This is a genomic window from Streptomyces sp. NPDC088725 (assembly GCF_044751305.1).
GTDB lineage: Bacteria > Actinomycetota > Actinomycetes > Streptomycetales > Streptomycetaceae > Streptomyces.
In genome coordinates this window covers 57,672-114,781 of record NZ_JBIVLO010000015.1, presented here as the reverse complement: position 1 = coordinate 114,781, position 57,110 = coordinate 57,672, and the positions used below count along the sequence as shown (strand labels likewise).

The following is a 57,110-nucleotide window of genomic DNA, read 5'->3' as shown; positions in this document are numbered from 1 at the left end:
ACGGTGCTCGGCACGGCGAAGATGAACAGAAATCAGCCGGGCAACGCCGCGCATGTCGCGAGCGCCAGCTATATGGTCGATCCCGCGTACGAGGGCCGCGGAGTGGGCCGCGCGCTGTGCGAGCACACCGTCGCGTGGGCCCGGGCGGCGGGCTTCCGCGGGATGCAGTTCAACGCCGTCGTGGAGACCAACGAGCACGCGGTGGCACTGTACCGCTCGGTCGGCTTCGACGTGATCGGCACGGTGCCCGAAGGGTTCCATCACCCCGCGAAAGGCTACGTCGGGGTGCACGTCATGTACCGGTCTCTCTGAACGCCGCGTGTAATCGGCCCAGTTGCAAGGTGTCGCCGTACGCGGCATGAGGACGCTCCCCGCGGTACGCCTCCGGCGCCGAGGCCGGGGCGAGAAGAACCGGAAGCGCCCGGTCCATGCGCAGCGCGTCCACCGATTCCGCGAGCAGTTCGTATTCGGTGGTCTCGTCGCGGGTGGCGACGCGGATGAGACGCCCCGCCGCCAGATGCTCCGCGACCATTTCCTGATGCGCCGCGTCGTCGCGCCAGATCCGGAGCGTCTGCGGTACGTCCGGTACGTGCCCCGCCACCGGAGCGAGCGCCTCGGCGGGGAAGTGCTCGCTGTCGGGGCTGGGATCGAGGCGCTCCGCGATCCAGGTCGCGCGGTCGCGCAGCCACCACAGGGCGAGGGCCAGGGTAGGGGCGCGATAGGTGCCCAGGGGCACGCCGACGCGCTCTCCACCGCAGACTCCGTACGCGGTGACGTGGCAAAGAAACTCGTCATGCACGGCCGCTCTCCTTGCGCCGTTCTGCGGAGGCCGACCGGCGGCGGCCGCATTCCTTACAGGTACGGTGTGCGGTGCCGGGGCGAGGTCCGGGAGAGCAGGGTGGCCGATCTTGGATCGCCCCAACTTACAACTATCTATGCCCAGTTGACGCGCTGTCACGACTCGGTTCCAGCCAGAGTCCGGGCGCTTCCCTGCCGTCTGTGGCTGAAATTCCCTTCCCGGGACAAGGCGTTCATGATCCACCCATAACCATGCCGCTGGTGGCCGTGTCCGCGCACACACCTGCGCGGTCATATGACTGGCGAAATGCGTTCGAACCAATCTCGCTCGTTCGACGTACTCGAGGAATCCCAGCGGCGACGGAGGCCCTGCTCCTCGACCGGCCCCACCAGTCCGGTGAGCTGACGGAGCGCCCGGGACTGAGCCAGCCGGGCACTTCGAGGCATCCGCGCGTGCTGCGCGAGGCCCGGCCCGTCCCGGTGCGGCAGGATGCTCAGCGCCGCTGGTACGAGCTGCGTCCGAGCCCCTCGCGGAACTCGACGCCCGGCTCCCCTGCCGGCATCTGTGGTCCGGCGCTCTCGACGCGCTCGAACGCCACCTCGACGCGATGGAGGACGACCCCTCATGAACACCACCCCGCACCAGGAACACCCCGACACCCTGAGCACCGGCGACGGGCGCACCACGCTGCGCATGGAGCGCGAACTCGCTCATCCTCCGGAGAAGGTCTGGGCCGCCCTCACGGACCCGGTCTCCCTCGCGCGGTGGTTTCCCTCCGAGGTCGAACTGACCCTCGAACCGGGCGGCGCGATGGGCTTCCGCTTCCCCGGTGACAGCGGTCCCGTCATGACGGGGATCGTCACGGACGCCGACAGGCCCCGCCTCTTCGCCTTCACCTGGGGGGACCAGCACCTGAGCTGGGCCATCGCCCCTCACGGCGACGGGTCCCTGCTGACGCTGGAACACACCTTCGGCGACCACTTCGGCGCGGCGAGCTTCGCCTCCGGCTGGCAGCTGTGCGTCACCATGCTGGGGACGCTGCTCGACGGCGGCCCTGTCGTGGCGGGCCATGACGAAGGCGAGCTGCACGAGGCTTACGTACGGCGGTTCGACCTCGGGCAGGGCGTGGTCGAAGCCTTCCCCGGCGGCAGACGCGTGCGCTTCGAACGCCAGCTCGTACGGCCGGCCGAGGTGGTGTGGGAGGTGCTGTCGGCGGGCGTCGAACCGGTGGCGGGGCTGCCCGTCCCCGACGGGTTCACCGCGGCGACGGCACCGGCGGGGCCCGTGACCGAGGTGCGTGCGCCGCACTCCCTCTCGTACGCGGTGGCACCGGACGGCGCCGTCTGCTGGGAGCTGGGAGCGGGCACCGGGCACGGCCCGCGGCTGGTTCTCACGCAGGAGGGCCCCGAGGACTTCGACACGGACGCCGCGCTGGCCGCCTGGCACACCCGTATCGAGGAACTGGCGGCGCGGCTCCTCGATGTACCGGCCGGTGTACGCACCGTCCCGCCGTACCGCCCGTGAGGCGTCCGGCGGGACGAGGGCGCACCACGGGCGGGCGCCCCGCCCGCCGGTCCCCGCGCGACGAATCGAACCGATTCGACGAGGTGACCTGAACGGACGGGGCGCCTGTACGGACGACGGGCTATGCCAGGCGCGCCGCCAGCCGGGAGGTGCCGGCCGGGCAGGTGTACAGGGCGCCGAGCGGGTCCGCGACGGCGTCCCCGGTCGCGGTGGCGCCCACGAGCAGCACCTTCCACGGCCGAGCGCTCTCGGTCTCGACCACGATCTCGTCGCCCGTCCGCCGGGTGGTGAACACCGCAGCGGTGGAGCCGTCCGCCGCGGGAATGGCCGTCACGGTCCGCGCGCCGTCCTCCGGGGCGTACACCCGCAGCGTCACGCCGTCCGCCCAGTCGTACTCGGGCGCCTCGGCCGCCGCGCCGAACGGCACGACCGCGCCGGGCCGCGCCAGCAGCGGCAGGGTGTCGAATCCGTGGGTCTCGCGCTGCCACCCCGGCCCGGAGACCTGTGCGCCCGTCAGGACGTTCGTCCAGGTGCCGGCGGGCACGTAGTAGTCGACCGTGCCGTCCTCGCTGAAGACCGGTGCCACCAGCAGATCGTCGCCGAGCATGTACTGCCGGTCGAGCGAGTGGGTGGCCGGGTCGTCGGGGAATTCCAGCAGCATCGCGCGCATCATGGGCGTACCCGCGTCCCTGGCCTGCGCCGCCGCCCGGTAGAGGTACGGCATGAGCCGGTTCTTGAGCCGGGTGAAGGAGCGGGTGACCTCGACCGCCTCGTCGCCGTAGTCCCACGGCACACGGTACGACTTGCTGCCGTGCAGCCTGCTGTGCGACGACAGCAGGCCGAACTGCACCCAGCGCTTGAAGACCGCGGACGGCGGTGTGCCCTCGAAGCCGCCGATGTCATGGCTCCAGAAGCCGAAGCCGGACAGCCCCAGCGACAGCCCGCCGCGCAGCGACTCGGCCATCGCGCCGAAGGACGACTCGCAGTCGCCGCCCCAGTGCACCGGCAGCCGCTGGCCGCCCGCGGTCGCGGAGCGTGCGAAGACGACGGCCTCGCCCTCGCCGCGCTCCTCGCCCAGCAGGTCGAAGACGGTCTCGTTGTACAACTGCGTGTAGTAGTTGTGCATCCGCTCCGGGTCGGAGCCGTCGAACCACTCCACATCGAGCGGGATGCGCTCGCCGAAGTCGGTCTTGAACGAGTCCACACCCTGGCCGAGCAGCACCCGCAGCTTCGCCGCGTACCACTCGCGGGCCGCCGGGTTGGTGAAGTCCACCAGGCCCATGCCGGCCTGCCACTGGTCCCACTGCCAGACGTCGCCGTTCGGCTTCCTGACCAGGTAGCCCGCCGCCACGCCCTCGGCGAACAGCGGCGACTTCTGGGCGATGTACGGGTTGATCCAGACGCAGATGCGCAGGCCCTGCTCCTTGAGCCGGGCGAGCATGCCCTCCGGATCCGGGAAGACGTCCGGGTCCCAGGTGAAGTCGCTCCACTGGTACTCGCGCATCCAGAAACAGTCGAAGTGGAAGACGCTCAGCGGGATCTCACGGTCCGCCATGCCCTTCACGAAGCTGGTGACCGTCGCCTCGTCGTACGAGGTGGTGAAGGACGTGGAGAGCCACAGGCCGAACGACCAGGCGGGCGGCAGCGCGGGGCGGCCGGTGAGCCCGGTGTAGCGGGTGAGGATCTCCTTCGGGGTCGGGCCGTGGATGACGAAGAACTCCAGCGACTGGTCCTCGACACTGAACTGGACCTTGCCGACGGACTCCGAGCCCACCTCGTACGACACCTGGCCCGGGTGGTTGACGAAGACGCCGTAACCCCGGTTGGTGAGGTGGAACGGGACGTTCTTGTACGCCTGTTCGCTGCTGGTGCCGCCGTCCGCCTGCCAGATGTCGACGGTCTGGCCGTTCTTCGTGAACGGGGTGAAACGCTCGCCCAGTCCGTACACGTTCTCGCCGACCCCGAGCGACAGCTGCCCGAGCATGAAGTGCTGGTCGTCCGCGTCGGTCGCGAAGCCGAGACCGCGCGGGCCGACGGAGGTCAGGGTCTTGCCGCCCGCGGTGAAATCGAGGTTCCAGGGGGCCGCGGTGTCGATCTCCAGGGAGAGTTCACCGGACGTGAGCGTGACGTGGGAGCCGTCCCGGACCACGGTCGCTGAGGACCCCTCGCCGGACGCGAGCGCGAACTCGGGGGTACGCGGGGCCCTGCCGCCGTGGTGCGTGCAGCGGACGCCGATCACGCCCTCGGCCGGCGACCAGCACTCGACCGTCAGCAGGGGGCTGTTGAGCGTGTCTCCCCGGCGCGTGACCTTGTGGACCGTCCCGTAGAGCGTGACCCGGTCGTCCGCGACGACGGTGTCGGCGACCTCGGTCGCGTAGCGCGCGGTGACGCCGGGACGCATCAGCCAGTAGCCGTCGGTGAACTTCATCAGTGCTCCTGTACGGGTGCGTCGGCGCGGTGCGAGGCGATGAGACCGCGGAACCAGTGGTAGCTGTCCTTCGGCGTGCGCTCCTGCGTGTCGTAGTCGACCCGCACGATGCCGAAGCGCTGGCCGTAGCCGCGGGCCCATTCGAAGTTGTCGAGCAGCGACCAGACGTAGTAACCGCGTACGTCCACGCCCGCGTCGACGGCCGCCGACAGCGCCCGCAGATGGTCCTGGAGGTACGTCACCCGCTCCGCGTCGTGCACGGCGCCGTCGGGGGAGACGGTGTCGGCCTCGGCGGAGCCGTTCTCGGTGATGTGGATCGGCGGCAGGTCCGGGTGGCGCGCGGTCAGGTCCACCAGCAGGTCCGTGAAGGCCTCGGGGACGACCGGCCAGCCCATCGTGGTGTGCCGGGTGCCGTACGGGTCGGTCTCGACGACACCGATGTCGGTGGCCGTGCGCAGCAGCGGGTCCGGCTCGGTGTGCGGGGCGTCCTTGACGGTGAGCGGGCGGTAGAAGTTGAGGCCCACGAAGTCCAGCGGCGCACCGATGATCTCGAGGTCGCCGTCCTGGCGGTACGAACCGTCGGCCAGCGCGCCCCAGGTCTCGGCCTCCGCCTCCGGGTAGCGCCCGGCGAACAGCGGCTGTGTCCACACCTCGTTGTGCAGGGTCTCGGCGCGGCGCAGCGCGCCCAGATCGGCGGCCGAGGAGGAAGCGGCCTCGATCCGGTCGAGGTTGAGGGTGATGCCGATCTCCCTGGCACCGGCCTCGCGCAGCGCCTTCACCGCGTACCCGTGGGCGAGCAGCAGGTGATGAGCGGTCGCCAGGGCGGCCGTGCCCTCGCGCGCGCCCGGCGCGTGACGGCCCTCCGCGTACCCCACGAAGGACGAGCAGTAAGGCTCGTTGAGGGTGATCCAGCGGCCGACCCGGTCACCGAGCCGGTCCACGACGGCGCGGGTGTACTCGGCGAAGTGCTCGGCGGTCTCCCTGACCCGCCAGCCGCCGCGGTCCTCCAGGGCCTGCGGCAGATCCCAGTGGTAAAGCGTGACGGCCGGGGAGATGCCCGCGTCGAGCAGCGAGTCGGTGAGCCGGTCGTAGAAGTCGAGCCCCTTCTCGTTGACCGGTCCCGAGCCCAGCGGCTGGACGCGCGGCCACGCGACGGAGAAGCGGTACGAGTCCACTCCCAGCTCGCGCAGCAGCGCCACGTCCTCCGGGTACCGGTGGTAGTGGTCGCACGCGACGTCGCCCGTGGCACCACCCTGGGTACGGCCGGGGGTGTGACTGAAGGTGTCCCAGATGGACGGCCCGCGGCCGTCCTCGTCGTGCGCGCCCTCGATCTGGTAACTCGCGGTCGCCGTACCGAAGGTGAAGCCTGGGGGGAAGACGGGGAAAGCGGGTGAAGCGGCGGTCATGGCTTGCTGCCCTCTCGGGTTCAGTCTGGGCGGGTTCAATCCGGGCGGATCTCTTATGGGGGGCCGGATCCGGACCTTGGTCCGGATCCGGTCTGTTCGTCCGTCGTGCTTCGGTTACTTGATGGATCCGCCGGTGATCCCGGCGGCGACGTACTTCTGGGCCAGGACCAGCAGGATCGCGGCGGGGATGGCGGAGACGACGGCCGTCGCCATGACCGCGCCCCAGTCGCTCACGTGGGCGCCGATGAACTCGTACATGGAGAGCGTGATCGGCTTGACCGCGTCCGTGGTGTTGAGGGTCAGCGCGAACATGAAGTCCGACCAGGCGAAGAGGAACGTGAACAGCCCGGCCGTGATGAGGGCGTTGCGGCTCATCGGCAGCACGATGCGGACGAAGGCGGTGAACCGGTTCGCCCCGTCGACCATGGCCGCTTCCACGACCTCCTTCGGGATCGACACCATGAACGCCCGGAGCAGCACGATGGAGAACGGCAGGCCCAGCGAGGCGTCGGCCATGATCAGCCCCGGCAGGGAGTTGACCAGGTTCAGGTCGGCGTAGGCGCTGTAGAGGGCGTTGGCGATGACGATGCCGGGCACCATCTGGGTGATCAGGGTGCCGAACACCATGGTGCGGCTGCCGTGCAGGCCGAGCTGGGCCAGACCGTAGGCGGCGGGCGCCGCCAGCACCAGACAGACCACGACCGCGCCGAGCGCGACCACGAGGCTGGTCACCAGCGAGCCGCCCTGGCTGCTCAGCGCCCGGCTGAAGTTGTCCCAGCCGGGCGAGGTGGGTATCCAGCTGGTCGAGGCGAGGCCCTTGCCGGGCTGGAGGGCGATGTTGACCATCCAGTACAGCGGGAAGAGCAGGACGATCAGAATGATCAGAGCGACGACGGTGTTGCCGCCCCGGCGCAGGCTGCGAGTGGACATGGCGATCACTTCCCCTGGCCGAAGTCGGACCGGTTGGCCCGGAGGTAGAACACCGCGAAGACCGCGCTGACGAGGATGAGGATGTTGCCGACCACGGCGCCCTGGCCGAAGTCGAGCTGCTGGAACGACATCTGGTAGGTGAGCGTGCCCAGGGTCTGCGTCGAGTCGGCGGGACCGCCGCCGGTCAGCGCGAGGATCAGGTCGAGGATCTTGACCGTCGACATGAAGCCGAGCACGAGCACCACGGTGATGACGGGCCGCAGCAGCGGCAGCGTGACGTTGCGGAACGTGCGCCAGGCGCTCGCGCCGTCGAGCGAGGCGGCCTCGTACAGCTCGCGGGGGATCTCCTGGAGGCCGCCGTAGAGGATCACCATGTTGAACGGGATGCCGACCCAGATGTTGACCAGGATCGCGGACAGCAGGGCCACGGTGGGGCTGCTGAGCCAGGGCACCGGGTGGTCGACGAGGTGCGTGTTCATCAGCAGGGTGTTGATCACCCCGGTGTCCTGGTCGAGGAGCTTCCGCCAGACCACGGCGGAGACCACCATGGGCACCAGCCAGGGCAGCAGCAGGACCGCGCGGACGAAGCCGGACAGCCGGAACCTGCGGGCGAAGAACACCGCGAGCGCCAGGCCCAGCACGAACTGGCCGATCAGCGAGCCGATGGTGAAGACGAGGGTGTGCCAGATCGAGCTGGTGAACAGCGGGTTGGAGAACACCCCGCTCCAGTTGTCGAACCCGTTGAAGGGCGCCTCGCCGGTGAAGAAGGTACGCGGCGTGTAGTGCTGGAAGCTCATGATGACGTTGCGTACGAGCGGATACCCGAAGAACACCAGCATGTAGAGGACGGCCGGGGCGACGAAGAACCAGCGCATCAGCGAGCCGCGGCGCCGGCGGGGCGCGGGAGCGGACGCGTGGGTCTCCGCGGAAGGCGCCGGAACTGTGGTGGTGACGGTCATGTCAGTTTCCTCGCTCGCCGGCCGTGGCCTGGGACTGGGCCTGCTTCAGCGCCGCTTGGGGGGAGGAGCCACCGGCCAGCACGGACTGGAAGGCACCGGACAGGGCGTCGGATATGACGGGCCACTGGGAGCCGACACGAGCGGTGCGCGAGCGGGCGGTGGCCACCTGGTCGGCGAAGCCCGTGAGCTTCGGGTTCTGCTCCTTGTACTCGGCGGCCGCCGCCGTACGCGTGGGAATGTTGTTGATGCCCGCGCTCCAGGCGAGCTGGTTCTTCTGGTCGTTCAGGCAGTTGAGGATCTTGGCCGCGGTGTCCTGCCGGTCGGTGTGGCCGGTCTTCGGCAGGGTCATCACGGTCCCGCCGATCGGGGCCACCGCCGTGTCACCGGCCTCGGGGACCGGGATGGACGCGACCGCCCAGTGCAGGTCCTTGTGCTCGTTGAGCACCGGTACCTGCCAGGGGCCGTTGATCATCATGGCGGCCCGGCCCGCGATGAACTGGTCGTTGACGTCCTGCTGGTTCCAGGTGACCGCGGCGCTGGAGGCGGACTTGCTGGTGACCAGGTCCTTCCAGAGCTGGAGCGCCTTGACACCCTTGCCGTTGTCGAGATGCGCCTCGTCGCCGCCCGCCGACCAGAAGAACGGCAGGAACTGGTAGACACCGTCGGCGTCGGGAGTCGCGCTGAACGCCATCCCGTACGTCTTGCCGCGCGTCAGCTTCTTGGCCGCCGCCTTCAGCTCGTCCCAGGTGGTGGGGGGCTTGACCCCGGCCCGCTTCAGCAGGTCGGTGTTGTAGATCAGCCCCAGCGAGTTGACCGACCGGGCTATCCCGTACTGCTCGCCCTTGAAGGTGCCCAGGCTCACCGGACCCGGCGACATTCCGGACACATTCACACCCGCCGACTTCAGCGGAAGAAGGCCGCCGGTGTCGGCGAACTGCGCCAGCTCGGAGCCGTCCAGCTCCAGGATGTCGGTCAGCGAGTGGGACGAGGCCATCCGCAGCGCCTTGGAAGAGACCTGGGCTGCCGGGACGCTGGTCTGGACGACCTTGACGCCCAGCGGCTTCGCGCACAGGTCGAAGAACTTCTGCTGCTGGCTGTGTTCGAGCGTGTCCGTCGCCGAGTTCAGCACCGTGATGGTCTTGGCGTCGGGCTCGTTGGCACAGCCGGCCACAGCGATCACCGGCAGCAGAGCTGCCAGGACCACGACCGGCGCCGCGTGACGGCGGCGAGGGTATTGCATGGTGGTGTCTCTCCGTTCGGTCTACGACTCTGTAAGGAGACGGAGTTCCCGCGAGGACATCGCTAGGGCCTGGCCGGTGTCGGGGACGGGCCGGCAGGCGGCGTGTCGGTTGAGGGGTGCCGGTTTCGATGTGTTCGAACCCGACGTGTCGAATCGATTCGTCGAATCGATTCGACGTGGGATTGCTGTGATGTTAAGCGTTTGTACGGATAACAACAAGAGTCCCGTGCGGGATCAGTGACGTGGTATGCCGAGGGGGCTCGTGCCGGGCAGCAGGGACGGCGCGATCAGCAGATGTCCCACGGAATCCGCGAGCAGCCGGCTACCCGGAGGGACGTCTCTCGCGGGGGGTTCGCGCAGCACCGCCGCGGCGGCCACGGCGAGCCGGGCAACCTCTGTGGCGAGCGTCACCACGGGCAGTTCGACGCGGTGCAGCCGGTGACTGGACGGGTCACCGGGGAGGGAGCCGATGACGACGACGGTGAGGTCTTCCGGTATACGAAGTCCGGCCGCGGTCACGGACGACAGGATGTGGTGATGCGCGGAGGGGTGCTGGACGACGAGGGCGGTCGGCGGCTTTCTGCGCCCGTCGCCCGTCGGGTCCGAGAGGAGGGTGTCGAGTCTTCGCGCAAGTTTGACCGGGTCGTTGACGGAGTGGACGACCCTGACGCCCGCGCCGGTGCTGAGCGCCCCCTTGCGGGCTCCGGCTATTCCACGGAGTGCGTAGCTGCGGCGGGCCCGTACCTCGGCCTCGCCGGGAGCGAGGTAGACCATCTCGCGGTGGCCCGCGGCGAAGAGTTCGCGCACCGCCAGGGCGGCGGCCGCCTCCCAGTCCAGGTCGGTCCACGGGAGGGCGTCCTCATTGGCGGGCCGGCCTATGAGGGCGGCGGGGAAGCCCAGTTCGCGGACGACGTCGATCCGGGCGTCCTCCATGTCGACGGCCATGAGGACCGCCGCGTCCGCGAGCCCGCTGAGAGCCACACGGCGCAGACCCTCGGCCTTGTCCCGGGACGTGGTCAACAGCAGGTCGTAGCCGAGGCTGTTGACGGCGTCGCTGACATCGATCGCGAAGCGGCCGTCCACGGTGTACTGGAATCCCGCCGTACGCGGGAGGGCGAGCGCGATCACGTGTGTACGGCTGCTGCGCAGCGTCCGCGCGCTGGCCCTGGGGTGGTAACCGAGCGCGTCCACGGCCTCTTGGACCCGTATGCGCGTTTCGTCGGAAATGCTCCGTGAACCGTTGAACACATAGGAGACCGTGCTCGGCGCGACCCCGGCCCGTCGGGCGACATCCCTGATGGTGACCATCGTCGACCCCCCCCTTCGGTGATGCGGCGCGGCGACGGAGAACCTGCGGAGGCCGGCGGTTCGACATCGTATCGAACGGTGACGGAACGGCCGTGCCCCCGGTCGGGGTCATACGGCGCGCGACGCGGGGTACGCGCATACGGGAACCCCGCTTCCGGCGGCTCTCCGGCCGGGGCCACCCGGGCCGGCGGAAGGTCCGAGCCCTCGGGGTCCCAGGGAGGCGACATGACACACATCACAGGACAGCGGGCCGGCGGGGCCCTGCCGCAGGAGACCCCGGCGCGAGCGGCGGACGTACGGCAGGCCGGAGACGGGCAGCGGCCGGAAACACGGAGACCGCCCGAGAGCGGACAGCGGCCGAAGAAACGGGATGCCTTCTTCGACAACGCCAAGTACCTGGCGATCGTGCTCGTGGCCGTCGGCCACGCCTGGGAGCCACTGCGCGACGGCAGCAGAGCGGTGTCGGCGCTCTACATCTTCATCTACACCTTCCACATGCCGGCCTTCATCATCATCTCCGGCTACTTCTCGCGCGGCTTCGACTTCAGGGCCGACCGGGTGCGCCGGCTCATCACCGGTATCGCCGTCCCGTACATCGTGTTCGAGGTCGCCTACTCCCTCTTCAACCGGTGGGCCGGGGACGATCCTTCGATGCCGGTCAGTCTGCTCGATCCGTGGTTCCTGACCTGGTTCCTGCTCGCCCTGTTCGTCTGGCGGATCACCGCGCCGATCTGGCGACTGCTGCGGTGGCCGCTTCCCGTCGCCCTGACCGTCGCCGCTCTCGCGTCCGCGTCACCGAGCATCGGCGACGACCTGGACCTGCAGCGCCTGCTCCAGTTCCTGCCGTACTTCGTGCTCGGCCTGACGCTGAAGCCCGAGCACTTCCAGCTCGTTCGGCGCCGCGCCGTACGTGTCCTGGCCGTACCTGTCTTCGCCGCGACGGCCGTCTTCGCGTACTGGGCCGTGACCCGGATGAACATGGCGTGGTTCTTCCACCGCGACAGCGCCCAGGAACTGGGGGCGCCCTGGTGGAGCGGTCCCCTGATGACGTTCGCACTCTTCGGCTGCTCGCTGGTGCTGACCGCCTGCTTCTACGCCTGGGTGCCGGGGCGCCGGATGTGGTTCACGGCCCTGGGCGCGGGCACCCTCTGCGGTTACCTGCTGCACGGGTTCCTCGTCCAGAGCGCGTCCGACTGGCAGTGGTACGGCGCCGGCTGGCTGCACCGGCCGCTCGGCGAGATCGTGGTCACCCTCATCGCGGCCGCGGCCGTCACACTGCTCTGCACACCCCCGGTCCAGCGGATCTTCCGGTTCGCCCTGGAGCCCGAGATGGCATGGGCCTTCAAGAAGGGGACGTGACGTCATCGCGGACACGGCAGGGGCGGTGACCGCCGGGCCACCGCCCCTGCCGTTGTTGTCATGTCCGGAGCCCGGAGCCCGGGAGTTGAATCAGAGATCGAACTCGTTCGGCGGCAGGCCCAGAGCGAAGCAGGCTTCGCGGACCACGGCCCGCTCGTCCTTGTCGAAGTCGCCGTCGGCGCCGCCGATGACGATGCCGATCTGGATGACCGCGCGGGCCTCGGCGGGCTTCTTCTTCGCCTTGGCGATCTCCTGAAGGATGCTGACCTTGCCGAAGGCGAAGTCGGCGGTGAGCTTGTTCAGGGCGTCGTCGAAGCGGCGCTGAAGATCGGCCGCGGGGAAGTTCTGCAGCACGTCGTTGCCGGCGATCAGCTGGGCGACGCGCATTCTCTCCGAAGGGTCGACGGATCCGTCGGCGGCGGCGACCAGGGCACACATGGCCATGGACGCGTCGCGGAACGCGCCGCTCTTGAGGTCGTTCTTCTTCGCCGTGAGCTGCGTCTGCATCGTCGCGGCTGATTCCTTGAAGCGGTCCCACAGGGCCATTGAGCCATCTCTCCTCGTGTGTCACAGGGTGCCGATGAGATCAACGACCGGGATGCTCAAACCGTGCCCGGCCACCAGGTATCCGTGTTTTCCCGCCCTGCCTGACCGCCGGACCCGTGACCCGCGTGCGATCTTGACACCACCGAGCCGGACCACCGAGCCGGACCACCGACCCACGCCGCCGGCTGATTCACACCGCTGATTCACACCTCCGGCCCACAGCAGGGAGCACCCGTCATGGCCACCGAGCCCGCCGCGCAGAACGTCACCTTCCCGAGCGCCGGCGCCACCGCGTACGGCTACCTCGCCCTGCCGCCCGCCGGCCACGGCCCGGGCGTCGTCGTCATTCAGGAGTGGTGGGGGCTGACCGGCCACATCAAGGACATCGCCGACCGCCTCGCCCGGGCGGGGTTCGTCGCGCTCGCGCCCGACCTGTACGGCAAGCGGGTCGCCCACGACGCCGGGGAAGCCGGCCGGCTGATTTCCGAACTGCCCACCCCCAAGGCCGTCGAACTGCTCTCGGGCGCCGTCGGCCACCTGCTCTCCCGGGAGGAGACCCGGGGCGACACGGTCGGGGCCGTCGGTTTCTGCATGGGCGGCGGCTTCGTCCTCAGCCTCGCCGCCGCGGACCGGCGGGTGGCCGCGGCCGTCCCGTTCTACGGTCTGAACCGGGAGGGATTCCCGGACTTCTCGAACCTCAAGGCCCAGATCCAGGGCCACTACGGCGAACTCGACGAGTCGGCGTCGCCGTCGGCCGTCGAGGAGCTGCGGGCGGCGATCGAGTACCAGTCGGACATCGTCCCGGTCTTCCACCTCTACCCGGCGGGCCACGCGTTCTTCAACGACACCCGGCCCGGGTACGACGCCGCGTCGTCCGCGAAGGCCTGGGAGCGCACGATCGGCTTTCTGCGCGAGAACCTCCCGGCCGGGAACTGACAGCACGCCGAATCGACGGGGCATCAGGCCGAGGCGTCAGAAGAGCGCGGAACCCGGCCACAACAGCAGCGCCACATCCAGGCCCGCCACCAGGATCGCGACCAGGAACGGCAGCTTCGGCCGGCGGCGGCCCAGCAGCGCACCGCCCACCGCCGCGAGCAGCGCCACCCCGACGGCGACGGCGCCTACCACCCCGGGCCGGGCCGCCGCGAGCAGCAAGGTCGCCGCGACCAGCGGGGCCGGCAGCAGCAGACGTACGGCGGCGGGACCGAGACGCTGCGGCCAGCCCCGCACTCCCGCCGCCAGATCGGCCTCGATGTCCGGGAGCACGTTGGCGAGATGCGCGCCGACCCCGACCAGCGCCGCCGCGCAGACGACCCACCAGGCGGGCAGGGGCTCGCCCGGCAGCCCGAGCGTCACGAATGCGGGCAGCGACGCGAACCCGATGGCGTACGGCAGCCACGACAGCGGCGTCGACTTCAGCCCGGCGTTGTAGACCCAGGCCACCGCCACCCCGACGAGATGTGCCGCGCCCGCGAGCGGCCCGTACAGGAGCGAGAGCGGAACGCACAGGGCCAGCGCCAGAAGCGCGGCGGTCCGTACCGTCCGCGCGTCCACGGCGCCGCCCGCCACCGGCTTGTCTCGGCGCCCGGCGGCGCTGTCGCGCGCCGCGTCGGCGGCGTCGTTGCTCCAGCCCACCGACAGCTGACCCGCCAGTACCGCCGCCGCCGCCAGCGCGCAGCCGCACGCGTCCTGCCCGGCGGCCACCGCGAGCCCCGTGACCAGCAGGGTCACCGCGGCCGTCGGCACCGGGTGACACGCCCTCAGCAGAGCGAGCGCCCGGCCGGTCCCGCGTTCCCGCGGCCCGTCGAGCGCGGCCGGCCCGGCGGTCTCCGCCTGTTCGACAGCGTCCACGCGCTCATCGTAGGGGCCGGCCGCCGTCCGGGGCGGGGTACGCCGCCGTCCGGGTGCGCCACCGCGGACGACACACGCCCGTACGGCTGCTGTTCGAGGGCCGTACAGGCGATTTCGCGTGTGGCCCGGCGGACCGGGGGCAGGGATCGTACATTCATCCGCCCCCGACCTCGGATCGCAGATGACACGCATCGCAGCCGTCCATGGAGCCCTGGCTCCGTATCAGCACACCCAACGCGACATCACGGACATGGTGGCGAAGACCTGTCTGCCCCCGGGGTCCGACCGGTCCGTCCTGGACCGGCTGCACCGCGGCGCGCGGGTGGCGACCAGGAACATGGCGCTTCCCCTGGAGCGGTACGCGGATCTTCAGGACTTCGGGGCCGTCAACGACGTCTTCATCGAGACGGCCGTGCCGCTCGGCGCGGAAGCGGTCGGCGCCGCGCTGGACTCGGCCGGGCTCTCCCCGCGCGATGTCGACCTGCTGGTGTTCACCTCGGTGACCGGCATCGCCGCTCCGTCCGTCGACGCGCGGCTGGTGGGACGGCTCGGCCTGCGCTCCGACGTGAAACGGCTGCCGGTCTTCGGTCTCGGCTGCGTCGCCGGAGCGGCGGGCATCGCCAGACTGCACGACTACCTGCTCGGACACCCCGACGACGTGGCGGTCCTGCTCTCGGTGGAGCTGTGCTCGCTCACCTTCCAGCGAAACGATTCGTCACTCGCGAACCAGGTCGCCAGCGGCCTCTTCGGAGACGGTGCGGCAGCGGTCGTCGCCTGCGGAGCGCGGCGCGAGGGCGCGGGGCCCGTCGTCGTCGACTCGCGCAGCCGGATGTACCCGGACACCGAGCACGTCATGGGATGGGACATCACCGGCTCCGGCTTCCGCGTCGTCCTGGACGCGAGCGTTCCCGATGTCGTGCGCAAGAACCTCGCCGCCGATGTCGACGGATTCCTCGCCGACCACGGCCTGAAGCGCGAGGACATCACGGCATGGGTGTGCCACCCCGGCGGGCCGAAGGTGCTCGAAGCCGTCGAGGACGTCCTCGAACTCCCCGTCGGAGCCCTCGACGTCACCTGGCGCTCCCTGTCGCGGGTCGGGAACCTGTCCTCCTCCTCCGTCCTGCACGTCCTGCGGGACACGCTCGCCGAGCGCAGACCGCCGCCGGGAACCGCGGGGCTGCTGCTCGCCATGGGCCCCGGCTTCTGTTCCGAGCTGGTCCTGCTCCGCTGGTGAGAAGAGACGGAGAGAGATGATCTGGTACACCGCACTGGTCCTGGCAGTCGGCGCGGAGCGCGTCGCCGAACTGGTCGTCGGCCGGCGCAATCTGCGCTGGAGCCTGGAGCGCGGCGGCGTCGAGCGCGGACAGGGCCACTACCCGCCGATGGTCGTGCTGCACACCGGACTGCTGTTCGGCGCTCTGGCCGAAGTCCGGCTGGGCCACCGGCCGTTCGAGGCGGCGCTCGGCTGGACGATGCTCGCCGTGGTGCTCGCCGCGCAGGCGCTGCGCTGGTGGTGCATCCGTACGCTCGGACCGCGCTGGAACACCAAAGTGGTGATCGTGCCGGGGCTGCCCCTGGTGACGGGCGGCCCGTACCGCTGGATCAGGCACCCCAACTACGTGGCCGTCGTGGCGGAAGGGCTCGCGCTGCCCCTGGTGCACGGTGCCTGGGTCACGGCGCTCGTGTTCACGGTGCTCAACGCGTGGCTGCTGACCGTCCGCCTGCGGTGTGAGAACAGCGCGCTCGCCCCGGCCCTGGCCCTGGGCGACGGCGGGACGCGTCCGGCGGACGCGCGGCCGTGATCGACCTGATCGTCGTGGGCGGCGGCCCGGCCGGACTCGCCACCGCCGTCCACGCGACGCTCTCCGGCATGGAGACGGTGGTGATCGAACCACGCGTCACCCCGGTGGACAAGGCGTGCGGCGAGGGCGTGATGCCCAGCGGCGTACGCGCGCTGCGCGCCCTCGGCCTCGGCCTCCCGCCGGGACATCCGCTGCGTGGCATCCGTTACGTGGGCGAACGGCACCGCGCGGAGGCCCTCTTCGGGAACGGGCAGGGCCTGGGCGTGCGGCGTACGGAGCTGCACGCGGCACTGACCCACCGCGCCCGGGAGGCCGGGGTCAGGATCGTGACCGGCCGGGCCGGCGCGGTGGAGCAGAGCGCGGACTCCGTCACCGCCGGCGGATTCCGGGCGCGCTGGCTGGTGGCCGCCGACGGACTGCACTCACCGGTACGGCGCGCTCTCGGCCTCGACCTGCCGGACCGCAGACCACGGCGTTACGGCCTGCGGCGGCACTACCGTGTGGAGCCGTGGACGGACTTCGTGGAGGTGCACTGGTCGCCGGCCGGTGAGGCGTATGTGACGCCGGTGGCCGGAGACCTGGTGGGAGTCGCCGTACTGAGCACGGTCAGGCGCGGCTTCGACGAGCACCTGGCGGGCTTCCCGAGCCTGCTCGCGCGGCTGACGGGACCGCCCGCGACCGCGGTGCGCGGCGCGGGCCCGCTGCGGCAGCGGGCCCGGCGCCGGACCGCGGGGCGCGTCCTGCTGGTCGGCGACGCCGCCGGCTACGTCGACGCGCTCACCGGCGAGGGCGTCGCGCTCGCGCTCGCCTCGGCGGAAACGGCCGTACGGTGCCTGCGCGCGGGCCGCCCGCAGGACTACGAACGCGGCTGGCGCGACCTGTCCCGCCGCCACCGGCTGCTGACGGAGGGGCTGTTGCGGTTCAGCGGCCACGCGGCGGGCGCCCGGCTGATCGTGCCGGCCGCCGCACGCATGCCGGCGGTCTTCACGGCGGCGGTACGCGCCCTTCAGTAGCGGCCGCCCGGCCGCCGGGCCGCCGCGCCCACAGGCGTGCCCGGCGGGGGAGTGCCCTGGCTCAGTAGCCGCGACTCGACGTCACGTTCTCCGGCGGAGGGGTCAGCGCCGTCGAGGTGTGCGGCAGCACATGGGCGACGTAGTCCTCGATCGTGGCTTCCAGACCGACGTCGCTTCCCGCACGTTCCGACAGGTACCAGCGGTGCTCCAGCACCTCGTGGTAGATCTGCGCCGCGTCCATCTCGCCGCGCAGCTCCCGCGGTACGGCCCGTACGGTCGGCCGGAAGACGTCGCGGACCCAGCGGTGCGCCAGTACCTCGGGACGGGCGCCGAGCGGGTCGCCGGGAGCGTAGTCGTCCTCACCCGCCAGCCAGCTCTCCAGGTCGTTGAGCAGACGGCGCGCCTGGTTCTCCTCGGCGTCGAGCCCCGTCAGCCGCAGCAGCTGCCGCTGGTGGTGGCCCGCGTCCACGACCTTGGGCAGGAAGGTCACCGTGTCGCCCTGGGGCGAGCGCTCGATCTGCATCTCCTCGACGTCGAAGCCCAGATCGTTGAGCCGGCGTATGCGCCGGTCGATGTAGTGCCGCTTGTCCACCGGGTAGACCGACTCGCGGGTCACCTCGTGCCAGAGTTCCTCGTAGCGCTGGACGATCGCCGCGCCGAACGGCACCGGGTCGATGGACGGGTGCAGCGCGCCCGACGCCTCCAGGTCCATCAGCTCCCCGGAGATGTTCATCCGGGCCAGCTCGATGTCGTAGTCGCGCTGTCCCGGGCTCAGGTTCTGGTGGAGCTCACCGGTCTCCGCGTCCACCAGATACGCCGCGTACGCGCCCGCGTCCCGGCGGAACAGCGCGTTCGACAGCGAGCAGTCGCCCCACGCGAAACCGGCGAGATGGAGCCGTACCAGCAGCACGGCCAGCGCGTCCATGAGCCGCTTGACCGTGGTGGGGCGCAGCGTCGACTCGAACATCGAGCGGTACGGCAGCGACCCCTTGAGGTGGCGGGTGATGAGAGCCGATTCGAGCACCTCACCGTCCGTGTCCACCCGTCCCGTCACCACCGCGACCGGGGCCACGGCGGGGATGCCGAGCCGGTGCAGATCGCGCAGCAGGCCGAACTCCCGGGCCGCCACCCGGCTGGTGATCTCCTTGACCGCCACCACCTCGGCACCCGCGGAGGCGAAGCGCACCACATGGCGCGAGATACCGCGGGGGAGCGCCACGAGGTATTCCTCGGGCCACTCGTCCAGCGGAACGTTCCAGGGCAGGTCGAGCAGTACGGCCGGCTGCTCCGGATTGGTCGCGCTGATCTGCAGCGCCATCGTGCCTCCCACGGCGGTCGTCGGGCGGGATCCGGACCCGGAGCCGCCCACCCCAGTGTGCAGGGTGCGGAAAGCGGGCCCGAACCCAGGCTGACGTGCGCGGCTGGAGCTGGGGTGCACAAGCGTTTACCCTGTGGGTGAACAGCTGTGCACCCCGGTGTGCCGTCCCTCGGCACCCGTGCGCCGTGCCGGCCCCGCCCGCCTTCCACCCGCCTTCCACCCGCCTTCCACCCGTACGGAGAGACATGTCCGGAGCGATATCCCGGCCCGCCGCAACACCACACCCCCGCTTCCTCGTCGCGGTCCTCGCGTTCTGCGGGGTGGTGGTCGCCGTCATGCAGACGCTGGTCGTACCGCTCCTGCCGCACATTCCCGCGCTCACCGGCGCCACCCCGACCGCCGCCAGCTGGCTGGTCACCATCACGCTGCTCACCGGAGCCGTCTGCACCCCCGTACTCGGGCGGGTCGGTGACATGTACGGCAAGCGCCGGGTGCTGCTCGCCTCGCTCGGGGTCCTGGTCGCCGGGTCCGCGCTGTGTGCTCTCAGCTCCCAGATCGGCGTACTCATCGCGGGCCGCGCCCTCCAGGGCGCGGCGCTCGCCGTCGTACCGCTGGGCATCAGCATCATGCGCGACGAACTCGCGCCCGAGCGGGTGATCCCCTCCGTCGCGCTGATGAGTTCGACTCTGGGCATCGGCGCGGCCGTCGGCCTGCCCATCGCCGCTCTCGTCATCGAGCACTCCGACTGGCACACCATGTTCTGGGCGTCGGCCGGTCTGGGAGTGCTCGACATCGTGCTCGTCCTGCTCTGCGTACCCGAGTCGTCGGTGCGCTCACGCGGCCGGTTCGACGCCGTCGGCGCGCTGGGACTCTCCGCCGCCCTGGTCAGCCTGCTGCTCGCGGTCACCCAGGGCGGCCAGTGGGGCTGGGCCTCCACCCGCACCCTCGGTCTGCTCGTCCTCGCGGTCGTCATCGGGCTCCTCTGGGGCCGCTACGAGCTGCGCACCGCCTCGCCCATGGTCGACCTTCGGGTGTCCGCACGGCCCGCGGTGCTGCTGACGAACATCGCTGCGCTGCTGATCGGTTTCGCCTTCTACGCCAACTCCCTGTCCACGGGCCAGATGGTGCAGGAACCCACGAGTACCGGCTACGGCCTCGGCGCGTCCATCGTCGTCAGCGGTCTGTGCCTGCTGCCCGGCGGGCTCGCGATGGTCGCGCTCTCCCCGGTGTCGGCCAGGATCTCCGCCAGGTACGGACCGAAGACCGCCCTCGCGATCGCCTCCGCCGTCCTCGCCGTGGGATACCTGATCCGCTTCTTCACCAGCCATCAGCTGTGGACGATCATCCTCGGAGCCACCGTGGTCGCCGCGGGCACCGCCATCGCCTACTCGGCGCTTCCCACGCTGGTCATGCGCGCCGTACCGGTCAGCGAGACCGGGGCGGCCAACGGGCTCAACACCCTGATGCGCTCGGTCGGCCAGGCGTTCTGCAGCGCCGCCGTCGCCGCCGTACTGGCCAGTGTCACCTTCCGGGTCGACGGCCGCGAGGCGCCGACCCTGCACGCCTACCTGCTGGTGTTCCTGATCGCGGGCGGCGCGGCGCTGCTCGCCCTGGCCGTCACCCTGTGTCTGCCGAGCGGACGGACCCAGGACACCGGTACCGTCGGGCGGGGAGCCAAGACCCCCCTCGCCCGGGAGAGCGTATGAACGGACAGGCCACCGACGCGGGTACGGGCCGTGACGCGATCCTGCGCGCCGCGCGCCGGGCGTTCGCCTTCCGCCCGTACGCCGAGGTCACCCTGCGGGGCATCGCCGCCGAGGCCGGAGTGAGCGCGTCGCTGATCGTCAAGCACTTCGGCACCAAGGAAGCGCTGTTCAACACCATCGCCGACTTCGGACCCGCGGCCGGCCTGCTCTTCGCCGCGCCCCTGGACACGCTCGGGCGGCATCTGGTGGTGACGCTCGTACGCGCCCGCCGCGAGCAGCAGGGCGACCCGCTGCTGCGCGTGGTGTTCTCGCTCGGCAACGACGACGAGCGGACCCTGCTGCGAGAGCGCTTCGCCGAGCAGATCACCGGCCGTCTCGCCGCGCTCCTGACCGGCCGGGACCGCACCCTGCGGGCCGAGTTGATCGCGGGCCAGCTGCTCGGCCTCGGCGCCACCCTCAGCCTGCACAAGACGGGCGCGGGAGCGACCGCGACAACGGAGCGGCTGGCGGACCTCTACGCACCCGGGCTCCAGCGCCTGATCACCGGTACGTGAGCGGCGGGCGCCAGATTCCCGCCGCCGTCCGCCGGGCGGTCAGCGCCGCAGCAGCAGCTCCGTGTTGCGGTCGTCCGACTGACCGGCGGGGGCGGTGGTGGTGCCGGGCGCGTTGAGGGCCAGCTCGCGGTAGAGCGACGCGAGACCGGTCTGGGAGAGATCCGTGAAGTCGGTCGTGTGCGGCGCGGCCGACTCGATCAGTGTGGTGAACAGCGAGAGGGTGCCGTCCCCGTTGTCGGCGATCTCGACGACCCGCGCGAGCTGCGGGAAGTCGATGTGCGAGGCGGTGGAGATCTCCCAGAAGGAGCCGTGCGCGAGGATCGAGTTGCGGTGGCTGTGCCCGTTGACCCAGGCCACGACGTTACGGTGCTTCTTCAGCAGGCTGACGATCTCGTCCCCGTTGTGCCTGGCCTCGCCCGTGGCCGGATCGGGGTGCGTGTTGGTCATCGTCCAGCTGTTGTGGTGGCTGAAGACCACGACGTATCCGTCCTTGTGCTCCTTCAGCGTCCGCTCCAGCCACGCCAGCTGGGTGGTGTTGACCGAGCCGGTGAAGTGTCCCGCGCGGTCGGTCGTGTCGAGGCTGACGCCCACCACGTTCTCCCCCATGGGGAACGTGTAGTAGAGCGTGTCGTCGGCGAGGTTGTCCGCCGTGTAGCCGTGGCCGAACGGCCCCGCCCCGGTACGCGCCGGGTCGAGGTGCGCCGTCAGGTACTCGCGCGGGCCGAACGGCGCCCGGCCCGGGTCCGGCGTGACGGTGCGCATCCGGCCCTTCTCCTTGCGCAGCAGCTCCACCAGCTCACCGCCACCGGGCATGCTGCCCTTCGCGAGGATGTCGGCGAGGGTCTTGGCCCCGGAATCCGGCACGCTGTACAGCTTCTTGTCCCCGACCGCGAAGTCCGCGAGGAATCCGGACCGGTCGGCGATGGCGCCACTGGCCAGCGAGTCGTGGTTGCCGACCGTGGAGTACCACGGGAGCCGCAGCCCCGGGCTGTTCACGGAGCGGATCGCGGCGTCGAGGAAACCCTCGACGCGCGGGAAACCGAGGGTCTTGTCGGTGTCGCGGAGCGCGTCCTCCGGGTGCCAGTACAGGCGCTCCCCGGAGTTCTGCACACCTTCGTAGTTCCGGCTGTCACCGGTGTTGGGGGTGATACGGCCACCGCTCATCACGGTGAGGAACCAGTCGAGTTCCGACCGGGAGTTGTTGTCCGTGTTGTCGCCGGTCGTCACCGCGAAGGAGAGCGGCGCGCCGGTCGCGGGAGCGGCCTTCAGCGCGTTGATCTGCTCGATCAGGGACACGGCTCCCGGCACCGTCAGGGCCTCCTGGGGCCGCCACGACGACAGCCCCTGCGAGCGCATGTACTCGGTGCGCACCGGGTGCTGGACGTCCGCCAGGTGCAGATCGGTGAGCTGGACGAAGGAGGTGAGAACCGTACGCCGCTCGGCGCGGCGGTTCCCGGCGGCCGCGAGATCGTCGCGTACGACCCTGTTCCACCCGGGGCCGTCGCCGAGTCGCCGGAAGGCCGCCTTCTCGTCGCGCGCGGTGGCGACGGAGTCGAGCGTCGTACGGGCCGGGCGTGCGGGCCTGGTGGGCGACTGCGAGGGAGCCGGAACCGCCGGCGCGGTGGTCGGGGCCTGCGCGGCGGCGGCCTCTCCCGACCCGCCACCCGCGCCGAGCGCCAGACCGATCCCGGCCGAGACGCCGACCGCTCCGGTGGCGGCGAGGAAAGAACGCCGGTCGACGGCGGTGACAGCGGAGCGTATGCGTGGCATGGTGCGGTCTCCCCGGGTACGAACGCGGCGGCAAGCGCGCCTGGGGACCAGTCCCCTGGCTTCTCTTCCATGGTTGGCAGCGGGCGTGGCCTGCGAGTGAACGAGGCTTCAACGCTTCAAGCCCATCACCGAACAGGGATCACGGAGGCCGCCGAGCCGTCGCCGGGCCCACGTCCGCACGACCGGAGCCCGTCGCTCAGCGTTCACCGCGCGGGGAAGCCGGGTCCCCGCGCGGCACTCCGCACGGCCGCCGGCGGAGGAGGTGTCCGGGGCGCGGGGGCGACGCGGTGCGCGTCCCGCGCATCCGGAGGAAAAAAGTCCCTCGAATCTCTTGGCATCGGTGTGCATACGACGTGAGGGCGGGGGCACACGCCCCTGTGACCCGAGCCAGCGGTCCCCCAGCCGCTCTCCTCGGCCCCACCGGCACACCCCCCCGGCCGGTGGGGCCGACCTTTTTCCGGGCCTTTTCCCCGCCTGTTTCCCCGGCCTGTTTTCTCCGGCCCGTTTCTCCGGCCGGACGCACGCGGCTCCCGGGTCCGCCTCCCACGGCTCCTGACCCGTGAGCTGTGTGCGTCCGACAGGCCCCACCGGCCAACGTGCCCAGCGGAGCGGGCAGTTGCCCCACAGTGGGATGGCCGGTCGTCGCGCACCACCGCGCTCGCGACCGGTGCGGTGACGTGTCCGCAGGTCAGCCGTACAGCGCGCTTCCCCGACCGAGGCGGCGAGGAACCCCGGCATCTCGCGAGACGGAACGGTTGCGTCTCGTCTCGATAGGGGTTACGTTGGGGTCAGAAGCGAGACGGAACCGTACCGTCTCGATGATTGCCGAGGAGCACCCCATGAAGTTCCTGTTCGACGACGAGTCCTTCTCCTTCGAGACCCTGCGCACCGCGTGCTTCGCCGAATACGGCGGCGCCGACCTCGGTGAGATCCTGACCACCGCGAGCGAGATCACCGACGGCGACGAAGAGTCCTGGTACCGCGCCTGGAAGGCCACCGCCGACCGCGTGCACGAAGCCGGCACCCGCTCGCTGACCGCCGGCCACCGGGTCAGCGCCCGTGAAGCCCTCCTGCGCGCCTCGAACTACTACCGCACCGCCGAGTTCTACCGCCGCGACGACCCCTTCAACGACCCGGCCGCCATGGAACTCTCCAGCCTCGCCCGCCACACCTTCGCCACGGCGGCGCCCCTCTTCGACCACCCCGTCGAGCCCGTCGCCATCCCCTACGAGGACACGGCCCTGCCCGGCTACCTCTTCCTCGTCGACGACTCAGGGGCTCCCCGCCCCACCGTCATCTTCACCAGTGGCTTCGACTCGATCCTCGAAGAGGCCTACTTCTCCGTCGCCGCCGCTGCCCTGCGCCGCGGCTACAACTGCCTCGCCTACGACGGTCCCGGGCAGGGCGCCGCACTGCGCGAGCAGCGCCTCACCTTCCGTCCCGACTGGGAAGCCGTCCTGACCCCCGTCATCGACTACGCCCTCACCCGCCCCGAGATCGACCCCGACCGCATCGCACTCCACGGCTACAGCCTCGGCGGCTTCCTTGTCGCCCGCGCCGCGGCCCACGAGCACCGCGCGGCCGCGCTGGTCCTCGACGGTGGCATGTACAGCTATCACGACGCGAACCTCCGCGCCGTCCCCCCTTACCTCGCCACGTGGGCCCTCGACGGCCGCGACGACCTCGCCGAACCCGTGACCGCGACCCTCTCCGCCCACAACACCAGCCTCCGCTGGGCGATCCGCAACGGCGTCTGGACCTTCGGTGCCCACTCCGTCGCGGACTACCTCCGCCAGACGCGTGACTACACCCTCGACGGCGTCGTCCAGAACATCACCACGCCCGCCCTGATCTTCTCCCCGGAGAACGATGCCTTCTTCCGGGGAGAACCCGAACGCCTCCACCGCGCGCTCACCGGTCCCAGCACTCTCATCGCCATGCCCGCCTCGGAAGGCGGCGGCGAACACTGCAGCTACGGGGCGCGCGGGACGCTGCACCAGCACATGTTCGACTGGCTCGGTCACACCCGCTGACCCGGACGGACTCAGCCACCGGACGTACCCGGAACCGGGGCCCGTAACGGTCCGGTGGCAGGCGGCTCCGCTACTTCCTTCCGACGAACTTCCTGGCCAGCTCGTCGCCGAGGCGGACCGCCTCGGCGTGGCTCTCGATGGGGGAGACCCGGGAGTCCTTGAAGAGGATGTACGTCACGTCGGAGGCGGCGCCCCCGCCCTCCGGGTCCGCCGGAATGCCCAGCGCCTCGGCCGTCGCGTACGAGGCCTCCCCGATGATCCCCGTGGGGCCGAGATCACCCACGACCGCGTACTCCACGTTGTCGCCGTGAATCACCGCGGCGAGCCCGCCGCCCTTGATGCCCGAGGACCTGTAGTCCCAGGTCTCACTGGTGTCGGGGACGACGATGTACGGCAGCTTCTCGGCGTTCAGCGGTTTGCCGTCGGTCTGCGGAAAGGCGGTCAGATTCTGGAACGACTCGTCGGTCCCGGCGTTGCAGTGCTCCGTGGCCTGCCCGTCGCAGTCGACGTCCAGGTCGGCCTTCCAGAACACGGCGTCCTTGGTTCCGCAGATGGGAACGGTCGCGGGATCCTCCTCGTCGGTGCTGTACATCTCCCGGGAGACCTGCCTGCAGCCGTCGCTCTCCGCTCTGGCGAGCAGGGCGGCCGCCCCGACCGAGCCTTCCTGGTGGAGGGCCGGAGGCCCTTTGCGGGCCGGCTCTCCGCCCTGGCCGCCGCCGGCCTGGCCCGTTCCACGCCGGACCGTTCTGTCTTCGCCCCTCGCGCCGGCCGCCGTGTCCGGGCGCTTCGCGCCCAGGATCTCGGCCGGGGCTTTTCCGCCGGAGCCCTTTTTCCTGCCGGACTCCTCGCCGGAACCTCCTTCGCTGCCGGGAGCGCCGGGGGAGCCGCCGCGGGCGGGCGGGGCCCCCGCGGGATCGGCCGAGGCGAACAGTGCCGTGGTGGGCAGAACGGAAGCGGCCAGCAGTATCGAGCCGAGGGCGGCAGAGTAAACGCGGGTGAGGTGCACTGAAAGGGTCCCTTTCCTGGACGGCGTGAATTCAGCGGCCTGTCGTTGGCGGACGGGATGCGTCCGATATGTGATGATTCAGGCGGTCGAGAAAGACCCGCTGGCCCGTCACCAGCCGTTCGGTGGCGTCGTCGAGGGAGAACCAGGCAACCCGGTCCAGCTCGGGAAATTCGCGCAGGACGCCCGAATTCCCGGGCCACTCCATGGTGAAGGTGCCAGGGGTGACCTGCGCGGGGTCGAGGTCGCCCTCGACGGTCCAGACGGTGACGGTCTTGCCGCTCCGCTGACGGGATTCGCCGAGCGGGGTCCAGGGTCCTGCGGGCGGCGGCAGTCCCAGCTCTTCCTGGAATTCACGCCGGGCCGCGGCGGCCGGTTCCTCGCCGGACTCGTACTCACCCTTCGGTATCGACCACGCGGCGGCATCGCGAGAAGCCCAGAACGGCCCGCCCATATGGCCGATGAGCACTTCGGCACCGGTGTCCGTGACCCGGTGGAGAAGGAGACCCGCGCTTCGCTTGCCCGACATGCCGTCAACTCTGTGAGCGGGCGGAACGCGTCGCCATTCGTGCGCGGCCAAAGGGTGAACGGGCCAGGACGGCGTCCGGGCCTCGCACCCCGCCGGAGTCGACTGGACGTCACAGGGTAGATGGGGTTCAGACACCGATGGTGACCGAGACTCAGGAGACGACATGCCCGGGATGATCGAACGCATCAAACAGTTCTCGCGCAGCCCGCAGGGACGGCGTGTCACGGAGGAGGTGCGCCGGGCCTCCGCCGATCCGAAGAAGCGCGCGCAGGCCCGTGAGATGTTCGGCAAGCTGCGCGGAAAGCGCTGACGTCGCCGCGGGGCCGGGTCTTCGGCCGGTCGCGGGACGTGGCAGGGCCCGCCCTCGGGGAGCTTGGGTTCCAGGGGCCTCGCACCACCCGTGATCTGTGGGTGTCGCGAGGACCGTGAGACCTCAAGGAAGAGGACGGGCCCTGTCTCATGCGTAGTACCGGGTCACCTGATCACCGGAACCTGATCACCGGAACCTGATACTGGATCACTGGATCACTGGATCACTGGATCAGGGGAACGAGACCACGTTCGACGGAACCGTCGAGGTACCAGACGTAGCCGATCCGGTGCTGTTGATCACATGGTTGTACTGACCCATCCCGCCGAGGGAGACAACCAGGAGGTCATGGAATTTCACGCCGGATTTGACCGGTGCTTCGAAACCATGATCCTGCACGATGCTCGAGTCCGCGGTGAAGTTGCAGTAGCTGCCGAGACCCCAGCCCTCGTGGGTGTTGACGGAATCGTCGACCTTGTAGGCGGCGAACCCCTTGGTGTTGCCGTTCTGGACGGCGGCCTGGTTGGGAGCGTCGTACGCCTTCTCGTTCTGGAAGAAGATCGTCTTGCCGTTCTCGCCGCTCCACTGCACGTCGTACTTGTTGAAGTGCTCGACGAACAGGCCGGTGGCCAGCACGTTGGCACCGTTGACGTGGAGACCGTAATCGGCGCGGTTGGTCTCCCAGCCGACGCCGCTGCCGTGGTCCGCTCGCCACAGCCAGGTGTGGTCGATGATCGTGTCGTTGCTGTTGATCTCCATGCTGGTGGTCGCCTTGCCGGGGCCCGCGCCACCGATCCGGACGAAGACGTCCTGGACGGTGGTCGGGTTCGCGGCGTGGCTCGCCGACGAGCCCTGCGGACCGACCTGGAGCAGCGTCGGGGAGTTCACGCTGCCGGCGTCGAGCAGGAAGCCGGCCAGCTTCACACCGTCGACGTCCGCGACCTTCATGGCGTTCACGCCGTTGTCCGGGATGATCGTGGCGTAGCCCAGACCGAGTACCACGGTGTTCGCGCGGTTCACGTTGATCGTCTGATCGATGTGGTAAATGCCAGGCGTGAACAGCAGGTTGAGGCCCTGGTCGAGCGCCGCGTTGATCGTCGCGGCGGTCGCACCCGGCTTGACCACGTAGAACTGGTCGAGTGAGAGCGAGTCACCCTGCGGCGTACCGTTCCACGAAACGCCGCGCGCGTTGGTGCGCTTGGCGGGAACGAACACCTTGTAGTTGTTGCCGTCCAGGTACAGGAACGGCTTCTCGCGCGAGACCGGAGTGGTGTCGAGCGTGGTGTACGGCGGGTTCGGGAAGGCCTGGGCTGGCGCGCCCTCGACCCCGGAGAACGCCATGTTCCAGACGCCGTTGCCCCAGCCGCCGATGGAGCTGTCGCGGGTGTACCACTGCTGCTGGGAGTACGGCGACACGGTGCCGTCGATCTTGCTGTCGGCGATGTAGCCGCCACTGGCCCAGCCGTATCCGTTCGGCGCGAGGTTGAGCCCGCCCTTGACGTGCATACGGCGGAACGGCGCGGCCTGGGCGACCGCCCACCTGTCCTCGCCGCTGACCGGCTTGAGCGCCAGATTCTCGGCCGAGCGCCAGAAGTTCTGGGTCGCGTTGCCCTGGAACCAGCCTGCGTCGACGGTCACGTCACCGTTGATGTTGGTGTCGTCGGGGTGCAGCCCCAGACCCGCGATCGAGGTGTAGAAACCGAGCTGGGCGTTGATGTTGTTGTACGTGCCCGGCTTGAACAGCAGTTCATAGCGGCCGGTCCCGAACTGGGCCGACTCCTGCTGGTGGAAGATGTCGTCCAGTGTGCCCTGGATGTTGGGCGTCGACGGGTCGAAGACCTTGACGTTGGGACCGAGGTCACCGCCGCCCTGGATCGGACCCGTGGGACCGGAGCCGCCGCCCGTCGTGCCGCCGAACACCTGGAATTCGTACAGGGAGTAGCCGTACTGGGTGGCGCGGGCGGTACCGGTGAGCCGTACGTAACGGGCGTTGCCCGAGACGTTGAGCGTCTCGTTGCCGCCCGGTCCCGTGGTGGTGGAGTACGCCGTCGTCCAGCTGGTGCCGTTCGTGGAGAACTCGATCTTGTACGCCTTCGCGTACGCCGTCTCCCAGCGCAGCGCGATCTGGCTGACGGCGACGGTGGAGCCGAGGTCGATCTGGATCCACTGCGGGTCGGACGCGGCGCTCGACCAGCGCGTGCCGTTGTCGCCGTCGACGGCGTAGGTGGCGGGGGTGCCGACGTTCTCCTGGCTGGAGGCCGTCACCGGCTTGCCCTGGGAGAGCAGGGTGGGAGCGGCGCTGGCGGTGGTGCCGGGGATGAGAAGCAGCAGGGACGCGATCAGGGTGGCCGCGACGGACGCGGCCACTCCACGGCGGCGCCCCGGCGAGGTTCTCCTGGACACCGGTGCGACGAGCGGAGGAGCGTGCATGGGCAGGTCTCCTGGATTCGTGGACGACGGGCAGGCGGTGCGGAAGGTGAGGCAGAGGGCCCCGGACGTTCGGGAGAGCGCTCTCTGCGGTACGCCAGATGGTTCTCCCGTGTTTCGTACACGTCAAGAGTTGTGCGCCCGCCGTCCGGAGAAGGTTCCGCTGTTCACAACAAATAACCGACCGGACGCGGCATTTGTCCGCTATTGATCCATGTCCTGACGGGACACCGCTTCAGATCCTGACGCCGGAAGCACCGCCGGGAATCGCCGCGGATACGTCAATGCGGGTAGCGCTGCTTCAGGAGCTGTGCGTTCGGAAAGAAATGGAGGCATCGCGCGGCGGGCGACCCTTCCGTATTCACGTGGACCCGGCCGGCGACGGCTCGGAAGGGGGTCGGCGAAGTCGCGGACCGTATACGCGTGGAGTTCCTGGCCCGCGTCGGGCTTGACGACCTCGCACCGCACGCCACGCGTGACGACGGCAGCTCGCGGGCAGCGGCTCCGCTCGGGCAACCCGGGAAGGGAGGGCGGCCTGCGGCGGCGGTGCGTCGTCGGCGTCTGCTCGACGCGAGCGGTCGGCACGGCACAGCCGTGAAAAGCAGCCGTCCCGGACGTACCCGGCCGGGAAGGGCCGAGCAGATCCGGGACGTGGTCCGGGGCTGGAACAGACGTACCGCGCCTGCCGCTGTCAGGGTTCGGTAACCGGCGCCCTGGCCGGCTCCTGGCCACCCACCTTGGGCAGGTAACGCCCCACCAGCAGGAGGTACGCGCCCGCGCCGACCAGTCCGCCGATCAGGGGGCCGACGATCGGCACCCAGAAGTAGATGTTGCCGTACTGATCTCGCCAGGCCGTGTCGTAACCGGTGATGAAGCTGGCCAGACGCGGCCCGAAGTCACGGGCCGGGTTGATGGCGTAGCCCGCGTCGGCGCCCCACGCCATACCGATCGCGACGACGACCAGTCCGGTGATCAGCGCTCCGAGGTTGGCGCCCGGAGGTGTGTTCAGCAGGTCGGTGATGGCGAAGATCACGAAGAGGAGGATCGCGGTGCCGATGATCTGGTCGCGGAAGGCTCCCCACTCGCTCACCGGCAACGTGCCGTTGCCGGGAAGAGTGGAGAAGACGAACTGCGACTTGAAGGTGTGGCCGGGGTCGAACTTGGCCAGCACCTCCGTGTAGTTCCACCGCACCAGCAGAGCGGCGGCGAACGCTCCGAGGGTCTGCGCGATCGCGTAGGGCACCACCTTGCTCCACGAGAAGCCTCTGAAGGTCGCCATGGCCAGGGTCACCGCCGGATTGATGTGGGCGCCGCTGATACGGGCTGCCACATACACACCGAAGGTGACGCCGAGTCCCCAGGCCCAGGCGATGCTGTCATGGTCGCCGAGGTCGGCGGCCACCACCTGGGCCACCACGCCGCAGCCGAAGAGAATGAGGATGAACGTACCGGCGAATTCTGCGGACAGTTCGCCGACCAGACCTGTTCTCGCCAAGCGTTTTGCCATGAGTGCCTGCCTCCAGACCGTCCAGGACGTTGTGATCCTGACCATAGGTCGAACTGATCAGGACGGCAGAGCGACGTACTCGACCCCGGGTTCACGGCCGTCGCCGCGAGTGTCCCGATCAGTGTTTTCCGGGTCCGGCGGCTCATGCGTCCGGGTGTAAACGGTTTGTACGGGAGAGGCGGCCGGTGCGACTGGCCGGAGGTGGTCCGTCCCTGGTGACGAGGCGAGGTGGGTGGCCAGGGTGCCGTTATCGAGCCTGGCCCAACTGGCCCAGTCGTTTCTCGTCAGACCTCACCAATGCTCCAAATGGGGATTGGAGCGTGAGCAAGAGACATTCGGCCCGAAGGCGGTGTGCTGGATAAGGTGTCGGTAACGCGTGCAAACACGCGCTGGTGTGCCGGGAAGTCTGGTCGGCGTCAGGGGACAGTTGTCTCCGTTCCACGACCGTGCACCCGGAGGCCTTCCTCATGCCTGTTCCCACGCGTAAGCGATCGCCGTTCCTGACACTGCTCCCATGGCCCGAGCGCAAGGCCTTGGCTGAGGCCCTGCGTACGGAGACGGTCGGTGGGCTCGTGCTGCTGGCAGCAGCCGTCATCGCCCTGGTGTGGGCGAACTCGCCGTGGAGTCACTCGTACGAGACCGTCCGCGAGACACACTTCGGCATCTCGGCGCTGGGGCTGAATCTGTCGGTGGGACACTGGACCTCGGACGGTCTGCTCACCTTGTTCTTCCTGGTCGCCGGGGTCGAACTCAAGAGAGAACTCGTGGTCGGGGAACTGCGGACACCGGCCGCCGCGGCCCTGCCGGTGGTGGCGGCCGTGTGCGGCATGATTGTGCCTGCCGTGCTCTATGTCGTGGTCGCCGGGGGCGGCGGCGGCTCGCTGGAGGGCTGGGCCGTGCCGATGGCCACGGACATCGCGTTCGCACTGGCGGTCCTGGCCGTCATCAGCACCAGCCTGCCGTCCGCGCTGCGTGCCTTTCTGCTCACCCTCGCCGTGGTGGACGACTTGGGTGCGATCTTCGTCATCGCAGTCTTCTTCACCAGCGACCTGAACATCCTCGCCCTCCTCGGAGCGCTGGCGGGGCTGGTTGTCTTCTACATCCTGCAGCGCAAGCGGGTCCGCGGCTGGTGGTGGTACGTCCCTCTCGGAGTCGTGACATGGGGGCTCATGTACAACGGTGGAATCCATGCCACCGTCGCCGGCGTCGCGATGGGTCTCATCCTGCGTGCCACCGCGGACGACGGCACGGACGGCAGGAAAGCCGAAGCGATGTCGCCCGGCGACCGCACCGCCCATCTGCTGCGGCCCTACTCCGCGGCCATCGCCGTTCCCTTGTTCGCCCTGTTCGCGGCCGGTGTAAGTGTCTCCCTGGCCTCGCTGGGTGATGTGTTCACCCGTCCCGAACCTCTGGGAGTCGTGTTGGGTCTGGTCGTCGGCAAGACGCTGGGCATCTTCTGCGGCACCTACCTCGCCGCCCGGTTCACCCGGGCCCGGCTCAACCCCGACCTGTCCTGGGCCGATGTGTTCGCCCTCTCGGTCCTGGCCGGCATCGGGTTCACGGTGGCGCTTCTGATCGGCGAACTGGCCTTCCCGGACGGGGCAGTGGCCGGACATGTCAAGGCGGCCGTACTGTGCGGTTCGCTCATCTCGGCGGCCCTCGCCGCCTTGCTCCTCAAGCGGCGCGACCGCGTGTACCGCCGTCTCTGCGAGGTGGAAAACCGTGATGACGACGCCGACGGCATTCCGGACGTTTACCAGCAGGGCCAGGGAGAAGCGAAGTGAAACCCCGTCACCGGTCACGCCCCTAGCCTCTGGCATTCGGTGGTGTCAAGACCCACCCTGAAGAATACGATTGCCGATCAAATGTTCGGGCACCAGCAGCTATGGACCGGCCACTCGGAGGGGTCCGCGACGAAGGGAGTGATTTCCATGCGTACGCACGGGCGTACCGCTCGGCGAGCCGCGCGCGCCACGTACGTACTGCCGCGTTCGGAGACCTCCGCGTGGTGGGCGCGATACCTCACAACGGCTTACCTCAGCCACGGCTGCGGCGAACAGGTGACCCCGGAGCAACTGGACGACGCGAGGCTGGTCGTCTCCGAGCTGGTGACCAACGCCACCCGGCACGGCCGGAGCAACTGCCGACTGCAGCTGCGGGTGGCCCACGGGCAGGTCACCGTACAGGTCTACGACAACAGCCCCGAACGCCCACGCCTGCCCACCTCCGCCGTCGACCCACTGGCCGAGGGAGGCAGGGGCATCGCGATGGTACGAGGACTCTCAGAGCGGTTCTCCGTACTCGGCGGCCCTGGCACCGGCAAGACGGTGCAGGCGGTTCTGGCCTGCTGACGTACATGTACGGAGGGGTCACGCCGACGGCGGGCGGGCCCACCAAGCAGGAAGGTAGCGGGCAATGCCTGCGCTGCTGATGCTTTCGCGGTCTGTTCTGCAGGCGCGGGCGACGGTGCGGGACCGTCCCGACGCCAGGGCGTGCCGGGCGTCGCAAGCCCGGCGGAACTTCGTAGCACGCCCCAGGGCCTGTCTGACAAATCCCGCCTGGCACGCACCACTCGCCGCGTTGACGGAGTCGCCCGAGTACGTCCAGTACGCGGGCGATCCTCCGCCTTGCGATTGCACGCACCAGACGCCGCGAGCCCCACCCTTCGGGCGGACGGCGCTATGTGCCAGACAGGCCCTGGTCTGGTGGCTGTGATGGAGGAAGGCGGGGCATCGGCCGGTGAAGCGCTGCGTGGTGGCATGGCGAACGCGGGCGCGGTCTTCCGCAGGAGAACCCTGGTGGAACGTCCGGCTCCACCGAACGCGCGCTCCCTCCACCGGCTGCTCGCCGCGCTGCGCCGGAACGCTTCGAGGCCGCTCCGGTCCCGGTCGCTCGGCCGCTGACGGCCGCGAGCAGCTGACCTTCATCCCCGGCGAGGTGGCTGTACCGCCTTTTCCGCGCTGGGTGTTGACGCCAACGGCCCTGGGGTCGGTGGGACGGCTGCTGCGGCGTCTGCACGAGGCGAGCGCGTCCCTTCCGCTCGATGCCCGCGCCGACTGGCAGCGGGACCTGGCCGATCCGGAAGGAGGGACGACGCTGTGCCACAACGACGTGTGTCCGGAGAACGTCGTCTTCCGCGACGGCAGAGCCATCGCCCTGATCGACTTCGATCTTGTGGCGCCCGGCCGCCCCGTCTGGGACGTCGCCATGACCGCCCGCTACTGGGTGCCCATGCTCGACCCCGCGTCCGCGGCCGTCGCGTACCCGGACGGACTGGACGTACCGGCGCGGCTGCGGCTGCGGATCCTCGCTGACAGCTACGGCCTCTCTCCGCAGGAACGTGCCGAGTTGCCCGACGTCATCGAGCAGGTGACCCGGACCTGCCGGGCCTTCGTGGCCGGCCGTGTGGCCGGCGGTGATCCCGCCTACCTCCAGGCGCTCGCGGAGCACGGTGGCTGGGGGCGCTGGGACCGCGTACAGACCTGGCTGTCGGCCCACCGCGGGACCTTCAGAGCCACGCTGCTGAACTGAAGCCCTCCGCAAGGTCATTGGGCGGCAGCCTGACGAACTCGACTTCCGGGCAAGGCGGATGCGACCCGCCGTGACGTGGCGGGTCACGGGCCGTCGCGGTGATCGCGGGAGCTCTGGACGCAGGTCCGGCGGCATGATCCGATGACGGAATGACATCGTTCTGGACGGGCGAACGGGTACGCCTGCGCGGTATCGAGCCCGACGACTGGACCGCGTTCAGGCGCTTCGCCGAGGACGAAGAGGGGCTGGGAGACGTGTTGAACCCGCCCCGCTCCGCCGAGGGCTACCGCGCCTGGGCGACACAACAGGCCGCTGCCGCGTCCGGCGGGGATTGCTTCCAGTTGGCGATCGAAGCCGTCGACACCGGGGAGACGGTCGGTGCCGTCGGCTCGCACCACGCCGACCCACGCGCGGGCTGGTTCGAGTACGGCGTCACGATCGGCGCCGGCCACCGGCGAAATGGCTACGCGGCGGAAGCCGTAGTGCTGTTGCTGCGCTACATGTTCGCCGAGCGGCGCTATCACAGGTGCGAAGCGCGGGTCTTCGCGCACAACGAGCCCTCGTTGGCGCTTCATCGCAGGTTCGGATTCGCCGAAGAGGGCCGCCTTCGCGATCGGGTGTTTCTCGCCGGCCGGCACCGCGATCTCGTCGTGATGAGCATGCTCGCGGGCGAGTTCGCCCAGCTCCACCCGGTGAACGAGCGGAGAACGCAGTCGGCGGGCTGCGCCGCACGGTTGTCGGGCAACAGCCCTTCCTGAGAAGCCGATCCGAGACCCATGTGGGCCATCGTCCTTGCCGGACCGGTCCCATGGGCGAGGCGATCGGCCGATTTCTCCCGCCGGCAGTCACGTTCCCGCAGCCACGCTTCACCGCTTCCGCTCAGTGAATCGCTCCTCCGGCCACTTTCAGGTCCGTCGCCGTACGCGCCGCCGTAGCGAGGATCGCGCCGAGTCCGGCGGCGATGTCCCGTACCGACATGGAAGGCGCGTCCTCGGCTGTCACCTGGTGCGGTGCGTACGGCACATGAACGAACCCGCCGCGCAGGCGCGGCCGTTGTGTGGCGATGAGATGGGCGAGGCCGTAGAAGACGTGGTTGCAGACGAACGTGCCCGCCGTCTGGGAGACCGAAGCGGGCAGGCCCGCTGCTCGTACGGCCTCGACGCACGCCTTGACGGGCAGCGAGGCGAAGTACGCCACGGGGCCGCCCGGCACGATCGGTTCGTCGACCGGCTGGTTGCCCGCGTTGTCGGGGATGCGGGCGTCGTCGATGTTGAGCGCCACCCGTTCCACGCTCAGACCGGGCCTGCCGCCCGCCTGGCCCGTGCACAACACGAGGTCGGGGTCCAACTCCGTCACGGCCGAACGCAGTTCCGCGATGGCCACGCCGTAGACACAGCTCAGCTCGACCGCCGTGACATCGAGGCCGGCGGGCGGCTCCGCGGCGACCAGGGAGGCCGCCTCCCACGACGGGTTGGTGTCCTCCCCGCCGAAGGGCTCGAAACCGGTGATCAGGACTTTCATGGTGGCCTTCCGTCACAACGCGAAGAGATGGATGAGCAGGATGCTGCAGACCAGCCAGACCAGCCAGACCAGCCAGACCGGCAGACCAGCAGGACGCCGGCCGAGGGCGCCGTGCCTTGATCGGTCCGTACTGGTCTTTCGGTTCGAGCGGCGCGGCGGGTACGAGGTCGGAGTTCGCGGCCATCGGCGCACACAGGCTGCCGCAGAAGCCGGCGAGCGTGCCGATCACGGTGAGGACGGCCACGCCGACACAGTAGAGCGTCACGGCGGCGAGCAACCCCCCCGCCGGGAAGCATCCTCCTGTTGTCTTCCCGGCCTGGGAGCCCGACCCAGGCCGCCTGGAAGATGGCGCCGAGCACCGCGAGCAGCTGCGGCACCAGCAGCGCCCAGAGCCCATCGACTCAGCAGACCGCGGCCCGCCGGACCGGCACGAACACCTCGTGCGTTGCCGCAGCGCCCACCTGCCGATGCCCGGGGCGGGCACGAACAGCTTGTGCCGAAGCGCGCGGCGAGAGTGAGTCACCGGTGCGCTCCCGTGAGGGCCCGGCCGCTCGGCGGGAAGAAGCCCCGCGTTCCGCGCTCGCGCGGAACGCGGGCAACGCCAGCAGTACGCGGTCGGCGAAGAGTTCAGGAGTCGCGGGCCGACTGTTCTCACGGGACGGACGGCTTGTTCCGGGAAGCCCGGACGGGGGAGCGGGAGGGAAGGCTTCACGGGCGCGCTGTCGAACAATTGACGCCTCGTCACCGCTCGTTCGGGCGTCCCCTGGGATCTGTTATTGCCTCATCCGAGTGAGGATTTCGTTTCGGTCTGGCGGTTGCGTCGTCCGGCATGCCATAAGGGACTCATCCTCCTACGTGAAAGAGGCAATTGTGTACAGACTGCGCACCATGCGACGCGCCACCGCAGCGCTCGCCGTACTCATGCTGGCCGGCGGCGGAGCCCTGGCCGCCACTCCCGCCAGCGCTGCCGACACCCCCGCACCCGCGGCGGCCTCGGCCCTCACTCCGCAGGCACCGAACGGGTCGGAGGAGCGCGTCGCCCGGGGTGAGGTCGTCTCGCGGCTCCCGCTGAACATCCGTGAGAGGCCGAACACCCACTCCCCGGTCCTGGGAAGTCTCCGCCCGCACACGATCGTCACGCTGGCCTGCAAGGTCCGGGGCGAGGACGTGGAAGGCAACGACCTCTGGTACCGCCTCGACGGCGGATGGACCGGCTACGTATCGGCCCGTTACGTCGACAACTTCTCACCGGTGAGTTTCTGCCGGTACTGACCGGGACCCAGGGTCGCGGGAGACCGGACGGACGCCGAGCACGGAACCGTGAACCGCGAACACGCGGGCCCGTGAGCGAGGGCCGTCCGCCTTGTCCCGACGGGGCCTGACAGTGGGGTCCGCGCCGGCGGCGAGGGGGAGCGTCCGCTCCCCGAAGGAGGCGGCGCGGCCCTCACTCCCGCAACCGGCGCGCGCCGGCCGCGGCAGAAGGTGTGCGGCGGTGATCCCGGCGAACGGGGGGAGCACCGGCACGCTGCGGCGGTGGAGCCGGCATCAGAAGACAGAGCCGCGCGATCAGGCGCGAACGGCAGCCCGGAGTACGGCGCGGACAGTGGCGCGCGTACGCCGGGCTGTCGGCATTCCGGCATGAGGCTGCCGGCTGCTGCGTCGGTCGTGAGCGTCCGGGCGGGGAGCCGGCGGAGCGGCTCACCGGCCGGCGGTCATCGCTGTCGTCGGCGTCCCGGGCGCGAGGCGCAGGGACCCTGCCCCACGGCGTGCCGACGGGGGAGCGATGAGCCCGGAACCGATCCCGGAGAGCCGAGGAAACCCGCCGGCGCCGGTGGACCGGCGTCCGAGCCGCCCTGGACCGTCCGGGCGACGGTGAGCGGCCGGGACGCGGTACGGCTCGGCGCCCGTCGCCCCGTGTGGTCCGGCCCGTGCCGCACCGGGCGACGGGCGCCCGAGCCGGCGGTGAGTGATGCGCGGCACCGACGCATGCCCGCCCGGGCGGTCCGCGTCGGATGCGCGGCACCGGGTTCACCGCCATCACGCCCGCACCGGATCCGGTCGCACCGGACCACTTCGTTCCGCTCGTGCGTATAAGGTGTATTGTGTGATGGTTTCGTGCACTTCGTGTGCGGTGTGTCAGATCCATTGGTGAGGCCCACGCACCATCCGTCCGCAGGTGCGCGGACTCCCAGCACGATCGCCACCTTGTTCGATGACGGATGATGGTGATCCGGACACCATCACGCCGTACGGAGCGTCATCCATGGAGCCAACAGCTCACGTCAGCAAAACCCCCCTTCCAGGGGTCGGGACCCGGTACGACCTGACCACGGACGGAGGCCGTCACATCTCGGTCGTCGTCCACCAGGACGGTCGGCGCATCCTCGCGTTCCACGACCCCCAGGACGACGACAACTGCAAGGACGCCACCGCGCTCGCTCCGGACGAGGCGACCGCGCTGTCCAAGCTCCTGATGCCCGACCCCGTCGGCCATCTTCACCAGCACCTGGAGATCGACCTCGTCACGGAACACATCCCGATCAGCAAGCGCTCCCCGTACACGGGCAGGACGCTCGGCGCCACGCAGGCACGCTCCCGCACCGGCGCCTCGATCGTGGCCGTACTGCGCAGGACCGACGCGTTCCCCTCGCCCACTCCGGACTTCCGTTTCGCCCTCGGGGACACCCTCGTCGTCGTCGGGACCCGGGAAGGCGTGGACGCCGTCGCTGAACTGGTCAACGGAGGATAGAAGCCCGTGCACGACACCACTGCCCTGCTCATCGAGCTCGGCTCCATCATCCTGGGCCTGGGCATACTGGGCCGGCTCGCCCTGCGAGTCGGCTTCTCTCCGATCCCGCTCTATCTGCTCGCCGGACTCGCCTTCGGCAACGGCGGACTGCTGCCGCTCGGCGCCAGTGAGGAATTCGTCGCCACGGGCGCCGAGATCGGCGTCATCCTGCTGCTGCTCCTGCTCGGACTGGAGTACGCGGCCTCCGAGCTCGTAGCCAACCTGAAGACCCAGTACCCCTCGGGTGTGGTCGACTTCGTACTCAACGCCACACCGGGCGCGGTCGCCGCGCTCATCCTCGGCTGGGGTCCCGTCGCCGCCGTGGCACTGGCCGGCGTGACCTGGATCTCCTCCTCCGGAGTCATCGCGAAGGTCCTCGGCGACCTCGGCAGGCTCGGTAACCGTGAGACACCGGTCATTCTCGGCGTCCTGGTCATCGAAGACCTCGCCATGGCCATCTACCTCCCGCTGCTCACGGCCCTTCTCGCCGGCCTGAGCATCGCCGGGAGCAGCCTTGCCCTGGTGATCTCGCTCGGCACGGTCGGCGCGGTCCTCTACCTCGCCCTGCGCCACGGCCGGCTGATCAGCCGTGCGGTCTCCACCGACAACAAGGAAATGCTCCTTCTCGTCGTGCTCGGCCTGACGGTCCTGGTGGCAGGCGTTGCCCAGGAACTCCAGGTCTCGGCAGCCGTCGGCGCCTTCCTCGTCGGCATCGCCCTCTCCGGCGAGGTCGCCGAAGGCGCGCACAACCTGCTCTCCCCGATGCGCGACCTGTTCGCCGCTGTCTTCTTCGTCTTCTTCGGTCTGAACACCGACCCGGCGGCCATTCCGCCGGTGCTCGGGACAGCTCTGATCCTGGCGGTCATCACCGCCCTGACGAAGATCGCCACCGGCTGGTACGCGGCGCGCCGCGCCAAAGTCAGATCAGCGGGACGCTGGCGTACCGGCGGCGCTCTGGTGGCCAGAGGGGAGTTCTCCATCGTCATCGCGGGTCTCGCGGTCGGCGTGGAGCCCCGTATCGGTCCGCTCGCCACCGCCTACGTCCTGATCCTGGTGATCCTCGGACCGCTCGCGGCGCGCTGGACGGAACCCCTGGCCCGGCGTTTCAGCCGCACACCCCCGCCCGGACCTCCGGCGCCGATCGTCCCGGAACCCACGGGCACGGCGCACACCCCGGCCTGATCAACCCCAACCCCCGACGACGAAGCCGGACGCGGCCCGCCGTGGTGGGTCTTACAGGCGCTGCCCGCGGGGCATGCCTGTGAAGACCCACCCCGGGCCGCGGGCCTCGGCCCGCACGACGCGGACCGCGGCCGAGCCCTTGTGAAAAAACCTCCGCGTGAGTTTGCCGGGCCAGGGGATCACCGGCGGTGGTTCTGCCGTCCGGCGACCAGATCCTGTTCCCGCACGGCCACGCCCGGGCCCGCGACCTGTTCCCGCTTCCCCGTGACGAGCGCGGCCTTGGCGATGTTGCGGGCCATCCCGCCGAACACCACGCCGTGGAACGGCCAGACGGCCCACCAGTACGCATGCCCGAGCAGCCCCTGCGGATGGAACAGCGCCCGCTGACGGAACACCGCACGGCGACGGCCGTCACCGCGATCCCGCGCCGGGTCCGCGCGCAGCTCCAGCCACGCCAGCCCCGGCAGCCGCATCTCCGCGCGCAGCCGCAGCAGCCTGCCCGGCTCGATCTCCTCCACCCGCCAGAAGTCCAGCGAATCGCCCACCCGAAGGCGTTGGGCGTCCCGTCTGCCCCGTCGCAGACCCACCCCTCCGACCAGCCGGTCGAGCCATCCGCGTACCGCCCAGGCCAGCGGGAACGAGTACCAGCCGTTGTCCCCGCCGATGCCCTCGATGACGCGCCACAGCTCCTCGGGAGACGCGGCCACGGCCATCTCCCGGTGATCGGTGTACAGGCTGCCGCCCGCCCAGTCGGGGTCGGTGGGCAGCGGATCGCTCGGGGCACCCGGTACCGAGGCGTTCGACCAGCGGGTGGTCACATTCGCGTCCTGGATGCGGCGCAGCGCCAGCTCGACCGCCCGGTCGAAGGTGAGCGGGCCGCCGGGCGGATCAGGAACGTACCGTGCGAGATCGTGCTCGTGGCAGATGACCTCATTGCGCAGCGACTCCGCGAGCGGCCGGGCGATCGACCGGGGGACCGGTGTCACCACCCCGATCCAGTGGCTGGAGAGCCCCGGGGTGAGTACGGGCACCGGGAGGATCAGCCGCCGCGGCAGACCGGCCACCAGCGCGTAGCGCTGCATCATGTCCCGGTACGTCAGCACCCCGGGCCCGCCGATGTCGAAACTCCGGTTCACCTCGCCGGGCAGTCGCGCGCAGCCGACGAGATACCGCAGGACGTCCCGGACGGCGATCGGCTGGATGGACGTGCGCACCCAGCTCGGCGTCACCATCACCGGCAGTCGCTCGGTGAGGTAACGCAGCATCTCGAAGGAGGCCGAACCGGAACCGATGATCACAGCGGCCCGCAGGACCGCGGTCGGTACACCGGAATCCAGCAGGATGCGGCCCACCTCCGTACGGGAGCGCAGATGGGGCGAGAGTTCACGCTGGGGGACTCCGGCCGGGGTCAGACCGCCGAGATAGACGATGCGCCGCACTCCGGCGGCCTTGGCGCGTTCCCCGAAGATCGTGGCCGCACGGCGGTCGGTTTCCGCGAAATCCCCTCCGCTGCCCAGCGCGTGCACCAGGTAGTACGCGACATCGACGCCCGCCATCGCCGCGCCGACGGAATCGGCGTCGGTCACATCGCCCCGGGCGACTTCGACGCTCCCGGTCCAGGGCTGGTCGCGCAGCTTCTCCGGCGTCCTCGCGAGGCAGCGCACCTGATGACCGGCGGCCAGCAGCTCGGGCACCAGGCGGCCGCCGATGTATCCCGTCGCCCCGGACACCAGGCAGCGCAGCCTCCGGGAGTCGGGGGCCGCCGCCGTTTCCGACTTCTCAGGACCGTCGAGTTCCATAAGCCGAGCGTGGGCCCGCGGGCGCACATCAGCAAGGCGAGCGGACGCCGGGCCCGGCGCGCGGACCGCTCGGTGACGGGGACGGGACGGGCCCGCGTACGCCGCTGTCCCCGGCCGGGACATCCCCGGCCGGGGACAGCGCTGTACATCCGACGCCCGGACGCCGGCGGGACCTCAGACCTTGCGGTACGTGTACGCCTCCGAGGCGGCCGCCTCCACCGCGTCCAGATCGCCCCCGGCGGAGGCCGTGACCAGCGCGGCCACCGCGCCCTCGATGAACGGAGCGTCCACCAGCCGCGCACCCTCGGGCAGTTCGTCGCCGTCGGCCAGCAGGGTCTTCACGGTCAGCACCGCACTGCCGAGATCCACCAGCAGCGCCACACCCCCGCCCCGGTCCACCTCGGCGGCCGCGGCGGAGATCAGCTCGGAACTCGTACCGAGCCCGCCGTCGGGGGTGCCTCCCGCGGCCGCCACCGGAGCGAGCGCCCCACCGCCCGCGAGACCGCGGGCCAGCTCCGCGACGGCTTCCGCGACCGGGCCGCTGTGCGACACGAGCACGATGCCGACCGGCTTGTCCAGGCTCATGCGCCCGCCGTCCCGTTGGCCGTGCCGCCCGTCGTACCGTCCGCCGTCTCGGCGAGCGCCGCGATGAACAGCGCCGACGACGTGGCTCCGGGGTCCTGGTGCCCGATGCTCCGCTCGCCGAGATAACTCGCCCGCCCCTTGCGCGCTTGAAGCGGCACGGTCGCGAGCGCCCCCTGCTCCGCCGCCTCCGCGGCCGCCGCGAACGACGTACCGAGCGCCGCCACCGCGGGCTCCAGGGCATCCAGCATGGTCTTGTCCCCCGCCTTCGCACCGCCCAGCTGCGCCACGGCCGCCACCCCCGCGCCCAGGGCCCGGGCCAACTGCTCCCGGCTGACCTCGCTCTCGTCACCGAGCGCTTTGCCCGTACGCCGCAGCAACGTTCCGTACAACGGTCCCGAGGCGCCGCCCACGGTGGATATCAGCTGTCGTCCCGCCAGCGTCAGCGACGCCGCGGGCGTGGCCGGCGGCTCCTTCTCCAGCACATCCGTGACGGCCCGGAACCCCCGCTGCAGATTGCTGCCGTGGTCGGCGTCGCCTATCGCGGAGTCCAGTTCGGTGAGCCTGGCGGCCTCCCGCTCCACCGCGCCGGCGATGGCTGTCAGCCAGCGGCGGAAGAAGTCGGTGTCGAGCATCGGTCCTGGTTCCTTCGCAGGCACGGCATCTCCTCGCAGGCGTAAGCGTTTCCTCGCTGCTTCAACGGCCCCACCGGAGCGCGGCGGTCTCCACCGGCGCGTCCCAGAGCCGCAGCAGCTCCTCGTCGACCTGGCAGAGCGTCACTGAACAGCCCGCCATGTCGAGCGAGGTCACATAGTTTCCGACGAGCGTACGGGCGACCGTCACTCCCCGCTCGGCAAGTACCCGCTGGACCTCGGCGTTGAACCCGTACAGCTCGAGCAACGGCGTCGCACCCATACCGTTCACCAGTGCGAGTACGGGGCCCGAGGGCTTCAGGTCCTCCAGCACGGCGTCCACGGCGAAGTCGGCGATCTCCCGCGAGGTCATCATCGCCCGCCGCTCCCGCCCGGGCTCGCCGTGGATCCCGATGCCGAGTTCCAGCTCGCCCTCCGGCAGATCGAAGGTGGGACTGCCCTTGGCGGGCGTACTGACGGCGGTCAGCGCGACGCCGAAACTGCGCGAGCTCTCGTTCACCTGCCGTCCGACGGCCTCGACCCGCTCCAGGGAGGCCCCCTCCTCGGCGGCGGCGCCGGCGAGCTTCTCCACGAACAGCGTGGCCCCCGTCCCGCGCCGCCCCGCGGTGAAGAGACTGTCGGTCACCGCCACGTCATCGTTGACCAGGACCTTCGCGATCTGGATGCCCTCGTCCTCGGCCAGCTCCGCGGCCATGTCGAAGTTCAGGACGTCGCCGGTGTAATTCTTGACGACGAACAGCACTCCGGCCCCACTGTTCACAGCGGCCGCGGCCCGCACCATCTGATCCGGCACCGGGCTGGTGAACACCTCGCCGGGACAGGCGGCCGACAGCATGCCGGGCCCGACGAATCCCCCGTGCAGCGGCTCATGGCCGGACCCGCCCCCGGAGACCAGTCCGACCTTTCCCGCCACCGGCGCGTCACGCCGCACAATCACACGGTTGTCCACATCGACGGAAAGCTCAGGATGAGCGGCGGCTATCCCCCGAAGGGCATCCGCGACGACGGTCTCCGGCACATTGATGAGCATCTTCAACGCTGTCTCCTAGGTAGGGTAGCGGCCGCGTCTCTGACCAGTGTTTTTGCAGGTCGGAGGGTGTGTGGGCATTTTGTGATCTTGGCGCTCTTCAGTGGTTGGAAGCGGGTTCCGGCGGTACTGATGCTGACTTTACTGACGCATGGTCAGTTCTCTGTGGAGAGGTCTGGAGCCGCGGTTCGCCGCTCGCTTTCAGTATTGATCGATTCCGGCCGAGTCGCATTGCATACGGCGTAGCGCTGAGGCAAGGCGTAGGCCGGTTTCATCTCTGTGGCCTCTAGCAGGGACGTTGGTCGCTGATCGGGAATGTCGGAAACGTTCCAAGGTGCCAGCCCGCCCCCCTTCATGCGCAAGCGGGAACTGCCGGTGATCATGGCCGTTGGCCAGGCATGTCCGACTGTTGTCAGCGAGCGGCTCGGGAGGTACACGAACTTCGCCGTTTTCCTCGCATGGCCTTCGTCGCCGTCCGGGCCGGTGAGGTCCACAGCAATCCCTCCGGCATCACTGTCACCCCCTGCACCTTTGATGGGCAGGTCACCCTCGACTTGTCTCTCGTCACCAGGCGGGCAGTCCGGACTCCCCTTCCAGTATGGAAATCGATCTGGTCGTTCTCGGAGCTTACGGGCGACGCGCCCTCCCGTCACCGGCGCACGGCGCTCGCAAACGCGCGCCGCCATCACCGAGGAGGCGCCCGGCGGCAAACCGCCCGGGAACGGGTCTGCCGAACAAGCGCTCGTGTCGCGTAGTGAGGCTTTTCCAGCCTCGGTTTGAGCAGGTGCGGTAGAGGGTGAGGACGGCTTGGACGAGGCTGGTGGTGCGGGTGGTCGAGTACCGGAGTCTGCGCGGGAGCCGCCAGGTCTTGAGAGTGGCGACGCCGGGTTCGACCAGGGCTCGGGGCTTGGTCTGCGGGCGGTTCACGGTCTGCTGCCCTCGGACGGACCCCCCGCCGGCCTCGGTACGGCGCGTGGAGCCGGTCCGGCGCCCTGGCAGCCCTTTTCCGCCATCAGTCGGTGTCTGCGGGGGTGAGGGCGCGGAGGATGCCGTGTTCGCGTGCGGCGCGGATGCCATGGACATTCTCCGGGCGAGGCGGGCGGGGCCCACAGGAGACTTCCGGCCGGGTCGGCGAGGACGTGGAGGCTCATGCCGTGCTTCTTGTGCGTGACCGGGTGGAACAGCCGGTCGGCGGTGGTGCGGTTGATGGGCAGGAGAGCGCCGTCGAGCAGGACGAACGCCTTCTCGACGTTTCGCGGACCGTTTGGTTGAGCGTGGGTGTCAGGGCGGCCAGGAGGCCGACGGCTTCGGTGATGTACCGGTAGGCCGTGGTCGTGCCGTGTCGAACCCGGCGGCGAACTGGGCGTAGGTGCCCGTCGCGTGGGTGGGCGAGGGCGGGCACGGTCTGTCGGCCGGCGCTCAACCGCTGCCGACTGCCGATCGCGCGGCGAGGTTCACGGATACGGGCGGTGAGGAAGCGAAGACACGGTCCGAACGAGTGGACGGCACGTGAAGTCTCTGGTGATACGGGTGATCTTGGTTGTGAGCCCGTATCACCAGGGGCTTCACTCGTCTGTCACGCCAACCGGACTGCCGGCACAGCGAGTTGAAAAGCACTCAGTACGCTAACATGATCATCGGGTGTCACACTCCGCCGAGCGGCGCAGAGGGGGCCGTGGTGCTGTACGGCGGACCGCGAGAGCTTCGTCTTCGTCCCAGTCGATGTGTCCGGTGTCCGCCAAGGGCTCCGATCAGGCTGCGCGCTGAAGCGGACGGCTCGTTGGTATGCCGGTCCCCGGAACGCATACCCGACCGCGGGGCGCGAGCCATGCCTCGAGCCTCTCCATCCAAGGGAACACCACTCCTGCACGGGACGCACCGAGAGGACAGGCATGGCACGCACCGATCAGATGCCGGCTGAATCGACCGCCGCCGGCCACCAGGGCAGTGACAGCGGCCGGTCGGGCCAGTCGCTCCAGCGGAACGAAGTCGGGGACCTGCTTCAGCGACTGGCGGAGATGGCACCTCATGACCCCCTTGAGGTCAGCGTCCGTCATCGCTCGACACACCTATTGAACGCGCTGTTCCACGATTTGGTATGCCTGGCGGAGCCGGCCCTTTTCGTCGAGGCAGGCGCTTTCGAGGCAGAGACCTCAGTGCGTGTGGCCGCCGCCGTACCAGGCTGCCGAGTGGTGGCGTTCGAGGCCAATCCATACGTGTACGAACGCTTTTCGGCATCGACGGACTACACCGGACAGCGTGTCGAATATCGCCATCAGGCGCTGTCGCGCGAACCGGGCGAAGTGCCCATCTTTCTCATAGCCTCGAGCTCCAGTTGGTCCGACGACCGGGTGGAAGGTTACAACTCGCTGCTCAAACGCGTGGGCGGAGACTGGCTGGGCGACGTCGAATACGAGGAAGTCGCCGTGCCGGCCACCACACTTGACCACGAGTTCACGGACATGGGTGGTCGCTTCGCCATGTGGATGGACGTGGAAGGGGCAACGGAGATGGTACTGGCGGGGGCGGAGGCTTTCCTCGACCGATGCGACGTCATAAAAATAGAGGTCGAGGAGAGCGCGTTTTGGAGCAACCAATGGTTGGTCGCCGACGTCGTCGCCGAGATGGCCCGGCACGGACTGGAGCCGCTGGCACGCGATTTCGAGACGGAGGAGCAATACAATGTGCTCTTCGGGAGTCGGGAACTGATTTCACGCAGTGACGTGCAGAGCCGAATAGCTCTGCACCACAACCAGGCATCCGCAACGGCGACGGAATCCCGAGGGACCTGCTCCACGTAAATTCTGGACGAGGTGAAATGAAAGCCCCGCTGCCCTTGATCCTGTACTGCTTCAGCGAATGAACCGTCGGCAAAAAGTTGCCGGACCATGGGAGAACCCTGTCCCCGAGAGTATGGGGGCTGCGGACGAATGACCGTATGTTCCTCACCTGCGGAACGTACGCCGATCGGCGGCAGTCCTAATCGCGGGCGATGCATCCGGGTTTTCACCTGATCGGCGTCGGCGGCTTCTCCGGTCCCCACCGTCACGTCGGAATCTCTTCTGCTTGTCGCCGGCGAGGCCCGCCTGCGGATAATTTTTTGGCTACCACCGAAATAGCTCGACACAACAGCGCGAAGGCGGGAATCATGGATCTGACCATCTCTGCGGATTTCTTTCAACGTCTACTCGATCTGGAATCGCGTATTGAGTCGCAAAACGTGGAGTGGTACGTCGAGAACTTCGAGAACAAGGTCATCGACTACTGGGCGGTGGAGCGCCCCGGTCGGCTGAAGCGGTCCCCGGAAACGGGTTCACCGATCAGGGAAGAAAGCACAGTATCGGAATTCCTGGACAAGACAGGAGTGCTCGACTTGTTCAGGAATCGCGATTCGGTCGGGTTGAAGTCGGTCCAATCTGCGGTCATCAACCCATGGGGGTTCGTCGGTTTTCAATTCGGCGAACCACTTCTGATGGACCTGCAATACTACCGCCCGGTCATGGAGACCGTGGTTGTCGATGGCGAGCGTCTCGTTGTGCCGTCTTACTACGCGAGCTCACTTCCAGAGACCACCTGGCGCGACGGCACGACAAGCTGCCTCTACCAGAATGAGTCAACCGGACGCTGGCAGGTGGGAACGGATGTCAACAGGTGGCAGGGAACATTCACAGGCCGAGATGGGGTCAACTCATTTGAGGACCTTCGACGTTATGACTGCCAGACAGCGATTCTTCGCCGTTCCCTCCGCCACAGCGTCAACATCCTGAACAAATACTTCGGAAAAAACGGCCAGGATCTGTGGACCGCGGGTGAGGACTACCCGACTCCAGCCAGTCTCCTCGGAGCTTGTCACCTCTGCGGCCCCTTCGGTGTCGTCGCATACCTGGAGAGCGGTCAATTGCGCTCTGACGAAGCCGGTACATCGATCAGCACATACCTGAAGGCATTTGCTGACGTCACCATCGCCTCGCATGACGTCTTCGCGGCGTGACCCTCATAGTGACGCATTCGGCACTCGGAAAATCGTGACGGTGAATCACAGTGAATATAGACGTTGCCTTCTTCCTGTTGGCCCTGATCACTTCCTTTTCGTCGCTCCAGGGCTTCATCTTGTTGCTCATGGCCAGGAAGCACAAGGAAGTGACTTCCGACGGGATGCCCGGGACGCACCGACGGGTATCAGTTCTTATCCCCTGCTTCAACGAGCGGAAAGTATTGCGTAAAACACTCGAGTCAATTCTGACGTCGAGACGAGTGAATATAGCCCGTATTATCTGCATAGACGACGGATCGACTGACGGAACTATCGAAGTCATGCAGGACATGCACCGGCTTCACGGGGACATCATAGTAGTTCTCGGTCAGACGAACATGGGGAAAGCGGCAGCGCTCAATCACGGATTGACCGCTGTGGATACTGAGTTTTTCGTTTCCATTGACGCCGATACCCAGGTCATGCCGGATACGATCGCTGACCTGCTCGTCGACTTCGACGACGCTGCTGTTGCCGCGGTCTCGGGACACATGCTTGTCGGAAATCGGCGTCCCGCGAGCAAGGTTGTCTTCGGCGCGCAGGTCCGAGAGTATGAACTTGCAAACAATATCGAACGCCGCGCGTTCTCGAAAATTCGCCGGATAACCGTTGTGCCTGGAGCGGTGGGCGCATTCCGCAGCGAGGCGGTGGCGAGTGTCGGAGGCTATCCCGAAGGGACGCTGGCCGAGGACGCGCATCTGACCATGCTGCTTCTGATGGACGGCCGGAGGGCAGTGCACCGGCCGTCGGCGCTCGTGCTCACGGAGGCACCGGACACTCTCGCCGGCCTCTACAAGCAACGGGTCCGCTGGGCAACAGGTAAAACTCAGGTAATCCTGCGCCTGGCAAGGCCTGCGCTGAAGCAGCGCGGCAGCATGCTGCTGATCTGGTCCTATATGGCCTGGAATCACTCGATTCTCCCCTTGTTCTCGTTGCTCGGCATGATTTTCTTGCCTGCGAGCGCCGCGGCAATTCTTGCGCGCGGTGAACAGTCCACAGGCGCAGCTGATGTTGCACAGGTGGCTGTGATCGCAATCGCTGTCGTCCTCGTGAACTACCTTTACTTCTGGGCCTCCAGGAGATTTTCTCATTCTCTTGACGCGGCCGGGAGGGCAGCGGCGGGCCTCGCGGAGACGCCCACAGGGTTCAGGTCCACCGTAATCATCCCGATAGTGGGTTCCGTTGCCTCCTGGGTCGCCTGGCACACGGTCATCACGGGCAGGCGGGGCACCTGGAACAAACTCGAGAGAAGCGGTGACGTACGCCTCCCGGCAGACCGGCAGCCCATTCCTGCCGCTAATGGAGAATGAAGATCGAGTGAATAACGAACCAGCCGTGGCCCGGAAAAGGGTTGCTTTCAGCTTCGACGACGTACCGCATGACCCCGGCGCTTTCTTCACGCCCGACGAACGTACAGCTCTGCTGATCGAGCGGCTGGCGCAGGAACATATCGACCAAGCGGCGTTCTTCGTCATAGTCGGAGACTTCCAGGAGCCTCGAGGTCGGGGCGGAGAGGGACGGGTCAGGGCCTATACAGAGGCGGGGCATGTGCTGGGAAGCCACAGTTACAGCCATCCGAGGCTTTCAGAAACGTCGGTTGAAGATTTCATAGCGGATATCGATCGAGCTGCGGAGTGGTTCACCGGCAGAGAAGGGAAGAGGCCATGGTTCCGATTCCCTTTTCTCGACGAAGGTGATCTCGATCCCAGTAAACGTTCCGCAGTGCGCGCGGCGTTGAAAAACAGTGGGTACGCCAACGCGTACGTGACCGTCCTCACCTTGGACTGGTATCTCGACTCGCTCCTCGCGCAAGCCGTGCATGATCACCGCGACTTCGACATCGCGGCAGTTCGTGACCTCTACGTGGAATCTCTCCTGGAACCCGCTGAATTTTATGATCAATTGGCCGTCGAGGCCCTGGGCAGGTCGCCGGTGCATGTGATCCTGCTGCATGAGAATGATCTCAACACTCTATTCATCGCAGATGCGGCCCGCGCATTTCGTTCCGCAGGCTGGGATATTGTCCCGATGGACGAGGCGTACCAAGATCCCATCGCTTCGATTGAGCCCGACGGCTGGTGCGGATCGGGCCGTGTCGCTGCATTGGCGTTGGACAGCGGAAAAATTCGCCCATTCGGAATCGAGTGCAAGATCCTGGAGCCGGAAACAATGCTTCAGGCATTCGAAAGGCGGGTGTTCCGGAAATGATGCGGGCGGCGCGGAATTCGATTGCATTCTCGACAAAAGGAATCACATGACATCGAAGCCACCTCGCGGATCGTCCTCCTCGGCGAACGAAGCTGTTCCGACGCCTTTGATCGGCGTCGGCGGAGGAGAGTTCTATGACCTCTGCATAGGCCTGGGCCAGCACTGCGAGTCCACGTTCCAGATACGCCGCATCACGGGCCAGGAGAGTGCGCACTTCTTCGACTGGCTCGAGATCGACCTCGAGTTCGTGCGAGTGGCCATCGAGACAGATTTCCGCGACGTACTGCGCCCCGGAAAGATCTCCCTCACCACAGATGGTGGCGGCGCATTGGACTTCGGTGCCGGAATCGAGTTCTACCATGAATTCACCGCAGAAGCGGACGGCGACCTCACACTCGCAGACATCGAGAGCCAGCTTCCGGCTGTTCGGGAAAAATATGCGTTTCTGGCCACTCGCTGGCAGGAGATGGCCTCCTCATCGGCTCGCGTCCTTTACATACGTCAGGACGCGAACGGCGTCGAGTCGGTGAGCGACATCTGTCAGCTCCAGGACACTATCGCCACCCGATATCCCGGGCACGACTTCGCCTTGCTGTGGCTGCGTCGCTCCGTGCCCGACGACCTCGACGCGCTCCCGCCCGGAATCGCTTTCAGAGAAGTGGCGCTGGCCCCCGGCCGCTGGCAGGGCGACGACGAAGCCTGGGACGGCCTCTTCAATTCACTGCCGGCAGAAACTCTGTGGCCGCACCACCGGACACCCGACTCCGGCTGTCCGGGCTGACGCCAACGCCGTCCCGGCCGGGTTCGGCCGGGACGATGCCGGCGGCAACCGCGTCTGTAGCAGCCACCCGCGGCCCGGTCATCGGCCGGGTTTGTCAGATCAGTGCGTCTCCGGGCCTTCCCGGCGGCTCCCCCAGGAAGGACCGACCCTGTGACAGCAGTTGTCGTCGACGATCTGTCCATGACATACCGCGTCCCTGTGCGGCAGGGCGGTCTGGCGGCCGCACTCAAGTCTGTGGTGCGCCGTCGCTACCGAGACGTCCAAGCGGTCCGGAGCGTGTCCTTCGAGGTTCCGCCCGGTGAAGTCGTCGGCTTCATCGGGCCCAACGGAGCCGGCAAGACAACGACCATGAAGATCATGTCGGGGCTCCTGCACCCCACCGCAGGCACCGTGCAGGTCCTGGGCTTCACGCCGTGGCAGCGCCAGGCGCCGTTCCTGAAACGGATCGCGCTGGTGCGCGGCAGTCAGCCCACGGGCGGTTTGCAGGAGTTGACTCTGCTCGACTCGCTGCAGTATCAGCGCGTCCTCTACGAGGTTCCGGCCGACGATTACCGGCGCAACCTCGATGAGCTCTGTGAACTGCTCGAACTGGGCCCGCTGCTGGAACGGCAACTGCGCACGCTCAGCCTTGGTGAGAAGATGCGCGCGGGGCTCGCGCTGTCGTTGCTGTACCGGCCGAAGGTTCTGTTCCTCGACGAGCCGACCCTGGGCCTGGACGTCTCCGCCGCGGCCTCGATCCGCCGGTTCCTCGCCTCTTACGCCACGCAGACCGGCGCCACGGTCCTGCTCACCAGCCATTACATGGCTGACGTCGAGTCGTTGTGCCAACGCCTGATCCTCATCGACCACGGCAGCGTCACGTATGACGGACCACTCGATCAGCTGTCCTCGCGGTTGTCGCCGTGCAAACTCATCAGGCTCAGCTCGCCGTCGGCCACGAAGCAGGACTTCGCCGGCATCGCAGAGGTCGTCTCCACGAGCGGCATCTCCTGGGATCTTCGCGTCCCAAGGGACGAGGTGGCCCATGTGACATCGATTCTGCTCACCACTCTCGATGTCGTCGACCTCTCGATCGAAGAACCGTCGCTGGAGAACGTCATCGATCACGCGTACCGGGAGGGGGTGTGACCGCTCGGCTCCCACGGCTGCTGGCCCTCGGGGTCCGTAACCAGTTCCTGGAGTGGTCCGGGGCCTGGTGGTTCACCGTGACCCTCGTCGTCAATCACGCGATCGGGCCGCTCATCGGACTCGTCGTGTGGTCCGCCGTTCTGCCCGGGAACCAGACAGCCGTGAACTATTTCGTGGCGCTGGTGGGCGTGCACCTGCTGACCGCGTCGTTCGAGAACTACACGTTCTCCGAATCGGTCTACGACGGCAGCGTCAGCCACGATCTGCTCAAGCCGCAGCCCGTCATCCTCGGGCCGGCGGGCCAGAACATAGCCATCCGTCTCTGGCTGGCCGTCTTCGGTCTGCCACTGACCGTGGTGACCGCTCTCGTCGCGGGTGCCTCGTACCGGTGGCAGGCAGTACTTCTCGCGATACCTGCGCTGCTCTGCGCCGCTGTACTGCGCTTCCTCTGGACCTGGTTGCTTGCGCTCACGGCATTCTGGACCGAACGAGTGCACGCGATCGTCGCTTTCGGCAACATCCTGATCTTCCTGCTGGGCGGTATCGCCGCGCCGATCGCGGAACTGCCCGACCCGTGGCGGTCCATCGCGATGGCTCTGCCGTTCTACGGGATGCTCGGCCTGCCCGCCGAGATCGCGACAGGCACACTGCACAGCTCGACCCTGGGTGCCACGCTCCTGCTGCAGATCGGCTGGGGCACCGCCTTCGCGATCACAGCCGCCATCGCCTGGCGGTTCGGCGTCCGTCGATACACCGTTGTCGGAGCGTGACCATGCGCATAGTCCTGACCGCCATGAAGTTGATCCGTCTGCTCCGCATCAGCTTCTCCATGTCCCTGCGCCAGGCTCTGGCCTTCCGGGTAAACCTGATCTTCGACACCGTCATGGCCGTGGTCGCGCTGCTCTCGACTTTCGCCGCGGTACTGATCATCTTCTCCAGGACCGACACTCTGGCCGGCTGGACCAAGCCGGAGATGTTTGTCCTCATCGGCACGTTCGAGCTCCTCAGCGGAATCAAGGCGACCTTCGTGGACCCGAACCTCGCCAGCTTCCCCGCGCGCGGCATCCGCGAGGGCCGGCTCGATCATCACCTCCTGCAGCCCGCGCCCAGCATGTTCCTCGTAAGCCTCAGCACCGCGACACCGCTCGCCGGCGTCCAGATCCCGCTGGGGCTCGCGGTGGTGGGCGTCAGCGTAAGCACAGGTGATCGCCTGCCGGGCCCCGGGCCCGCCATTGCCTGGCTTCTGCTTGTCTGCGCCGCGACGGTGACCATGTGGGCGCTGGGGATGCTGTTCGCGAGCCTGGCGTTCTGGGCGTCCAAACTGGATCTCCACAGCCTCTTCAGCAACGCATGGCAGCTTGCCCGCTATCCGGCCGACATCTATGCCAAGCCGTTGCGGCTTCTGTTCACCTACGTCATTCCCCTCGCGCTCATCGCCACAGTTCCGACAAGGGTGCTCATTCGCCCGGTCGATCCGCATGCGGTGCTCGTGGCACTGGCCACCAGCGTCGTCGCGGTGCTGCTGGCGACCGTTACCTGGCGACAGGGCCTGAAGCGCTACACCGGCGCGACCAGTTGAGGGCTCGCTCGGCAGGCCGGCCTGCCGAACGTCCAGCCTGCCGGCCTCAAGCATGCTGAAGCCTTCCCTTCATCTTGGACACCTGGAGACCGGGACCTGAGGTTCCAGAGGAAGTAACACCAGGTGGGAAGCACGTAACACGAAGCGGTGCTCGCACGAGTACAAGCGGGACGCGATCGAGCTTGTGCGGTCATCAGGCCGGACAGTGACCGAGGTTGCTCAAGGACACGTTGACAGGAGACACGCAGAGTGTGAATGCGACCCAAATGGGCACCCTCGCGGGTGCGGGAATGAAAGCCCTTGGCCTCGCCGGTGCCGCAACTGGGCCGCCAGTCACGCCCGGAGTCTCCGACGGAGCCGGTTTGACGGGTTGTCCATCAGCGGCCGGGACGCTCGCCGGCCGGAGTCACGGCCGCCGCCAATCCCTGCTGAATCAAGGGCGCGACAAGTGAGACGAACCTTCGTAGTGGTGTTTGCGTCTGTTGCGGGCTGCTCCTGCTCGTCGCGCGGCACGGGCTGAGCCGGCAAGGAGCCTTCCCGAAGGGGCGTATTCCTGTCCGAGTGAGAGCCGCGCAGCCCTGCCGCCCGAGGGCCGGGCCCCGTGGCCGGTTATGGGTGAGGGGGCGAGCGCCGGGCCCCGGGGGTGCACATACTCAAGGCTCCGACTCAAGGCTCCGACGCCCGGGAAGGGAACCCCATGACGCAACCGCTCACGGTCGGTGTGGAGGAAGAGTTCTTGCTGGTCGATCCGGACAGCGGGTCGGCCGTGCCCGCCTCTGGGGAAGTGATCGCGGCCGCGGCCTCCGCCGGTGTTGAACGGATCCAGCCGGAGGTGTCCTCGGCCGTGGTCGAGGCCGTCACCGAACCGCACAGCGAACTGTCCCTGCTGGTCGATGACGTGCGCTTCCTGCGTTCCAGCGCAGCGGCCGCCGCCGAGAAGGCCGACTGCGCGATACTCCCGTGCGCCTGGGAACCGGTCCCGGGACCGTACATGCCACCCACCGGCTTCTCCCGCTATCGCGCGCTCCACCGGAAGTACGGCGACCTCGTGTTCGGACATATACCGTGCGGGCTGCATGTGCACGTCGGAATGCCCGACCGGGAGCATGCGGTCCGCGTCAGCAATCACCTGCGCGGCTGGCTGCCCACGCTCCAGGCGCTTGCCGCCAACTCCCCTTTCTCGCTGGGCGAGGAGACCGGTTACGCGAGCTTTCGGTCAACATGGTGGTCGCAGTTGCCGGTGGCCGGTCCGGCTCCGCTGTTCGCCGATGCCGCCCACTACAACGCGCTGCTGGACAGCCTCGTCGCCTCGGGGGTGATCGTCGACCGGAAAATGGCGTACTGGTTCGCCCGGCCCTCCGAGTACGTGCCCACCATCGAGGTGCGCGTCATGGACGTCTGCCCCACCAGCGACACCGTGATGCTCCTGGCGGGACTGACCCGCGCACTGGTCACCATGTGCCTGCGGGCGGTGCGACGCGACGCCGGGGTCCCGCAGGTCTCCGACCAGATACTGGCCGCGGCCCACTGGCAGGCCGCCCGGTACGGTCTGGAGGGCGACGCCCTGGACGTGACCTCCGGGCGCCCGGTGCCCGCCTGGACGATGGTGGACCGGCTGCTGAGACATGTCACCCCCGCGCTGTCCGACGCGGGGGACCTCGGCCCGGTCAACGACCTGCTGGCGGAGATGCGCGGAAGGGGTTCGTGGGCGAGCCGGCAGCGGAACATCGTTCAGGAGGGCGGCAGCCTGGCCGATGTCTCCGCCCATCTCAGCTCCATGTTGCTGAAGTGAGAGAACCCGGCATCGCCCAGGTGAGAGCATCCGGCAGCCATCGCTGAAGGCGCAGCACCTTGCCATGACGTGCAGCGCCAGCATGACCGGATCATGTGCTGGTGCTACAAGTCGCCTGGATGAAAGGGGCGTTGGGCTGCACAGGTGGTGTCCGCGTGTCTGTCCCCAATTCCGGCCGGTCGGCCGCGGGTCCGCTGTTGGACAAAACCCGCGGCCCGACCTGGGCGGCGTCATGGGCGGATACGTGGAGGTTCTCGGATGGGTGTGTTACGGCGTGCGGTGTTGCTGGCCGGTGCGGGGACGGCGGCCGGTACGGCCCTGGCGGCGGGTCGTGCCGTCGCGGCGGACGCGGGCCCGCCGCCCGGCGGGGCGGGCGGCCTCGCGCGGGGTGAGGACTGGGCCCGGACGGTGATCTGCTCGACCGTTACCCGGACGAGCGCCGTTGGGTCAACCACCGGATCCGGCGGATCCGCGCCCTGCCGTACAGGCCGACACCGCTGCTGGAGCTGGAGTTGCCGGCCCGCCTGCGCGGCTCGCGTACTGCTGGTGAAGAACGAGTCGGTGCACCCCTCCGGCAGCCATAAACACCGTCTGGCCGAAGCGCTGTTCCTCAACGCCCTGGCCAACGGGTGGCTGGTGAAGGAGAGTCCGGTCGTGGAGGCGTCCAGCGGCTCGACCGTCATCTCGGAAGCATGGTTCTGCCGGTAGCTCGGCATGAAATTCGTCGCCGTGGTGCCCTCCGGCACGGCCGTGGAGAAGAAGGCGATCCTCGACCTCGGCGGCGAGATTGTCGAGGCGACCGGCGCGACCATCTCTCAGCGCGCCCAGGAGGAAGCCCTCGAGCGCAAGGGCCGAGGCGGCGACGCGGGCCAACGCCGAAATGGTCGCTTTCCCATTTCCTCCGGTACCGGTGACGCGTGTGGTCCGACGTACGTGGCCCGGACCGGGTTCCGGGCCACGTACGTCACCGCGGTGAGGCGCCCCCGCCGGGGATGAGGCGAAGGTCACCCGCTCACCCCATTCGTGTAGAAGTACGATAGGCCGGATGAATATCCGGCCTTCTTCCTTCGGTCACCCCGACGCCGTCAAGCTCAACGACCGTGTCCAGCTCGAGTACGCCGAGCGATACGGGGACGAGGGGGATGTGACGCCGCTTGACCCGGGCATGTTCGAGCCGCCGCTCGGCCTGTATCTGATCGCCTATGACGACGAGGGCACCCCGGTGGCCACCGGCGGCTGGCGCGGCCAGGAGAAGAACGGTCTCGGGTACGCGGACGGCGATGCCGAGATCAAGCGCATGTACGTGGTCCCCGAGGCGCGCGGACGGGGCCTTTCCCGGCTGATGCTGGCCGCCCTGGAGGACGACGCCCGTGCCGCGGGACGCACGCGGATGGTCCTGGAGACCGGCACCAAACAGCCTGAGGCCATTTCCCTCTACGTCTCCAGCGGCTACGAGCCCTGCGTCAAGTTCGGCCACTACCGCTTCGACGAGCTCAGCCGCTGCTACGCGAAGCCGCTGACCGTCGCCGCCGGGCAGGCCGGGGACGAGCCCGCCGCCTCCGCGGCTCCTGCTGTGGCCAACCGGGCCGGGACCGCGGTTCTCTGAGGCTCCCTGAGGCGCCCGCCCCCGGACGTGGATGATTCGCGGGCCTCGCGCCCGCGGACGTTTCCCGGCTGTACCGGGCGGCTGCCGCCGGGCGCGCCGCCGTGGTCGGGACGGCCGGGATGGGAATGCTCCAGCGGTCCGTCGGGAACAGCGCGGTCGGCGCGATGGTTCAGCGCAAGAGGAGCGGCCCGAGCGAAGAGGCGGACGTGGCCGAGGCGGGGGAGCAGGCCGGATCAGGCCTGCGGTCTCCCGTGCACGATGTCGTCTCCTCGTCCGGCGGCCAGAGCCTGGACAGCGAGACCCGGGCCGATCTGGAAGGGCGGATGGGCGCCGGCTTCTCCGATGTGCGTGTCCACACCGACTCCGCCGCGCACGAATCCGCGAAGGGTGTCGGTGCTCACGCGTACACCGTCGGCAACCACGTGGTCTTCCAGCGGGACGCGTACGACCCGTCCTCGCCCCAAGTCCGTACGACCCTGGCCCACGAGCTGACCCATGTGATCCAGCAGCGCAGTGGGCCGGTGGACGGTACGGAAGCGCCCGGCGGGATCCGGGTGAGTGACCCGTCCGACCGGTTC

General features: G+C 68.9%; 48 protein-coding genes and 4 pseudogenes (2 of these 52 cut by a window edge). 31 read left to right on the top strand and 21 right to left on the bottom strand.

Annotation, left to right across the window (positions count from 1 at the left end; genetic code table 11):
• Positions 1-312, top strand: partial view of a GNAT family N-acetyltransferase gene (locus ACIP6N_RS28575; protein ID WP_401820349.1) — the 3' portion only. The gene continues 177 nt to the left of window position 1, outside the view; the window shows 312 of its 489 coding nt (coding positions 178-489); the start codon falls outside the window, past its left edge; its stop codon occupies positions 310-312.
• 79 nt (positions 313-391) lie between these two features.
• On the opposite strand, the pseudogene ACIP6N_RS28570 reads toward ACIP6N_RS28575, so the two are convergent.
• A pseudogene (locus ACIP6N_RS28570) lies at positions 392-799 on the bottom strand (hypothetical protein); the annotation flags it as partial.
• 624 nt (positions 800-1,423) lie between these two features.
• Between ACIP6N_RS28570 and ACIP6N_RS28565 the strand changes: the two are divergent.
• Complete coding sequence (locus ACIP6N_RS28565; RefSeq protein ID WP_401820347.1) at positions 1,424-2,323, top strand: SRPBCC family protein; 900 nt, start codon at positions 1,424-1,426, stop codon at positions 2,321-2,323.
• A 121-nt stretch (positions 2,324-2,444) separates the two neighbouring features.
• Here the strand turns inward: ACIP6N_RS28565 and yicI are convergent, their stop codons facing one another.
• From yicI to ACIP6N_RS28535, 6 genes are all read right to left on the bottom strand, one after another.
• Positions 2,445-4,751 (bottom strand): alpha-xylosidase, encoded by a 2,307-nt coding sequence (yicI, locus tag ACIP6N_RS28560; protein WP_401820344.1) that lies wholly within the window; start codon positions 4,749-4,751, stop codon positions 2,445-2,447.
• Entirely contained in the window at positions 4,751-6,157 is a 1,407-nt protein-coding gene (locus ACIP6N_RS28555) for a GH1 family beta-glucosidase (protein WP_401820341.1), read from the bottom strand. The genes yicI and ACIP6N_RS28555 overlap by 1 nt, the downstream gene beginning before the upstream one ends.
• Before the next feature lie 114 nt (positions 6,158-6,271).
• The gene (locus tag ACIP6N_RS28550; RefSeq protein ID WP_401820338.1) at positions 6,272-7,087 is read right to left on the bottom strand and encodes a carbohydrate ABC transporter permease; all 816 of its coding nucleotides are present in this window, start codon (positions 7,085-7,087) and stop codon (positions 6,272-6,274) included.
• Between the two features lie 5 nt (positions 7,088-7,092).
• Positions 7,093-8,046: a carbohydrate ABC transporter permease gene (locus ACIP6N_RS28545; RefSeq protein WP_401820335.1), complete on the bottom strand. Its 954-nt coding sequence runs from the start codon at positions 8,044-8,046 to the stop codon at positions 7,093-7,095.
• A 1-nt stretch (position 8,047) separates the two neighbouring features.
• Positions 8,048-9,286 (bottom strand): ABC transporter substrate-binding protein, encoded by a 1,239-nt coding sequence (locus ACIP6N_RS28540; RefSeq protein ID WP_401820332.1) that lies wholly within the window; start codon positions 9,284-9,286, stop codon positions 8,048-8,050.
• Positions 9,287-9,520: 234 nt separating this feature from the next.
• Entirely contained in the window at positions 9,521-10,594 is a 1,074-nt protein-coding gene (locus ACIP6N_RS28535) for a LacI family DNA-binding transcriptional regulator (RefSeq protein WP_401820330.1), read from the bottom strand.
• Between the two features lie 225 nt (positions 10,595-10,819).
• Between ACIP6N_RS28535 and ACIP6N_RS28530 the strand changes: the two genes are divergently transcribed.
• Positions 10,820-11,953, top strand: a complete 1,134-nt coding sequence (locus ACIP6N_RS28530) for an acyltransferase family protein (protein ID WP_401820328.1) — start codon at positions 10,820-10,822, stop codon at positions 11,951-11,953.
• 90 nt (positions 11,954-12,043) lie between these two features.
• Here the strand turns inward: ACIP6N_RS28530 and ACIP6N_RS28525 are convergent, their stop codons facing one another.
• Positions 12,044-12,499, bottom strand: coding sequence for a tellurite resistance TerB family protein (locus ACIP6N_RS28525; RefSeq protein ID WP_401820325.1), 456 nt, complete (start codon positions 12,497-12,499; stop codon positions 12,044-12,046).
• A 237-nt stretch (positions 12,500-12,736) separates the two neighbouring features.
• On the opposite strand from ACIP6N_RS28525, the gene ACIP6N_RS28520 reads away from it, so the two are divergent.
• A complete protein-coding gene (locus ACIP6N_RS28520) occupies positions 12,737-13,435 on the top strand; it encodes a dienelactone hydrolase family protein (RefSeq protein WP_401820323.1) in 699 nt (232 codons plus the stop codon).
• Between the two features lie 36 nt (positions 13,436-13,471).
• On the opposite strand, the gene ACIP6N_RS28515 is transcribed toward ACIP6N_RS28520, so the two are convergent.
• A complete protein-coding gene (locus ACIP6N_RS28515) occupies positions 13,472-14,350 on the bottom strand; it encodes a UbiA family prenyltransferase (protein WP_401820320.1) in 879 nt (292 codons plus the stop codon).
• Positions 14,351-14,531: 181 nt separating this feature from the next.
• Here ACIP6N_RS28515 and ACIP6N_RS28510 point away from each other — a divergent pair, with 181 nt between their 5' ends.
• Genes ACIP6N_RS28510 through ACIP6N_RS28500 form a run of 3 tightly spaced genes read left to right on the top strand, consistent with a single transcriptional unit; the run spans position 14,532 to position 17,165 of the window.
• A complete protein-coding gene (locus ACIP6N_RS28510; protein ID WP_401820317.1) occupies positions 14,532-15,584 on the top strand; it encodes a type III polyketide synthase in 1,053 nt (350 codons plus the stop codon).
• Between the two features lie 16 nt (positions 15,585-15,600).
• A complete protein-coding gene (locus ACIP6N_RS28505; RefSeq protein ID WP_401820314.1) occupies positions 15,601-16,152 on the top strand; it encodes an isoprenylcysteine carboxyl methyltransferase family protein in 552 nt (183 codons plus the stop codon).
• Positions 16,149-17,165 carry an NAD(P)/FAD-dependent oxidoreductase gene (locus ACIP6N_RS28500; protein ID WP_401820311.1) on the top strand — a complete coding sequence of 339 codons (1,017 nt, stop codon included), beginning with the start codon at positions 16,149-16,151 and terminating at the stop codon, positions 17,163-17,165. Before ACIP6N_RS28505 ends, ACIP6N_RS28500 begins: the two co-directional genes overlap by 4 nt.
• A 61-nt stretch (positions 17,166-17,226) precedes the next feature.
• Here the strand turns inward: ACIP6N_RS28500 and ACIP6N_RS28495 are convergent, their stop codons facing one another.
• On the bottom strand, positions 17,227-18,483 hold the full coding sequence (locus ACIP6N_RS28495; protein WP_401820309.1) for a DUF4032 domain-containing protein: 1,257 nt from the start codon (positions 18,481-18,483) through the stop codon (positions 17,227-17,229).
• Positions 18,484-18,728: 245 nt separating this feature from the next.
• Between ACIP6N_RS28495 and ACIP6N_RS28490 the strand changes: the two genes are divergently transcribed.
• Both ACIP6N_RS28490 and ACIP6N_RS28485 read left to right on the top strand, forming a co-directional pair.
• Entirely contained in the window at positions 18,729-20,189 is a 1,461-nt protein-coding gene (locus tag ACIP6N_RS28490; RefSeq protein ID WP_401820306.1) for an MFS transporter, read from the top strand.
• The gene (locus ACIP6N_RS28485) at positions 20,186-20,743 is read left to right on the top strand and encodes a TetR family transcriptional regulator (RefSeq protein ID WP_401820303.1); all 558 of its coding nucleotides are present in this window, start codon (positions 20,186-20,188) and stop codon (positions 20,741-20,743) included. Before ACIP6N_RS28490 ends, ACIP6N_RS28485 begins: the two co-directional genes overlap by 4 nt.
• Before the next feature lie 39 nt (positions 20,744-20,782).
• Here the strand turns inward: ACIP6N_RS28485 and ACIP6N_RS28480 are convergent, their stop codons facing one another.
• Positions 20,783-22,513, bottom strand: coding sequence for a TIGR03767 family metallophosphoesterase (locus tag ACIP6N_RS28480; RefSeq protein ID WP_401820300.1), 1,731 nt, complete (start codon positions 22,511-22,513; stop codon positions 20,783-20,785).
• Positions 22,514-23,352: 839 nt separating this feature from the next.
• Here ACIP6N_RS28480 and ACIP6N_RS28475 point away from each other — a divergent pair.
• Positions 23,353-24,546, top strand: a complete 1,194-nt coding sequence (locus tag ACIP6N_RS28475) for an alpha/beta hydrolase family protein (RefSeq protein WP_401820299.1) — start codon at positions 23,353-23,355, stop codon at positions 24,544-24,546.
• 70 nt (positions 24,547-24,616) lie between these two features.
• Here the strand turns inward: ACIP6N_RS28475 and ACIP6N_RS28470 are convergent, their stop codons facing one another.
• The gene (locus ACIP6N_RS28470; RefSeq protein WP_401820296.1) at positions 24,617-25,552 is read right to left on the bottom strand and encodes a glycoside hydrolase family 75 protein; all 936 of its coding nucleotides are present in this window, start codon (positions 25,550-25,552) and stop codon (positions 24,617-24,619) included.
• A gap of 31 nt (positions 25,553-25,583) precedes the next feature.
• Positions 25,584-26,078 (bottom strand): NUDIX domain-containing protein, encoded by a 495-nt coding sequence (locus ACIP6N_RS28465; RefSeq protein ID WP_401820295.1) that lies wholly within the window; start codon positions 26,076-26,078, stop codon positions 25,584-25,586.
• Positions 26,079-26,241: 163 nt separating this feature from the next.
• Here ACIP6N_RS28465 and ACIP6N_RS28460 point away from each other — a divergent pair, with 163 nt between their 5' ends.
• Positions 26,242-26,388, top strand: coding sequence for a hypothetical protein (locus tag ACIP6N_RS28460; protein WP_401820293.1), 147 nt, complete (start codon positions 26,242-26,244; stop codon positions 26,386-26,388).
• A 231-nt stretch (positions 26,389-26,619) separates the two neighbouring features.
• On the opposite strand, the gene ACIP6N_RS28455 is transcribed toward ACIP6N_RS28460, so the two are convergent.
• Together ACIP6N_RS28455 and ACIP6N_RS28450 are read right to left on the bottom strand one after the other, a co-directional pair.
• Positions 26,620-28,818: a discoidin domain-containing protein gene (locus ACIP6N_RS28455; protein WP_401820292.1), complete on the bottom strand. Its 2,199-nt coding sequence runs from the start codon at positions 28,816-28,818 to the stop codon at positions 26,620-26,622.
• 688 nt (positions 28,819-29,506) lie between these two features.
• Positions 29,507-30,322 carry an MIP/aquaporin family protein gene (locus ACIP6N_RS28450; RefSeq protein WP_401820290.1) on the bottom strand — a complete coding sequence of 272 codons (816 nt, stop codon included), beginning with the start codon at positions 30,320-30,322 and terminating at the stop codon, positions 29,507-29,509.
• 467 nt (positions 30,323-30,789) lie between these two features.
• Between ACIP6N_RS28450 and nhaA the strand changes: the two genes are divergently transcribed.
• The 4 genes and pseudogenes from nhaA (at position 30,790) to ACIP6N_RS28430 (ending at position 34,611) form a co-directional block, all read left to right on the top strand.
• Complete coding sequence (gene nhaA, locus ACIP6N_RS28445) at positions 30,790-32,106, top strand: Na+/H+ antiporter NhaA (RefSeq protein WP_401820288.1); 1,317 nt, start codon at positions 30,790-30,792, stop codon at positions 32,104-32,106.
• 147 nt (positions 32,107-32,253) lie between these two features.
• Positions 32,254-32,673, top strand: a complete 420-nt coding sequence (locus ACIP6N_RS28440; RefSeq protein ID WP_401820286.1) for an ATP-binding protein — start codon at positions 32,254-32,256, stop codon at positions 32,671-32,673.
• Between the two features lie 363 nt (positions 32,674-33,036).
• A pseudogene (locus tag ACIP6N_RS28435) lies at positions 33,037-33,853 on the top strand (phosphotransferase).
• Between the two features lie 149 nt (positions 33,854-34,002).
• On the top strand, positions 34,003-34,611 hold the full coding sequence (locus ACIP6N_RS28430) for a GNAT family N-acetyltransferase (RefSeq protein WP_401820284.1): 609 nt from the start codon (positions 34,003-34,005) through the stop codon (positions 34,609-34,611).
• A gap of 121 nt (positions 34,612-34,732) precedes the next feature.
• On the opposite strand, the gene pcp is transcribed toward ACIP6N_RS28430, so the two are convergent.
• Complete coding sequence (pcp, locus tag ACIP6N_RS28425; protein ID WP_401820282.1) at positions 34,733-35,374, bottom strand: pyroglutamyl-peptidase I; 642 nt, start codon at positions 35,372-35,374, stop codon at positions 34,733-34,735.
• Between the two features lie 888 nt (positions 35,375-36,262).
• On the opposite strand from pcp, the gene ACIP6N_RS28420 reads away from it, so the two are divergent.
• The 3 genes from ACIP6N_RS28420 (at position 36,263) to ACIP6N_RS28410 (ending at position 39,344) form a co-directional block, all read left to right on the top strand.
• Positions 36,263-36,646: an SH3 domain-containing protein gene (locus ACIP6N_RS28420; protein WP_401820280.1), complete on the top strand. Its 384-nt coding sequence runs from the start codon at positions 36,263-36,265 to the stop codon at positions 36,644-36,646.
• Between the two features lie 991 nt (positions 36,647-37,637).
• Entirely contained in the window at positions 37,638-38,123 is a 486-nt protein-coding gene (locus ACIP6N_RS28415) for a cation:proton antiporter regulatory subunit (RefSeq protein ID WP_401820279.1), read from the top strand.
• A gap of 6 nt (positions 38,124-38,129) precedes the next feature.
• A complete protein-coding gene (locus tag ACIP6N_RS28410; protein ID WP_401820277.1) occupies positions 38,130-39,344 on the top strand; it encodes a cation:proton antiporter in 1,215 nt (404 codons plus the stop codon).
• 179 nt (positions 39,345-39,523) lie between these two features.
• Here the strand turns inward: ACIP6N_RS28410 and ACIP6N_RS28405 are convergent, their stop codons facing one another.
• The 5 genes and pseudogenes from ACIP6N_RS28405 to ACIP6N_RS28385 all read right to left on the bottom strand — a co-directional run.
• On the bottom strand, positions 39,524-41,143 hold the full coding sequence (locus tag ACIP6N_RS28405; protein WP_401820275.1) for an SDR family oxidoreductase: 1,620 nt from the start codon (positions 41,141-41,143) through the stop codon (positions 39,524-39,526).
• 174 nt (positions 41,144-41,317) lie between these two features.
• Positions 41,318-41,728 (bottom strand): PTS-dependent dihydroxyacetone kinase phosphotransferase subunit DhaM, encoded by a 411-nt coding sequence (locus tag ACIP6N_RS28400; RefSeq protein ID WP_401820273.1) that lies wholly within the window; start codon positions 41,726-41,728, stop codon positions 41,318-41,320.
• Positions 41,725-42,360, bottom strand: coding sequence for a dihydroxyacetone kinase subunit DhaL (gene dhaL, locus ACIP6N_RS28395; protein WP_401820389.1), 636 nt, complete (start codon positions 42,358-42,360; stop codon positions 41,725-41,727). Before dhaL ends, ACIP6N_RS28400 begins: the two co-directional genes overlap by 4 nt.
• A gap of 61 nt (positions 42,361-42,421) precedes the next feature.
• A complete protein-coding gene (dhaK, locus tag ACIP6N_RS28390; RefSeq protein WP_401820270.1) occupies positions 42,422-43,414 on the bottom strand; it encodes a dihydroxyacetone kinase subunit DhaK in 993 nt (330 codons plus the stop codon).
• A 765-nt stretch (positions 43,415-44,179) separates the two neighbouring features.
• Positions 44,180-44,888 (bottom strand): annotated as a pseudogene (locus ACIP6N_RS28385) (transposase family protein); the annotation flags it as partial.
• A gap of 409 nt (positions 44,889-45,297) precedes the next feature.
• Between ACIP6N_RS28385 and ACIP6N_RS28380 the strand changes: the two are divergent.
• The 13 genes and pseudogenes from ACIP6N_RS28380 to ACIP6N_RS28320 form a co-directional block, all read left to right on the top strand.
• Complete coding sequence (locus ACIP6N_RS28380) at positions 45,298-46,206, top strand: FkbM family methyltransferase (RefSeq protein WP_401820268.1); 909 nt, start codon at positions 45,298-45,300, stop codon at positions 46,204-46,206.
• Between the two features lie 347 nt (positions 46,207-46,553).
• Positions 46,554-47,396, top strand: a complete 843-nt coding sequence (locus ACIP6N_RS28375) for a hypothetical protein (RefSeq protein ID WP_401820265.1) — start codon at positions 46,554-46,556, stop codon at positions 47,394-47,396.
• Between the two features lie 50 nt (positions 47,397-47,446).
• Positions 47,447-48,748, top strand: coding sequence for a glycosyltransferase (locus ACIP6N_RS28370; RefSeq protein WP_401820264.1), 1,302 nt, complete (start codon positions 47,447-47,449; stop codon positions 48,746-48,748).
• Positions 48,693-49,646, top strand: coding sequence for a polysaccharide deacetylase family protein (locus tag ACIP6N_RS28365; RefSeq protein WP_401820261.1), 954 nt, complete (start codon positions 48,693-48,695; stop codon positions 49,644-49,646). The genes ACIP6N_RS28370 and ACIP6N_RS28365 overlap by 56 nt, the downstream gene beginning before the upstream one ends.
• Before the next feature lie 46 nt (positions 49,647-49,692).
• Complete coding sequence (locus ACIP6N_RS28360) at positions 49,693-50,427, top strand: DUF1796 family putative cysteine peptidase (RefSeq protein WP_401820259.1); 735 nt, start codon at positions 49,693-49,695, stop codon at positions 50,425-50,427.
• Between the two features lie 150 nt (positions 50,428-50,577).
• A complete protein-coding gene (locus ACIP6N_RS28355; protein WP_401820257.1) occupies positions 50,578-51,555 on the top strand; it encodes an ATP-binding cassette domain-containing protein in 978 nt (325 codons plus the stop codon).
• A complete protein-coding gene (locus tag ACIP6N_RS28350) occupies positions 51,552-52,325 on the top strand; it encodes an ABC-2 family transporter protein (RefSeq protein ID WP_401820254.1) in 774 nt (257 codons plus the stop codon). The genes ACIP6N_RS28355 and ACIP6N_RS28350 overlap by 4 nt, the downstream gene beginning before the upstream one ends.
• Before the next feature lie 2 nt (positions 52,326-52,327).
• Positions 52,328-53,134 (top strand): ABC transporter permease, encoded by an 807-nt coding sequence (locus ACIP6N_RS28345; RefSeq protein WP_401820387.1) that lies wholly within the window; start codon positions 52,328-52,330, stop codon positions 53,132-53,134.
• A gap of 697 nt (positions 53,135-53,831) precedes the next feature.
• Positions 53,832-54,926, top strand: a complete 1,095-nt coding sequence (locus ACIP6N_RS28340; protein ID WP_401820253.1) for a glutamate--cysteine ligase — start codon at positions 53,832-53,834, stop codon at positions 54,924-54,926.
• A gap of 258 nt (positions 54,927-55,184) precedes the next feature.
• Positions 55,185-55,634: a pyridoxal-phosphate dependent enzyme gene (locus tag ACIP6N_RS28335; RefSeq protein WP_401820252.1), complete on the top strand. Its 450-nt coding sequence runs from the start codon at positions 55,185-55,187 to the stop codon at positions 55,632-55,634.
• 6 nt (positions 55,635-55,640) lie between these two features.
• Positions 55,641-55,922, top strand: a complete 282-nt coding sequence (locus tag ACIP6N_RS28330) for a hypothetical protein (RefSeq protein ID WP_401820250.1) — start codon at positions 55,641-55,643, stop codon at positions 55,920-55,922.
• A 49-nt stretch (positions 55,923-55,971) separates the two neighbouring features.
• The gene (locus tag ACIP6N_RS28325; RefSeq protein ID WP_401820249.1) at positions 55,972-56,532 is read left to right on the top strand and encodes a GNAT family N-acetyltransferase; all 561 of its coding nucleotides are present in this window, start codon (positions 55,972-55,974) and stop codon (positions 56,530-56,532) included.
• A 53-nt stretch (positions 56,533-56,585) separates the two neighbouring features.
• A pseudogene (locus ACIP6N_RS28320) lies at positions 56,586-57,110 on the top strand (DUF4157 domain-containing protein); its annotated part runs 219 nt beyond the window's last position; the annotation flags it as partial.

Bases quoted from the DNA above. Each gene is read 5' to 3' on its own strand.
- ACIP6N_RS28565 (WP_401820347.1), top strand. From the start codon at position 1,424: ATGAACACCACCCCGCACCAGGAACACCCCGACACCCTGAGCACCGGC.
- yicI (WP_401820344.1), bottom strand. From the start codon at position 4,751: ATGAAGTTCACCGACGGCTACTGGCTGATGCGTCCCGGCGTCACCGCG.
- ACIP6N_RS28555 (WP_401820341.1), bottom strand. From the start codon at position 6,157: ATGACCGCCGCTTCACCCGCTTTCCCCGTCTTCCCCCCAGGCTTCACC.
- ACIP6N_RS28550 (WP_401820338.1), bottom strand. From the start codon at position 7,087: ATGTCCACTCGCAGCCTGCGCCGGGGCGGCAACACCGTCGTCGCTCTG.
- ACIP6N_RS28545 (WP_401820335.1), bottom strand. From the start codon at position 8,046: ATGACCGTCACCACCACAGTTCCGGCGCCTTCCGCGGAGACCCACGCG.
- ACIP6N_RS28540 (WP_401820332.1), bottom strand. From the start codon at position 9,286: ATGCAATACCCTCGCCGCCGTCACGCGGCGCCGGTCGTGGTCCTGGCA.
- ACIP6N_RS28535 (WP_401820330.1), bottom strand. From the start codon at position 10,594: ATGGTCACCATCAGGGATGTCGCCCGACGGGCCGGGGTCGCGCCGAGC.
- ACIP6N_RS28530 (WP_401820328.1), top strand. From the start codon at position 10,820: ATGACACACATCACAGGACAGCGGGCCGGCGGGGCCCTGCCGCAGGAG.
- ACIP6N_RS28525 (WP_401820325.1), bottom strand. From the start codon at position 12,499: ATGGCCCTGTGGGACCGCTTCAAGGAATCAGCCGCGACGATGCAGACG.
- ACIP6N_RS28520 (WP_401820323.1), top strand. From the start codon at position 12,737: ATGGCCACCGAGCCCGCCGCGCAGAACGTCACCTTCCCGAGCGCCGGC.
- ACIP6N_RS28510 (WP_401820317.1), top strand. From the start codon at position 14,532: ATGACACGCATCGCAGCCGTCCATGGAGCCCTGGCTCCGTATCAGCAC.
- ACIP6N_RS28505 (WP_401820314.1), top strand. From the start codon at position 15,601: ATGATCTGGTACACCGCACTGGTCCTGGCAGTCGGCGCGGAGCGCGTC.
- ACIP6N_RS28495 (WP_401820309.1), bottom strand. From the start codon at position 18,483: ATGGCGCTGCAGATCAGCGCGACCAATCCGGAGCAGCCGGCCGTACTG.
- ACIP6N_RS28490 (WP_401820306.1), top strand. From the start codon at position 18,729: ATGTCCGGAGCGATATCCCGGCCCGCCGCAACACCACACCCCCGCTTC.
- ACIP6N_RS28485 (WP_401820303.1), top strand. From the start codon at position 20,186: ATGAACGGACAGGCCACCGACGCGGGTACGGGCCGTGACGCGATCCTG.
- ACIP6N_RS28480 (WP_401820300.1), bottom strand. From the start codon at position 22,513: ATGCCACGCATACGCTCCGCTGTCACCGCCGTCGACCGGCGTTCTTTC.
- ACIP6N_RS28475 (WP_401820299.1), top strand. From the start codon at position 23,353: ATGAAGTTCCTGTTCGACGACGAGTCCTTCTCCTTCGAGACCCTGCGC.
- ACIP6N_RS28465 (WP_401820295.1), bottom strand. From the start codon at position 26,078: ATGTCGGGCAAGCGAAGCGCGGGTCTCCTTCTCCACCGGGTCACGGAC.
- ACIP6N_RS28460 (WP_401820293.1), top strand. From the start codon at position 26,242: ATGCCCGGGATGATCGAACGCATCAAACAGTTCTCGCGCAGCCCGCAG.
- ACIP6N_RS28455 (WP_401820292.1), bottom strand. From the start codon at position 28,818: ATGCACGCTCCTCCGCTCGTCGCACCGGTGTCCAGGAGAACCTCGCCG.
- ACIP6N_RS28450 (WP_401820290.1), bottom strand. From the start codon at position 30,322: ATGGCAAAACGCTTGGCGAGAACAGGTCTGGTCGGCGAACTGTCCGCA.
- nhaA (WP_401820288.1), top strand. From the start codon at position 30,790: ATGCCTGTTCCCACGCGTAAGCGATCGCCGTTCCTGACACTGCTCCCA.
- ACIP6N_RS28440 (WP_401820286.1), top strand. From the start codon at position 32,254: ATGCGTACGCACGGGCGTACCGCTCGGCGAGCCGCGCGCGCCACGTAC.
- ACIP6N_RS28430 (WP_401820284.1), top strand. From the start codon at position 34,003: ATGACATCGTTCTGGACGGGCGAACGGGTACGCCTGCGCGGTATCGAG.
- pcp (WP_401820282.1), bottom strand. From the start codon at position 35,374: ATGAAAGTCCTGATCACCGGTTTCGAGCCCTTCGGCGGGGAGGACACC.
- ACIP6N_RS28420 (WP_401820280.1), top strand. From the start codon at position 36,263: ATGCGACGCGCCACCGCAGCGCTCGCCGTACTCATGCTGGCCGGCGGC.
- ACIP6N_RS28415 (WP_401820279.1), top strand. From the start codon at position 37,638: ATGGAGCCAACAGCTCACGTCAGCAAAACCCCCCTTCCAGGGGTCGGG.
- ACIP6N_RS28405 (WP_401820275.1), bottom strand. From the start codon at position 41,143: ATGGAACTCGACGGTCCTGAGAAGTCGGAAACGGCGGCGGCCCCCGAC.
- ACIP6N_RS28400 (WP_401820273.1), bottom strand. From the start codon at position 41,728: ATGAGCCTGGACAAGCCGGTCGGCATCGTGCTCGTGTCGCACAGCGGC.
- dhaL (WP_401820389.1), bottom strand. From the start codon at position 42,360: ATGCTCGACACCGACTTCTTCCGCCGCTGGCTGACAGCCATCGCCGGC.
- ACIP6N_RS28380 (WP_401820268.1), top strand. From the start codon at position 45,298: ATGGCACGCACCGATCAGATGCCGGCTGAATCGACCGCCGCCGGCCAC.
- ACIP6N_RS28375 (WP_401820265.1), top strand. From the start codon at position 46,554: ATGGATCTGACCATCTCTGCGGATTTCTTTCAACGTCTACTCGATCTG.
- ACIP6N_RS28360 (WP_401820259.1), top strand. From the start codon at position 49,693: ATGACATCGAAGCCACCTCGCGGATCGTCCTCCTCGGCGAACGAAGCT.
- ACIP6N_RS28345 (WP_401820387.1), top strand. From the start codon at position 52,328: ATGCGCATAGTCCTGACCGCCATGAAGTTGATCCGTCTGCTCCGCATC.
- ACIP6N_RS28340 (WP_401820253.1), top strand. From the start codon at position 53,832: ATGACGCAACCGCTCACGGTCGGTGTGGAGGAAGAGTTCTTGCTGGTC.
- ACIP6N_RS28335 (WP_401820252.1), top strand. From the start codon at position 55,185: ATGGGTGTGTTACGGCGTGCGGTGTTGCTGGCCGGTGCGGGGACGGCG.
- ACIP6N_RS28330 (WP_401820250.1), top strand. From the start codon at position 55,641: ATGAAATTCGTCGCCGTGGTGCCCTCCGGCACGGCCGTGGAGAAGAAG.
- ACIP6N_RS28325 (WP_401820249.1), top strand. From the start codon at position 55,972: ATGAATATCCGGCCTTCTTCCTTCGGTCACCCCGACGCCGTCAAGCTC.